This is a genomic window from Methanobrevibacter sp. UBA412 (assembly GCA_002495685.1).
GTDB lineage: Archaea > Methanobacteriota > Methanobacteria > Methanobacteriales > Methanobacteriaceae > Methanobrevibacter_A > Methanobrevibacter_A acididurans.
This window is the reverse complement of record DAGJ01000002.1, coordinates 12,442-70,112: the sequence shown is the minus strand read 5'-3', so window position 1 is coordinate 70,112 and position 57,671 is coordinate 12,442. Positions and strand designations below refer to the sequence as shown.

49 protein-coding genes and 1 CRISPR repeat array (1 of these 50 running past the window's edge) are annotated in these 57,671 nt (G+C 25.3%); of the genes, 31 read left to right on the top strand and 18 right to left on the bottom strand.

What is annotated here, in order from left to right; all coding sequences use genetic code 11:
• The 4 genes from BP997_RS00385 to BP997_RS00370 all read right to left on the bottom strand — a co-directional run.
• On the bottom strand, window positions 1–625 hold the start of the coding sequence (locus tag BP997_RS00385; RefSeq protein WP_413827292.1) for a radical SAM protein. 1,028 nt of this gene lie to the left of the window's left edge; the window shows 625 of its 1,653 coding nt (coding positions 1–625); the start codon lies at window positions 623–625; the stop codon falls past the left edge of the window.
• A gap of 100 nt (window positions 626–725) precedes the next feature.
• Window positions 726–974 carry a hypothetical protein gene (locus BP997_RS00380; RefSeq protein WP_373845697.1) on the bottom strand — a complete coding sequence of 83 codons (249 nt, stop codon included), beginning with the start codon at window positions 972–974 and terminating at the stop codon, window positions 726–728.
• Between the two features lie 171 nt (window positions 975–1,145).
• Window positions 1,146–1,535 (bottom strand): hypothetical protein, encoded by a 390-nt coding sequence (locus BP997_RS00375; RefSeq protein WP_413828621.1) that lies wholly within the window; start codon window positions 1,533–1,535, stop codon window positions 1,146–1,148.
• Window positions 1,536–1,589: 54 nt separating this feature from the next.
• Window positions 1,590–1,946, bottom strand: coding sequence for a hypothetical protein (locus tag BP997_RS00370; protein ID WP_413828619.1), 357 nt, complete (start codon window positions 1,944–1,946; stop codon window positions 1,590–1,592).
• Between the two features lie 244 nt (window positions 1,947–2,190).
• On the opposite strand from BP997_RS00370, the gene cas4 (BP997_RS00365) reads away from it, so the two are divergent.
• The 5 genes from cas4 (BP997_RS00365) to BP997_RS00345 all read left to right on the top strand — a co-directional run bounded on the left by cas4 (BP997_RS00365) (window position 2,191) and on the right by BP997_RS00345 (window position 7,057).
• A complete protein-coding gene (cas4, locus tag BP997_RS00365; RefSeq protein WP_413828617.1) occupies window positions 2,191–2,892 on the top strand; it encodes a CRISPR-associated protein Cas4 in 702 nt (233 codons plus the stop codon).
• Window positions 2,892–4,529, top strand: a complete 1,638-nt coding sequence (locus BP997_RS00360; RefSeq protein ID WP_413828616.1) for a hypothetical protein — start codon at window positions 2,892–2,894, stop codon at window positions 4,527–4,529. Before cas4 (BP997_RS00365) ends, BP997_RS00360 begins: the two co-directional genes overlap by 1 nt.
• A gap of 74 nt (window positions 4,530–4,603) precedes the next feature.
• Entirely contained in the window at window positions 4,604–4,858 is a 255-nt protein-coding gene (locus BP997_RS00355) for a hypothetical protein (protein WP_413828615.1), read from the top strand.
• Window positions 4,859–4,895: 37 nt separating this feature from the next.
• Window positions 4,896–5,534, top strand: a complete 639-nt coding sequence (locus BP997_RS00350) for an FkbM family methyltransferase (RefSeq protein ID WP_413828614.1) — start codon at window positions 4,896–4,898, stop codon at window positions 5,532–5,534.
• A gap of 236 nt (window positions 5,535–5,770) precedes the next feature.
• Window positions 5,771–7,057, top strand: coding sequence for a DEAD/DEAH box helicase (locus tag BP997_RS00345; protein WP_413828613.1), 1,287 nt, complete (start codon window positions 5,771–5,773; stop codon window positions 7,055–7,057).
• Window positions 7,058–7,163: 106 nt separating this feature from the next.
• On the opposite strand, the gene BP997_RS00340 is transcribed toward BP997_RS00345, so the two are convergent.
• Genes BP997_RS00340 through BP997_RS00315 form a run of 6 tightly spaced genes read right to left on the bottom strand, consistent with a single transcriptional unit; the run spans window position 7,164 to window position 13,161 of the window.
• Window positions 7,164–7,973, bottom strand: coding sequence for a winged helix-turn-helix transcriptional regulator (locus BP997_RS00340; protein WP_413826133.1), 810 nt, complete (start codon window positions 7,971–7,973; stop codon window positions 7,164–7,166).
• A 40-nt stretch (window positions 7,974–8,013) separates the two neighbouring features.
• Window positions 8,014–9,435 (bottom strand): single-stranded-DNA-specific exonuclease RecJ, encoded by a 1,422-nt coding sequence (recJ, locus tag BP997_RS00335; protein ID WP_413828612.1) that lies wholly within the window; start codon window positions 9,433–9,435, stop codon window positions 8,014–8,016.
• Window positions 9,436–9,460: 25 nt separating this feature from the next.
• Complete coding sequence (locus tag BP997_RS00330; RefSeq protein ID WP_413828611.1) at window positions 9,461–9,754, bottom strand: signal recognition particle subunit SRP19/SEC65 family protein; 294 nt, start codon at window positions 9,752–9,754, stop codon at window positions 9,461–9,463.
• A 58-nt stretch (window positions 9,755–9,812) separates the two neighbouring features.
• On the bottom strand, window positions 9,813–10,880 hold the full coding sequence (locus tag BP997_RS00325; protein WP_413828610.1) for a glycosyltransferase family 2 protein: 1,068 nt from the start codon (window positions 10,878–10,880) through the stop codon (window positions 9,813–9,815).
• 18 nt (window positions 10,881–10,898) lie between these two features.
• Window positions 10,899–11,678, bottom strand: a complete 780-nt coding sequence (locus BP997_RS00320) for a uroporphyrinogen-III synthase (RefSeq protein ID WP_413828609.1) — start codon at window positions 11,676–11,678, stop codon at window positions 10,899–10,901.
• 58 nt (window positions 11,679–11,736) lie between these two features.
• Window positions 11,737–13,161 carry a flippase gene (locus BP997_RS00315; RefSeq protein ID WP_413828608.1) on the bottom strand — a complete coding sequence of 475 codons (1,425 nt, stop codon included), beginning with the start codon at window positions 13,159–13,161 and terminating at the stop codon, window positions 11,737–11,739.
• Between the two features lie 119 nt (window positions 13,162–13,280).
• Here BP997_RS00315 and BP997_RS00310 point away from each other — a divergent pair, with 119 nt between their 5' ends.
• The gene (locus BP997_RS00310) at window positions 13,281–14,732 is read left to right on the top strand and encodes a B12-binding domain-containing radical SAM protein (RefSeq protein ID WP_413828607.1); all 1,452 of its coding nucleotides are present in this window, start codon (window positions 13,281–13,283) and stop codon (window positions 14,730–14,732) included.
• Between the two features lie 8 nt (window positions 14,733–14,740).
• On the opposite strand, the gene cobA is transcribed toward BP997_RS00310, so the two are convergent.
• The 4 genes from cobA to purC are packed head-to-tail and all read right to left on the bottom strand — an operon-like array spanning window position 14,741 to window position 17,205.
• The gene (gene cobA / locus BP997_RS00305) at window positions 14,741–15,472 is read right to left on the bottom strand and encodes a uroporphyrinogen-III C-methyltransferase (RefSeq protein WP_413828606.1); all 732 of its coding nucleotides are present in this window, start codon (window positions 15,470–15,472) and stop codon (window positions 14,741–14,743) included.
• 16 nt (window positions 15,473–15,488) lie between these two features.
• Window positions 15,489–16,142 (bottom strand): phosphoribosylformylglycinamidine synthase subunit PurQ, encoded by a 654-nt coding sequence (gene purQ / locus BP997_RS00300; protein ID WP_413828605.1) that lies wholly within the window; start codon window positions 16,140–16,142, stop codon window positions 15,489–15,491.
• An 18-nt stretch (window positions 16,143–16,160) separates the two neighbouring features.
• Complete coding sequence (purS, locus tag BP997_RS00295) at window positions 16,161–16,433, bottom strand: phosphoribosylformylglycinamidine synthase subunit PurS (protein ID WP_413828604.1); 273 nt, start codon at window positions 16,431–16,433, stop codon at window positions 16,161–16,163.
• Window positions 16,434–16,464: 31 nt separating this feature from the next.
• Window positions 16,465–17,205, bottom strand: coding sequence for a phosphoribosylaminoimidazolesuccinocarboxamide synthase (gene purC / locus BP997_RS00290; protein ID WP_413828603.1), 741 nt, complete (start codon window positions 17,203–17,205; stop codon window positions 16,465–16,467).
• A 288-nt stretch (window positions 17,206–17,493) separates the two neighbouring features.
• Here purC and glmS point away from each other — a divergent pair, with 288 nt between their 5' ends.
• The 11 genes from glmS (at window position 17,494) to BP997_RS00235 (ending at window position 29,698) form a co-directional block, all read left to right on the top strand.
• Window positions 17,494–19,272, top strand: coding sequence for a glutamine--fructose-6-phosphate transaminase (isomerizing) (gene glmS, locus BP997_RS00285; protein WP_413828602.1), 1,779 nt, complete (start codon window positions 17,494–17,496; stop codon window positions 19,270–19,272).
• 171 nt (window positions 19,273–19,443) lie between these two features.
• Window positions 19,444–20,460, top strand: a complete 1,017-nt coding sequence (locus BP997_RS00280) for a glycosyltransferase family 2 protein (RefSeq protein ID WP_413828601.1) — start codon at window positions 19,444–19,446, stop codon at window positions 20,458–20,460.
• A 21-nt stretch (window positions 20,461–20,481) separates the two neighbouring features.
• A complete protein-coding gene (locus BP997_RS00275) occupies window positions 20,482–21,486 on the top strand; it encodes a glycosyltransferase family 4 protein (protein ID WP_413828600.1) in 1,005 nt (334 codons plus the stop codon).
• A gap of 50 nt (window positions 21,487–21,536) precedes the next feature.
• The gene (locus BP997_RS00270; RefSeq protein WP_413828599.1) at window positions 21,537–22,538 is read left to right on the top strand and encodes a sugar phosphate nucleotidyltransferase; all 1,002 of its coding nucleotides are present in this window, start codon (window positions 21,537–21,539) and stop codon (window positions 22,536–22,538) included.
• 19 nt (window positions 22,539–22,557) lie between these two features.
• A complete protein-coding gene (locus BP997_RS00265) occupies window positions 22,558–23,592 on the top strand; it encodes a glycosyltransferase family 2 protein (RefSeq protein ID WP_413828598.1) in 1,035 nt (344 codons plus the stop codon).
• Window positions 23,593–23,756: 164 nt separating this feature from the next.
• Window positions 23,757–24,518: a DUF4422 domain-containing protein gene (locus tag BP997_RS00260; protein WP_413828597.1), complete on the top strand. Its 762-nt coding sequence runs from the start codon at window positions 23,757–23,759 to the stop codon at window positions 24,516–24,518.
• A 74-nt stretch (window positions 24,519–24,592) separates the two neighbouring features.
• The gene (locus BP997_RS00255) at window positions 24,593–25,921 is read left to right on the top strand and encodes a UDP-glucose dehydrogenase family protein (protein WP_413828596.1); all 1,329 of its coding nucleotides are present in this window, start codon (window positions 24,593–24,595) and stop codon (window positions 25,919–25,921) included.
• 26 nt (window positions 25,922–25,947) lie between these two features.
• Entirely contained in the window at window positions 25,948–27,276 is a 1,329-nt protein-coding gene (locus tag BP997_RS00250; protein ID WP_413828595.1) for a UDP-glucose dehydrogenase family protein, read from the top strand.
• 2 nt (window positions 27,277–27,278) lie between these two features.
• Window positions 27,279–28,214 carry a UDP-glucuronic acid decarboxylase family protein gene (locus BP997_RS00245; protein ID WP_413828594.1) on the top strand — a complete coding sequence of 312 codons (936 nt, stop codon included), beginning with the start codon at window positions 27,279–27,281 and terminating at the stop codon, window positions 28,212–28,214.
• Window positions 28,215–28,311: 97 nt separating this feature from the next.
• A complete protein-coding gene (gene galE / locus BP997_RS00240) occupies window positions 28,312–29,304 on the top strand; it encodes a UDP-glucose 4-epimerase GalE (RefSeq protein WP_413828593.1) in 993 nt (330 codons plus the stop codon).
• A 31-nt stretch (window positions 29,305–29,335) separates the two neighbouring features.
• Window positions 29,336–29,698 carry a hypothetical protein gene (locus BP997_RS00235; RefSeq protein WP_413828592.1) on the top strand — a complete coding sequence of 121 codons (363 nt, stop codon included), beginning with the start codon at window positions 29,336–29,338 and terminating at the stop codon, window positions 29,696–29,698.
• Between the two features lie 946 nt (window positions 29,699–30,644).
• Here the strand turns inward: BP997_RS00235 and BP997_RS00230 are convergent.
• From BP997_RS00230 to BP997_RS00215, 4 genes are all read right to left on the bottom strand, one after another.
• Window positions 30,645–30,833: a hypothetical protein gene (locus BP997_RS00230; protein WP_413828591.1), complete on the bottom strand. Its 189-nt coding sequence runs from the start codon at window positions 30,831–30,833 to the stop codon at window positions 30,645–30,647.
• 290 nt (window positions 30,834–31,123) lie between these two features.
• Window positions 31,124–32,671 (bottom strand): LA2681 family HEPN domain-containing protein, encoded by a 1,548-nt coding sequence (locus BP997_RS00225; RefSeq protein ID WP_413828590.1) that lies wholly within the window; start codon window positions 32,669–32,671, stop codon window positions 31,124–31,126.
• A gap of 149 nt (window positions 32,672–32,820) precedes the next feature.
• Window positions 32,821–33,711, bottom strand: a complete 891-nt coding sequence (locus BP997_RS00220; protein WP_413828589.1) for a hypothetical protein — start codon at window positions 33,709–33,711, stop codon at window positions 32,821–32,823.
• Window positions 33,705–34,217 carry a hypothetical protein gene (locus BP997_RS00215; RefSeq protein WP_413828588.1) on the bottom strand — a complete coding sequence of 171 codons (513 nt, stop codon included), beginning with the start codon at window positions 34,215–34,217 and terminating at the stop codon, window positions 33,705–33,707. The genes BP997_RS00220 and BP997_RS00215 overlap by 7 nt, the downstream gene beginning before the upstream one ends.
• A gap of 798 nt (window positions 34,218–35,015) precedes the next feature.
• Here BP997_RS00215 and BP997_RS00210 point away from each other — a divergent pair.
• From BP997_RS00210 to cas2, 14 genes are all read left to right on the top strand, one after another.
• Window positions 35,016–38,768, top strand: coding sequence for a hypothetical protein (locus tag BP997_RS00210; protein WP_413828587.1), 3,753 nt, complete (start codon window positions 35,016–35,018; stop codon window positions 38,766–38,768).
• A gap of 2 nt (window positions 38,769–38,770) precedes the next feature.
• Window positions 38,771–39,736, top strand: a complete 966-nt coding sequence (locus BP997_RS00205) for a toll/interleukin-1 receptor domain-containing protein (RefSeq protein ID WP_413828586.1) — start codon at window positions 38,771–38,773, stop codon at window positions 39,734–39,736.
• Between the two features lie 106 nt (window positions 39,737–39,842).
• Window positions 39,843–40,409 (top strand): hypothetical protein, encoded by a 567-nt coding sequence (locus BP997_RS00200; RefSeq protein WP_413828585.1) that lies wholly within the window; start codon window positions 39,843–39,845, stop codon window positions 40,407–40,409.
• Between the two features lies 1 nt (window position 40,410).
• A complete protein-coding gene (locus BP997_RS00195; RefSeq protein ID WP_413828584.1) occupies window positions 40,411–41,091 on the top strand; it encodes a hypothetical protein in 681 nt (226 codons plus the stop codon).
• Window positions 41,092–42,153: 1,062 nt separating this feature from the next.
• Window positions 42,154–42,423 (top strand): hypothetical protein, encoded by a 270-nt coding sequence (locus BP997_RS00190; protein WP_413827218.1) that lies wholly within the window; start codon window positions 42,154–42,156, stop codon window positions 42,421–42,423.
• A 709-nt stretch (window positions 42,424–43,132) separates the two neighbouring features.
• Window positions 43,133–45,370 (top strand): hypothetical protein, encoded by a 2,238-nt coding sequence (locus tag BP997_RS00185; RefSeq protein ID WP_413828583.1) that lies wholly within the window; start codon window positions 43,133–43,135, stop codon window positions 45,368–45,370.
• A gap of 78 nt (window positions 45,371–45,448) precedes the next feature.
• Window positions 45,449–46,147: a CRISPR-associated endoribonuclease Cas6 gene (gene cas6 / locus BP997_RS00180; RefSeq protein WP_413828582.1), complete on the top strand. Its 699-nt coding sequence runs from the start codon at window positions 45,449–45,451 to the stop codon at window positions 46,145–46,147.
• 5 nt (window positions 46,148–46,152) lie between these two features.
• Entirely contained in the window at window positions 46,153–47,979 is a 1,827-nt protein-coding gene (locus BP997_RS00175) for a TIGR02556 family CRISPR-associated protein (protein ID WP_413828581.1), read from the top strand.
• Between the two features lie 2 nt (window positions 47,980–47,981).
• Complete coding sequence (gene cas7b, locus BP997_RS00170) at window positions 47,982–48,938, top strand: type I-B CRISPR-associated protein Cas7/Csh2 (RefSeq protein WP_413828580.1); 957 nt, start codon at window positions 47,982–47,984, stop codon at window positions 48,936–48,938.
• A gap of 39 nt (window positions 48,939–48,977) precedes the next feature.
• Window positions 48,978–49,691: a type I-B CRISPR-associated protein Cas5b gene (cas5b, locus tag BP997_RS00165; protein ID WP_413828579.1), complete on the top strand. Its 714-nt coding sequence runs from the start codon at window positions 48,978–48,980 to the stop codon at window positions 49,689–49,691.
• On the top strand, window positions 49,675–52,077 hold the full coding sequence (gene cas3 / locus BP997_RS00160; RefSeq protein ID WP_413828578.1) for a CRISPR-associated helicase Cas3': 2,403 nt from the start codon (window positions 49,675–49,677) through the stop codon (window positions 52,075–52,077). Before cas5b ends, cas3 begins: the two co-directional genes overlap by 17 nt.
• Before the next feature lie 5 nt (window positions 52,078–52,082).
• Window positions 52,083–52,589 (top strand): CRISPR-associated protein Cas4, encoded by a 507-nt coding sequence (gene cas4, locus BP997_RS00155; protein WP_413827309.1) that lies wholly within the window; start codon window positions 52,083–52,085, stop codon window positions 52,587–52,589.
• Between the two features lie 18 nt (window positions 52,590–52,607).
• Window positions 52,608–53,588 (top strand): type I-B CRISPR-associated endonuclease Cas1b, encoded by a 981-nt coding sequence (gene cas1b, locus BP997_RS00150; protein WP_413828577.1) that lies wholly within the window; start codon window positions 52,608–52,610, stop codon window positions 53,586–53,588.
• On the top strand, window positions 53,579–53,851 hold the full coding sequence (gene cas2 / locus BP997_RS00145; protein ID WP_413827201.1) for a CRISPR-associated endonuclease Cas2: 273 nt from the start codon (window positions 53,579–53,581) through the stop codon (window positions 53,849–53,851). Before cas1b ends, cas2 begins: the two co-directional genes overlap by 10 nt.
• Before the next feature lie 104 nt (window positions 53,852–53,955).
• Window positions 53,956–57,609: a CRISPR direct-repeat array (repeat unit 29 nt; unit sequence CTTTAAAATAGACTTAATAGTATAGAAAT).
• Window positions 57,610–57,671 lie beyond the last annotated feature (62 nt).

Here is a 57,671-nt window from a genome sequence, read left to right as displayed (position 1 = left end):
CACCAAAAACAGGACTAAAATCAGGATTATCAGTCTCAGTAATAATAGGATTCCGGGAATAATAAGCCTGATTCATATTATCAACAATCTCTAAATCCACACTACCCTCACTAATTCCTGGAAGATAAACACCACTAATTTTACTTAAACTCTCTAATTGACTATGAGGATTAACCATAAATGCAAAACGATTAAAAACCTTATCTAAGATTTCTTCACCTTCACCAATAATGAAAATATCAATATAATCACTTAAAACACTAGGATTACTACTAGCACAAGGACCACCAGCCATAATAATTGGAAAATTATCCCCACGATCCTCACGTCTTAAAGGTATACCAGCATCATCCAACATTTTAAGAACATTAAAATAATCCTCCTCATACTGCAGGCTGAAAGCTATAACATCAAAATCATGTAAAGGACTACCAGTCTCAATACTACGTGTAAAAGGCATCACCACACGTTCACAATACATATCAATACGATCATTTAACATTCCATAAACAATTTGATACCCAAGATTACTCATAGCAGTCTTATAATCATTAGGATAAGTAAGAGCAACCCTTACATCCACTTGCATTGGATTTTTTTCAAAAAAATTCTTCTCATATAACATAAAAAATTACTACACTAAAATTTGTTTTCTAAAAAAGTAGGATTTAAAAAAAAGTTAAAAAAAAATAAAGGGAAAAAATAAGATTATAAAAATAAATGTTTTATTTTAATTGATATAAGAAGCCATGTTTCCCTTTAAGACTAATTAAACCAATAAAATTTGCATTTAATAAGTTTTCAATAAAATCCACATCTTCATCATTAACTTCAATATCCTTTATATCATGCTCAGAGTATAAAAAAATATTATTATCACCATAAAATTCATAACCAAATCTTCTAATATAATCATATTTCTGATTAATATACTCCTTAAGTTTAGATTCAGCATCACTATCTAGCTTATTCATAAATAAAACATTCTCCCTAAAAAAGTTAAATCCTATTTAATTAATATATCATTACCTAAAATATTTTTTTAAAATTATAATTATTTATATTATTAGATTCTCATTATATTAAAAATTATTCATAAAAAAAATAGTAGTTAAGGGGGAAAATGTTTCATTTTCCTTTAAATTTTAATTAATATCCGTTACAATATGAGCACTTTCAACACCATTTACAGTACCATTTTTAACAGTACAATTAAATGGTTCAGTCCAATTACCCTTATTAACTTTATATAACTTATAAACAGTTTCCCTACTAGTAAAATAATAAGTTTGCCCATCATTACTATTCAAACTAGCAATATAAACACCATTATTATTCTCCTTAATTACATGGATACCATTACCAACTTCACTAGATGGAGTAACCGTCATATCATGAGGTAAATCCGGATTATTATTAACACTACTGGTGTCAGTTGTCTCTGCTTCTTCGTGAGGTATAACTACACTTAAAAACAATGCAGATATAGCAATCACAATACAAATAACAATTATAGGCCCTACTAATTTTCTCATATTACCATTTCACTATAATAAATAAAATATTTTATAAAATATAATTTCATCATTTCACACAATTAAGATATAACCTTTATGTAACTCATTAGGATACCCTAACCTTTTAAACTGTTCAATTTCACTCTCATGTTTACGTTCCCGCTCAAGCATATGATTAACATGACAATAAGATAAATGAATCTTATCCTCACTAATACTATTAATTTTAATAAAACTAGACTCATCCACCTTATCAAAACTAAAAGGAACACTTAACACATCACCCTCACTTAAACTACCACTCTTATACTTATCCAATATATCCTCTGAGGTAATAGTAAATTGCTTAATCTCATCATCCAATTTATCCTCTAAATAAAATTGTTGAAATAAATTAAACTCCACTTCCTCATCTTCTTTAATAACCATTATCTTATCCCACAAGCTCCTACTACTTTATTAAAAGATTTATATCCTGTTTTTTTTATCTCACTAAAAAAAAATTTCACAACCCTTTAAAAAAAAGATTTTTATAAACTTACAATATTTTCAATTTATAAATTTTTTTCCAAAAAAAATATTAGGGTTCTTTATAAAAAATTATATGTAACTTTTTAATAAATATAATTATCTAAAACCATAATTGTTAAGACATTATAGGACAAAAATTTTCATGAAAAACAAATCAATAAACAATTACAATTCAAACATAAACCTTACAAAACATCCCAAAGTCAAAGGTTTAAAAGTATACGATGGAATAAACAACTTCTCAATAAGCTGGTTAAACAAACTAGGATACTGCGAATACCAATTATACCTAGAACACCTAAAAGGAGTCACAGCTCCAGACACAAAATCCATGAAAAAAGGAACACAAGAACATCAAAAATTAGAAGACAACTTCAAAGCACACGCAACACCAGCAACACTAGAAGAAACAATAGAAATAAGTCATGAAGAAAAAACCATCACCCGTGAAATGTTCATAATAAGTAAAAAATATGGAATAAGAGGATTCATAGATGAAATATGGATGACACCAGAAAACATAGTCATAATCGATGATAAACCAGGAAAACGTGCATACAAATCACAAATAGATCAAATACGAGCATACTGCCTAGCATTCAAAGACACAACAAAAGATTCAAGACCCATCATAGGAGCACTAAGACAAAGAGGAACACCAAACATATTCTACAAAGAAAACTTCGATGAAACCAACCAATACAATATAGAACAAACCATAAAAAGAATGCACAGCCTACTAAAAGGTGAAAAACCATTCATGCACACAAAAAATCCAAACAAATGCAAAAGCTGCAGATTCAACACACAATGTCAATACTCATCAAAGGGAGAAAAAGTATAATGAATACACTAATAGAAAAAGAAAACAACAACGTAGAACAAGTCTTATTATACAGTAAACCTGCAAAATATGAGGAAACACAAGAAGACAACCCTAAAAAAACAGTTTTAAAACTTGATAGTGAATTGAAAGATTTCCTAAAAAAATTATCAGAACACACACTTGGAGAAAACATACCATTTATAAACATCACACCAAACAATACCTCAATAAAAACATGGATAAGTAACCTAAAAAACACATACCCACAACCATACCCTCGTGATGTAAACGACTTACTAAACACATTCCGTGAATCCTTAAACTCCAGCAGCAAACAATCCAAATACAACGTATGCTTAATCCTATATAAAGACTTAATAATCCTATACCATACTAAACAAACAGAAAACCTCCTAGATTATGATTCCATCTTTCGTGCAGGAATAATAAAAACCATAAACAACCGAATACTATTCTCCTCATATGAAAAAAACAGAAAATGGAGTAAAGGACATGCCAAATTCTGGGGAATACACTTAGAAAACCTCAAATGGTCCAACATAAGTGACATAATACTTCAAATAAAACTTGAAAACTTCCAATACCCACTACACTTACCCCTTGAAAATAATGAAATCAAAAACATGATCCTAGAAGAAAACATAAAATCCGATGCAACCATCCAAATAGGAACACAAACAGGGATAATAAACAAAATCAACCTCTACGGTAAAAACTTAACATTCAATGAATTCTACCAATACTACATTGATGAAACACAAGAACTAAACAAACACACAGAATTTTACAACACTTTAATACCTATAACACCAACACTAGACAATTACACCCATAATAAAACCAGTAAAACCTATATTGAGGATGAAAAATATATTTACAAAAACAAAATTAGTAAAGAAAACCGTATACACACAAAAAATCATAACAAATACACTCTAACATTTACAACAAGCAAATATCCAGGAATCAAACCAAATCCTGCATTCTTAAAACAAATTTATGAATCCATATTTACTGAAAAAAATTTAAACTTAATCCATGTAGGAGAAGCTAAATCCTCAACACCCCTTGAAATTGGAAACCTAAAAATTTACAATCAAATAAAAATAGATCCAGAATTTAAGGACACAACCAAATACTTAATAAAATTAATACAAAAAATCAATCCAGAAAACCAAACAATCCTAAAAGATTACTACTTAACATACTTAAATGAAAACTTAAAAAATCATAACCTAGAAACACTATTTACAAGTTTACAAACACAAATTACTAAAACAAATTTAGAAAAAGAATTTGAAAATAAAAAATTAGAAAAAAACAAGTATGTTAAATATGAATCCCAAGATGCAATAAACACAAAACCACAAGAATTTGCAAAAACCATAAAAAAACATGTTAAAAAATCCATAAAAAAAGACAAACTACTAAAATATGCAATAATATACGGAATAGAAAAAAACGGACACATCAAACTAACACAAAACTACAACCCCCAACACTTAAAATTAGTGGAAAAAGAAACAAACAAATTATTACAAGAAGACCAATTAGAAGTAACAACTAATATAAGAGAAATCAAAACAGAAAAAGGAACAATAATAATAGTATACATACTTCCAACAATAATTTAAAGAATTTTTAAAAAACTATAAATAATTTTAAAACATATATTTAATATAATATTTTTTTGTAAGTGGTGGTTTGTATGTCAGATTTATTTAAATGGTTAAAATTGGATTTTGAGTTTGTTAAAAATCCAATTGATTTATTATTATTTCGTTTGGGATTTAAAAATGAAATATTGCTTAAATCTAAAAAATTAGGAAATTTTCAATTAATGGATAATGAAAATAAAATAACTTCAATCGGACTTTTTTTAGATCTTCAAAAATCAGAAAAATTAAATGAAAATAAAGAAAATTTAATAAAATTTAATAAAATTTTTCAATGCTTTATTTAAAAATGAAAATTCTATTAATTTAAATGGAATAAATTATTTGAATAATAAAGAAATATCTATTTTAAAAGAATCTTTTTTGGGTGAAGGTAACTCCCCATTTTCTTCTGATTTAAAAGATAAAATCATTGTAGATATAGGTGGAAATATAGGGGATACTGCTTTACAATTTGCAAAACAAGGAGCCGAAGTATACTCATTTGAACCAGTCCCCCCTATTTATGATATTGCATTAAAAAATATAGATTTAAATCCTGATTTAAAAGATAAAATACATTTTTATAACTATGCAATTTCTAATAAAAAAGGTGAAATAGATATAGCTTATGGTGGTGAAGGAACTAGTGCCGGTTCTTCAACTTATTCAAAAAAAGGGAAAGTTTATAAAGTGAATACAATTACTCTAAAAGATATTTTATCCAATTTATGTCCTAATGTTGATTTGCTTCAAATGGATTGTGAAGGATCAGAATATGACATTATTCCAAATTCTAATTTATCTATGTTTAAAGAAATTATTATTGAATATCATCAATTCATTACAGGTATTGATTATCATGTTTTGTTAGAAAATTTAGAAAAACAAGGTTTTATTATTGATGAAATTTTTCCATGTCCTGGAGAAATATTTTCAATTAATCAGGTTGGAATTATTAGAGCAATAAATAAAAATATTTAATATTTTTTCATTATTAATTCTAAATTTTTCCAACTAATTTAAATATAATATAAAACAATATAATATTATTATATAAAAAATGATGAGAATTTTATTAAAACTTATTTTTTATTATTTATAAAAATTTTATTATTAAAAAACTTATTTTTACAAGATAATAATTTAAACTATTTTTTAATTTAAAACATAATTTTTTTAAAGAACAAACTTAAATAATATAAGGAAAACAGATTTTTATGACAATAAAAGATTTTAACGATTTCGAAATGAATGACAATTTGAAAAGAGCGGTAAAAAAGATGGGATTTGAAGAACCAAGTCCAATACAATCTTTAGCAATACCAGAAGCATTAAATGGTAGAGATGTAGTGGGACAATCCCAAACAGGTACAGGTAAAACTGTAGCATTTGGAATACCAGTACTTGAAAAAATTTACATACCAGATAAATCACCACAAGCAATAATAATTTGCCCTACTAGGGAATTAAGCATACAAGTAGCAACAGAACTTGGAAAATTATCTCAATGTATGGAAAAATTACACATATTACCAGTATATGGTGGACAACCAATAGGAAGACAAATAAGAGTACTTAAAAAAGGAGTGCATATAATTATAGGTACACCTGGAAGAATAATGGATCATATAAGAAGAAAAACATTAGATCTCTCAGGAATAGAAACTGTAGTATTAGATGAAGCAGATGAAATGTTAGATATGGGGTTCCGTGAAGATATAGAAACAATCCTTCGATACACTCCTAAAAAAAGACAAACACTTCTTTTCAGTGCAACCTTCCCAAAGGCAATAAAAAAATTAACTAAAAAATACCAACGAAACCCAGAACACTTAAAAGTAGCACAACACGAATTAACCGTACCAGAAATAGATCAATTCTACTTTGAAGTAAGAGAAAAAAACAAACTCGAAACATTATCAAGATTATTAGATGTATATGACCTTGACTTATCCTTAATATTCTGTAACACTAAAAAAAGAGTAGACAGATTAGTCAGAGACTTAAAAAGTAGAGGATACAGTGTTGAAGGAATACACGGGGACATGAAACAATCCCATCGTGACAGAGTAATGGGTCAATTCCGTAATGGTAAAATCGAAATACTTGTAGCAACAGATGTAGCAGCAAGAGGAATAGATGTACCTAACGTAGAAGCAGTATTCAACTATGATGTACCAAACGATAATGAATACTACGTACACCGTATAGGAAGAACAGGAAGAGCAGGAAAAGCAGGATATGCATTTACATTTGTTGCTGGAAAAGAAATTTATAAATTAAGAGATATTCAAAGATACACTAAAACCAAGATAAAACAACAAAAAGCTCCATCCTATAAAGATATGGAAATAATGAAAACCAATCTTTTAATAGATCAAATCAAAGAAACAATAGAAGAAGAAAACTTAGATAAATATATTCACACTATTGAAGAATTAATCGAAGAAGACTATAATTCAATAGACATTGCAGCAGCATTACTTAAATTCGCAAAAGAATAAAAAATAATTTTCTTTTGCTTATAAATATTTAGAAAATAAAAATAATTTTAAAGGTTTATAATTAAAATTTTTTTTTTTTTAAACCTTTTTATAACATACTCTTTTTTTATAATTTAGCATCAACAATATTGTATTTAACATCATTATCTTCTAATGTTTTAACAATATTTTTACTCATATTACCAACAGTTAAAAGTAGAGTGTTTAAACCTTTTCTACTGCAACTTACACAAGATTGAGAAGCTGCAAATTCAATATCAACAGGAATACCTAATTGTTTAGCTACTACATGGCTGATAGTTCCAACTACAGCAATTTTATCTAAACTTTTAAGACCCCACTCAGTATAAGTCTCATTATAAATTTCATCAATTAATTTAAAATTAGCCTTCTTGGATCCGCCTTGTTTAATAGTGGGAAGTGCAATAATTAAAACTTGACCTAATTCTACATTTATAAGACCAGTTAACTGGTTTAACGCTACATCAAAACCTGATTCTGCATCACTTATTGCTTCAGCTTGAGCATCATGTTTTTCATGATTTGCATATAATAAACCATTATCCATATATAATCCTACTTTATCTCCTTTTTTTATAGGTTCTGTTGCTATTGCAGGCCATATGGACTTATAATAATTCATTATTTCTAATGTTTCATCACTATATTTACGTAGGGCTATTGCATCTTTTTTAACTTTAGATATACCTTTTTGTGTTATAGTATATGGGGAACGACCATCCTCTGAGGATACATAACCTTCTTCGATTAATGTTTTAAGATTTTCTGATACTGCTTGAATAGTTATTCCTAAGCGTTCTGCTAAATCTTTTTGTTTAAGGTTAGGTTCATTTTTACTTATTTCACTTAAAATTTGAAAATGAGTCATTTCTCCTCTTTTTTTAAAAATCTTCATAAAACATTAACCTCCGTAATGAAATAAAATATTATTTTTTTTATACATCTAATTTTCCTTCAAGTTTTTGATTAAATAAATTTAAGAATTCATCTTTCTTATCATATGGGATGTATGCTCCACAAGCTACACTGTGTCCTCCACCATTTCCACCAAGACTTTGAGACACTTCACGAATAATGTTTCCAAAGTGTATTCCATCATAAGCAAGTAACCTAGAACATCTAAGACTTACTTTCCAATCTTGATTATCCTTGCTAATTTGTGTAAATCCTATCATTGGTTTTCTCCAGTTACCATAACTTAAAATCATCCCAGCAACTGTACCTACTATCTCACTTTTAATACCCGAACCGTTAAAGTATTGTAGGTTTTCCATTTCAACTATCTTATTTTCTTTGGTGACTTTTTCAATACTTTGACGTAAGTTCATTTTATGAGTTTTTGATACAACTTCAAGTGCATCAAGTGCATCACTACGATTACCTTTCAAGATTTCACATGCAACACCATACTCCTGATTACGACCACAAGCATTCATAGCAGTAGAAAACTCACTAGCATCCCGAAGGAAAGTATGATTATCCTCATACAAGAAATCATAACTATCAGCAGAAACAAGTTTAGGAATATACTTCACATAACGCTCAGGAACCACCTTACTCATCATACGAACCAACTCACTAAACAACTCACCCTTCTCCATATTACTTAAATCACATAGAGTACGTTGTCTGCCATCATCAGTTTTATGAGGAATACCTAATTCATCTAAAACAGCAATAGCTTCATTACGATTATTAGTAATAGGTAAATTCACATCACTAAAATAAGCCATAGCTACAAATAAAGGACGAGTTTCACGACCATACAAACACAAATCACTATTACACTTCACATAACCTGAATCAACACTATCCTTAAGTATAATCCTATTTAACCCTACAAGCTTACCAGTTTTACTATTCTGCATATCACCAACAGCACTTAAAACCCCAATCCAACTCAAATCCTTATAACCAAAGGTTCTAGCTAGAAAATAAGATAAACCTCCACCTGAAACATTATCAGAACCATCAATACCATAAAACATAGGATTAACTTCTAAATAAGTATAATCCACACCATCATTATAATCTATATCCCTAAGTGGGGGGTGATGATCTAAAATAAGAATCTTAGAATCATCTTTTGCATTTTTATCAACTGGTTGACCACTACCAAGATCACTAAAAATAGTTAAATCATGATTAATACTTAAATCCTCTAATTTATCTAAGTTAACAAAATCCAAGTCATGTTTCTTACCTAACCTATCAAGCACGGTACTGATAATAGCACCAGCACACATACCATCACAATCAATATGACTATAAACCTGAATACTATCAGATTCAAGAATTAACCTTTTAGCTTTCTCATACTTCTCCTGCATCCCTGCAGGTAAACTCATATTATCCATAAAAATCTTTCAAAAATAATAAATTTTATCTTTTTTTGTTTTGTTTATGATTACGTAAAACCTTAATCTCTTCACTAATAGCAATAAGAATATTCTTCTTAGGAATAGGAGTTTCAACAAAAACCCTACCACTATTATTATACCACTCACCAGGATAAGAAGCATCTGCTTCCATCTCAGGATTAAACTTCAAATTCTTAGCCGCCTGATAAACCTCTTTAAGCTTAGGACCAGCTACACCATTATCCAGTGAAACCTTACGACCTTCACCACGACTTTTATTACGATCTATATAAATTGGCCAAATCATTGTTGACATAAAAAAATCAATCCACCTTATAATAAATATTAATTATACTTTATTTAAACTAAAATATTTAAGTTTTTAATAAAACTTTAATAAAAAAGATTAAACAACGAGAAATAAAACCATTCTTATAAATTCCACTCATACTATTAACGATTTTATACAATTCCCCTTTTTCACTTTTACTTAAATCTGATTGTTTATACAAACTTATCCAATTAAGTAAGAAAGGATTAAGAATAACATTACTTTCTTTAAATTTAAAATCTCTACAAATCTCATTACAATGATAATAACTATCAAGAGAATCATAAACAAGAGAATAATTAATATTCTTAGTAATAGACTTATCATTATCCGTGTTTCTCATGTAATAATCATGAATAATTGTTTCATTTAAAAAAACAATACTATCAGTTAAAAAGAAACTTTTAACAACAAAATTCAAATCTTCACCAGAAATAAATGAGGGAAACTCTAAATTATTTTTTCTAATAAAACTAGTCCTATAAATTTTAGTCCAAATACTAGGTAAAATCTTAAAAAGTTCAGGATGATCCTTGATGTTTTTAATAAAAATTTTATCACTATTTAAATTCTTTAATTTACCATAAATTAAACGACTAAAAAAATGTCTCCAAAAAAAACCAATAATCCCAGTTAAATTAACACCATCAACTAAATCATCCTCATACTCATTAATATGGTCAGTGTATGGGGAGTATGATTTTAAAATAAGTTTTTCTTCTGGATAAATTCTACGATATCTTGCAAAAGCAATATCAATATCCTTATTACTAACAGCATTATATAATGTTTCACATGCCTTTTCATGGAATTTATCATCAGAATCTAAAAACATTACATATTCTCCAGTAACATGTTTTAAACCAACATTACGGGGACCATAAGCAGCACCAATATTCTCTTTAAGTTCAATAACCTTAAAATTAGAATACACTCTACAGTATTCATTGATAATACTTAAACTATTATCCGTACTACAATCATCAACCATAATAACTTCAATATCACTTAAATTCATGGTTTGTTTTATAATAGAATCCAATGCAAAACTCAAATCTTTACTAGCATTAAAAACAGGCATCACAATACTAATCTTATAATTAAAACTCATTACAAAATAACCTTTTTTTTATAATTTTTGGAATAATAATTCCATCATATCCTTAACAGTATAAGTATCAGGATAAATACAATCCACATTAAAATCATCAAGAATCTTATAAGTAATAGGGCCAATACAAACAGTTAAAACACTACTACTCATCTTAGAAGCAAGTTCAACTTTCTCAACATCAGATGCAACACTAAATAAATTCTTAACAGTTAAAGGACTAGTAAAAGTAATAGCATCAACTTCATCATTTAAAATCTTACTAATTAAAACCTCAATTTTATGTGTATCCTCTGGAATAATACTTTTATAACTTTCTGCAAGCAATACATTAGCACCCATATTCTTTAATTCATTAGGTAAAATCTTACGAGCACTAAAAGTCCTAGGAATACCAACATTCAAACCATTCAAATCCATAGTACTAAAACATTCAAGTAAACCCTCAGCAGTATAATCCTCAGGAATAATATCAACAGGTAACTGATTTTCAATAGCAACCTCAGCAGTCTTATGACCAATAACTGCAATCTTACACTTACTATTTAAATTATCTAAAAAATCAGGATAAAAATTAAAAATACTATCAATACTAGTTGCAGAAGTAAAAATCAACCAATCCAAATCACTTGCATCAATCATTAACTTTTTTAAAGAAGAAGTATTTAATAAACAAAGCTCAAGAGTAGGAACAACTAAAGCAATCGCACCATTACCCTCAACAATATTAACAGCTTCACTCACACGATTCAACGGTCGAGTAATAGCAACAACTTTCTTTGAATCATTTTTATCCATAAAACTAAAACCTCACACAAATTTTTTAATTATTAATATTTTCTATTTTTCATAATATTTATTTAATAATGTCATGAACCAAAGCTTTATCCTCATCATCTAAAGTCTTAAAACCTAAAATACAAACATTATAAATAATAATTCCAACAATAATTCCAAACCACATATTTAAACCAGTAAAATCTAAAACAACAAACATCACAACACTAGCTAAAATAATCTTAAAAATATCCTTAAAAATACTTTTATCAGGACAATAAGGAGTATTCCTAACAACATAAACCATTAAAACACAAATAAGAATCTCACTTATAACAGTAGCTAAAGCAGCACCATGATAAGAAAATGATGGAATTAGTATTAGGTTTAAGCCAACATTGAAAAGTGCAGCAACACAGTAAATCTTTGTAACAGAAACTTCCTTATTAGAAGCATTCAATAAAGTACTAGCAGCACCATTAACAAACAAGAAACCAACAGTCCAAACAAGCACCTGCATAACAGGACCAGACATTATATAATCACTACCATAAATCAAAGTAACTAAAGGAGTAGCATACAAACTAATTCCTAAAGTAATAGGCATAATAATAAGTAACAAATATTTCACAGACTTCGTATAACTTAATTTAAGCAAATCATTAGATCCTTCAAACAATTTACTCATTAAAGGAAAAACTACAGCTTGATATACAGGGAAAAAAGTAGTTAAAACAGTAATTATCTTGTAAGAAGCATTATAAATACCAGTTGCATAATCACCACTTAAATAAGATAACATAACAGTATCTATAGAAAAATAAATAGTGTAAAAAAATCCAGTCAAAGCAAAAGGTATAGCTAATTTAACGGATTTTTTACTAAAATTATAATCTATTTTAAATTTAGGGACTGTAATATGTTTTAATATATTTTTGTAAGAATAACAAAGTAGTATTAAAAAACTTAAAGCATAAGAACATGCAATAAATATTAATCCTAATTTAAAAATAAATGTTATTAAAACAAGAATTAGTAACATTGAACTATAAATTATGTTTCCAATAGCAGGATATTTCATTTTTCCAAAAGCTTGAAATGCACCTTGAAGAAATACTCCCATAGACATAAAAGCAACTTCTAGAACAAAAATTAACGTAACTGTTGTACTTAAATAACTTTTACCCATTAAAATTAATATTATTAAACTTACAAACAATACAATGATTGAAAAAATAATTTTAAGAGGAATTAATTTACCTAAATACTCACTAACTAAATTAGTGTCACGTGAAATATCTCTAGTAGCATAAGTAGTAACTCCCAAATCTAAAAAAATATTAATTATTGTAGAAAATGATATTGCAAAGGATAATATTCCAAAATCACTAGCTCCAAGGTATCTAGCAATTAATATAGTCCAAACAAAAGCAAAAATACTAGTAATAACTTGAGATACCATCATCCAACTAGAATTTTTAAAAAGATTCTTCACTTCACTCATATAATAATTTCCTTAAAAAACTTTATAATACTTTAATAGATATATTAATATTATTATAATAAGTTAATGTTTTTCATAATCAAAAAATTAATTAAATAATATTAAGGAATTTATTTATCATGAGCAAAATTTTATTTTTAAATTTACCCTATAAATTTGATATAAGTAGAGCAAGCAGATGGCCAGAAAAAACAAAATCAGGAACATTATACTACCCTTACTGGCTAGCATATTGTGTAGGGGTCTGTCAAAAAGAAGGATTAAACTGTAAATTAATTGATTGTATAACACGAAAATATACTCAAGAAGACACAATACAGGAAGTCCAAAATTATAATCCTGATTATATAATGACAGAAATTACCACTGCTACATGTGAATATGATTATCAAACAATAAATAAAATCAAAAAAGAAAATCCAAATGTGAAAATTATTGTTGGAGGAACACATGCAACAATACTACCTGAACAAGTATTAAACGAATGTGAAGGAATAGATTATGTTGTAAGACAAGAATATGATTATACTGTGCCTGAAATAATACAAACTGAAGATATATCCAAAGTTTTAGGAGTATCTTATCGTGAAAATGGTGAAATTAAACACACATCAAATCGTCCACAATTAGAAAACCTTGATAAATTACCTTATGTAAGTAAAGTATATCAACAATTTTTGGATGTAAACGATTATGCATATGCATTTGCACAAAAACCAATGATACAAATAGTATCCTCAAGAGGCTGCCCAAACCATTGTAACTTCTGCTCATACCCCTCAACAATGGGAGGACGAAACTACCGAACACGAAGCATAAAAGATTTAGCAGATGAATTCGAGTACATATTAAAAGAAATGCCAGAAATCAAAGAAATATTCATAGAAGATGACACATTCACTGTAAATCAAGAAAGAGTACAAAACTTTTGTGATGAAATCATAAAAAGAAACATCAAACCTGTATGGTCATGTAACACAAGAGTAGACTTAACTTATGAAACAATGAAAAAAATGAAAGAAGCAGGATGCAGACTGCTTGTATGTGGATATGAATCAGGAAACCAAAAAGTATTAGATGAAACACATAAAGGAATAACACTAAAACAATCACAAGACTTTGCAAACAATGCAAGAAAACTAGACTTAAAAGTATTTGGATGTTTTATGATAGGCTTAACAGGAGATAACCTAAATACTATTAATGAAACATATGAATTTGCAAAAAAATTATACCCTGACATGTGTTTCTTCCAACAAGCAGTACCCTTCCCTGGAACAGGATTTTACAAATGGGCAAAAGAAAATGGGTACTTAATCACTGAAGATTACAGCAAATGGTTAAATGAAGATGGATATTTAAACTGCTTAGTAGACTATCCTTATGCAGATCATAAAGAAATAGAAAAATTGAGAGATAATTTAATGAGTAAATACTATTTCTCATTTGCATATATTGGAAAAACATTCTTAGCCAATCTTGATTGGACAGAATTTAAAAGAGTAGTGAGAGGAGGAACACAATACATAAGTTTTCGCCTAAAAAAAGCAATAAAATCAGAAAAAGAATAAAAAAAGTTTTATTCACTTAATTTTTGATTTTTAAATTCATAAATTTTTTTATAAACATTAATAACATCACCAATAACAAGTATTGCAGGTGTATGAATCTCTTTTTCTGCAATATTTCCTAAATTTCCAAAAATTACATTCTCTTCAGGTAATGTTCCACTTTCAATAACACAAGCAGGAGTTTTGGGGTCACGGTATTTCATTATTTCTTCAGTATTGGATTTAATATTACCTATGCCCATTAAAATAATTAATGTATCTGCAGTGTAATCCCAATGAACTTGTTTGTCTTTTTTTGTTGGATCTTCATGGCCTGTAACTACTGTAAAACTTGTTGCAACTGCACGATGTGTTACTGGTAAATTTAAACTAGTAGGTGCTCCAATAGCAGAAGTAACACCTGGAATAACATTAAAATCAATTTGATTCTTAATTAATTCTAATATTTCTTCTCCTCCGCGACCAAAGACAAAAGGATCTCCACCTTTTAAACGAATAACATTATCATACTTTTTAGCATTATCAACAATAATCTTGTTAATTTCCGGTTGTTTTTTATAATGTTCTCCAGCTTTTTTACCCACATAAATTAACTTAACACCATTGGGTGCATGTTCTAATATTTGTTCATTAGCTAAACGATCATAAATTATAACATCGGCTTTTTTTAAAGCTTTAATTGCTTTTAATGTTATGAGGTCGGGGTCTCCTGGACCTGCACCTATTAAAGTAACTACCATAATTATATACCTTTTTTTATATTTTTTTAAGCATTCCTTTAAAGAATTCTAAACCATCAATAGATCCTAAAATTTCTTCTGTGGCACGTTCTGGATGAGGCATCATAGCACATACTAATCCTGATTCATCACAAACACCAGTAATATTTTCAATACTACCATTAGGATTTTTATCCTTAAATTGTAAGACTATTTGATCATTGTCATGTAATTGGTCAATATTTTCACTATAAAATCTACCTTCTGCATGTGCAATTGGAATTTTAACAGTCTGTCCTTTTTTAAAGCTACTTGTAAATGGTGTGCGATTTGTTCCAACTTTTAAATCTACCCATTCACAATTAAAACGAGGAACTTCATTAGTAATAAAGATTCCAGGAACCAAGTTTAATTCACCTAATATTTGCGCACCATTACAAATACCAAGAACAGGTTTTTCTTCTTTAACAAGTGCTTTAATACCTTCAGCAACAGGAGTATTAGAAGCTATAGCACCAGCACGTAAGTAATCCCCATAAGAAAAACCTCCAGGAATCACAACAGCATCCAAATCACTAATATTTTCTTTATTCCACCAAATATATTCAGGATTTCCACCAGCTAATTCTAATGCATGATAAACATCACGGTCACAATTAGATCCAGGAAATCTTATTACACCAACACTCATAATATTAATCCTCAAAAATTAATTACTACATCCACAACTTGTTTCTTGCGGAATAACAGTAATTTTATAATTATGAATTACAGGATTACAAAGTAATCTTTCACACATATCTTCAACTTCACTTCTAACTTTTTCACGGTCTTCTTCATCCATACTAAACTTAATCATATCACTAGTTTTAGTATTATTAACAGTATAACCAAGTAAAGCAAGAGATCTTTCAATAGTACTTGCTTCAGGATTCAACATACCATCTTTCAATGTTATTTTAACTTCTACATCAAATATCATAATATAACCAACTCGAATTTTTCTTTTTAATTTATAAATTCCATTTCTTTTTATCATAATCAGTTAATAAACGACTATAAATTTCTTCATAAGCATTCATAACTTTATCATCATGACCTTGACGGAATAATTCCTTATCTAACATATCAAGGGTTTTACTATCCCATAATCTACAACTATCTGGACTAATTTCATCACCAAGAATAATATCCCCTTGTGAATCTTTTCCAAATTCAACTTTAAAATCAACAAGAATAATACCAATAGCTTCAAACATTTTACTTAATATTTGATTAATTTTTAATGCTAAACTTTTTAAGGTTTCTAATTCCTCTTTTGTTGCAAGATTTAAGGCTTCTGCAATAGTTTCATTTAACATAGGGTCATGGAAATCATCATCTTTATAATCCATTTGAACAATAGGAGGATTTAAAATAGTTCCATCTTCAAAAGGATAAGTTCTAACAAGACTACCAGTAGCTCGATTACGAACAATAACTTCAATAGGAATCATATCTAATTTTAAAGTTTTTAAAGTTCCAGGTTTAATCAATTCTAAAAATTGAGTTTTAATCTCATTTTCTTCTAAAATTTCAAAAATTTTACTAGTAATAATACTATTATAATATCCTTTTTTACCCATAGTTTCATGACGTGCTCCATCATCTGCAGTCATATCGTCACGAAATTCCATAATAACTTCATCAGGATTTCGAGTTCCATAAACACTTTTAGCTTTACCTTTATATAATAAATTTTTAGAATCTACCATAATTTAATCAACAACACATTTTTTTTATTTAAATAATTTTTTTTATCAAAAATAAACCTTTATTAATCCTTTTTAAAGGTTTCAAATAATAAGAATTATATACTAACTTTTTGATATAATATATAATAAGTATAAAACTTAAGATATAATTATATATTAAAGATTTATATAATTAATTATTTTAATCACTATTATAAAAATAATGGAAAATATTTTAGAATTAATCAAAATTTTCTTTTAAATATAAAAAACATATTAATTAAAAAAGTTAAGGGACTAATTGATAAAATGTGTGGAATTGTTGGATGTGTACTTAAAAACAAAAAAGCAGCACCTATACTTCTTGATTGTATAAGTAAATTAGAGTATCGGGGATATGATTCAGTAGGAATAGCTACAGAAAACAATGAAATTTACATTAAAAAAGATGCAGGAAAAATCATTGATGTGGATAAAAAATTAAATCTTGCAGATATGGAAGGTGATTGTGGTATTGCACATGTACGTTGGGCAACACATGGTGATCCTAATCAAATTAACTCACATCCACATACTGATGAAAATCAAACAGTAGCAGTAGTTCATAATGGAATTATAGAAAACTATTTAGATATTAAAGAAGATTTAGAAAAAGAGGGGCATGTGTTTAAATCAGATACTGATACAGAAGTAATTCCACATTTACTTGAAAAATATATGAAAAAAGGTTTAAATCTTGAATCTGCAATGAGAGAAGTAATAAATATTATTCATGGTGCTTATGCAATTGCAGCTATAAGTAAAAATGAACCAAATAAAGTTGTAGCAACAAGAAAAGACAGTCCTTTAATTGTTGGTATGGGTGAAGATGCTTATTTTGTAGCATCAGATTCACCGGCAATACTTAAATATGCAAATAATATCATTTTCCCAGAACAAGGAGAGTTAATCACACTTGCAACTGAAGGAGTGACAATTAAAGATGAACATGATCAAGTAATAGAAAAAGTTGTGGAAACTATTGATTGGACTCCTGAAATGGCTGAAAAAGAAGGTTATGATTACTTCATGATTAAAGAAATCAATGAAGAAGGAACAGCTATAAAAAACACATTAACTGAAAAAGATAATATTAAAAAAATTACTGATGATTTATCAGATATTAATCGTATTGTGTTTGTTGCATGTGGAACATCTTACCATGCAAGTTTAACGGGTAAATATTTATTAGAATCACTTGCAGGAATACCAACAGATGTACTGCTTGCATCTGAATTTAAATATTCTGAGAATACTTTAAATGATAAAACTTTAGTAATTTTCATTTCTCAATCTGGTGAAACAGCAGATACTCTTAAAGCATTGAATATTGCAAATGAAACCTCAAAAACATTAGCAATAGTAAATGTTGCTGGAAGTTCAGCAACACGCCGTGCAAAATATGTTATACATACTCAAGCAGGTCCTGAAATTGGTGTTGCAGCAACAAAAACATATGTAAGTCAATTAACAAGTATTTATTTATTTGCAGCTCTTTTAGCACATGATGATAATTTACTTGAAAGATTACAGAAAGTACCTGAATATTTAGATGATATTTTAAAAGATAGTGAAATTATTGAAAAAATGGCATCAAAATACAAGTATGCACAAGATTTTTTCTTTATAGGTAGGGGTTATGCTTATCCAACAGCTTTGGAAGGAGCATTAAAATTAAAAGAAATCACTTATATTCATGGTGAAGGATATGCGGCAGGGGAATTAAAACATGGTCCCCTTGCTTTAATAGATCAAGGAGTACCTGTAGTAGTTGTTTTACCTCCTGGTGAAAATCATAGGAAAACAATGAGTAACTTAGAAGAGGTTAAATCTCGTGGAGCGGATGTAATAGCGGTAGGATCTTTTGAGGATGAAAAATTAATATCAAAAGCAAATGATTTATTTTTAATAAATAATGAGGTAGATGATATTATAGCTCCATTAGTTTATATTATACCTTTACAATTATTATCTTATTATATAGCTATTGAACGAGGTTTAGATCCGGATAAACCAAAAAATTTAGCAAAATGTGTAACAGTAGAATAAATATTATTTTTAAATAACAATTTATTTAATTTTTTAAATGTTTTTTGAATATTGTAAATTAATGTTATTTTTTAAAGAAAAGTTTATTACACATTTGTACTTATGTAATTTTATACAAATTTTTAAACGTCTTTTTTACCCAATTTAAATAATTAATTTAAAATGATTATTATGAAACCAAAAATAACAGTTATTATACCAACTTATAATGCTGAAAGTAAATTACCAAATACTATTAATTCTATTATTCAACAGGATATTGGTTTTAAAAATTTAGAAATAATTCTTGTTGATGATTGTTCTACAGATAATACTCAAAATATTATTAAAAGTTATGTTAAGGAATATGAAAATATTAAAGGTTTTTATTTGGAAAAAAATACTGGAGCTCCAGGTAGACCTAGAAATATTGGAATTCAAAATGCATCTGCAAATTATATTATGTTTTCAGATAATGATGATACTTACTCTAAAGATTATTGTAAAAAAATGTTTGAAGTAATTACAAAATATAATGTTGATTTTGTAAGTTCTAGATATAATTTAATCACTGATAATGGAATCAAGTTAAATAATTCTTTTTTAGATAATTATGATTGTCAATGTATTAAATTAACTTCAATCAATGAGTTTCCAGAAATTATTTTTACTAATGCTAATTTAACAATTTGGACTAAAATATTTAAAAAGGATTTTATTTTATCAAACAATATATTTTTTTATGAAGGTACTTTTTATGAAGATAGTTATTTTTGTAGCAATTTATTTCTTAAATCCAATAAATTTATTATCTTAACTCATTACTCCGGATATAATTATATGTTCAATGAGTCAAATGATAATTATACATTTTCTCCTAAAAAAAAATATTTAAATGATTGTTTCATATTTTTAAATGATTTTGAAAGTATTTATCAAGCAAATAACTATAATTTTAGTTTCAATAATGCTATTGCAGAATACTTAGTTTTATGGACAAGATTTTTTTTAAGAAATAATTTTTCTAAATCTGATCAGATTAAATTATTAAAAAAAATGAATCCGTATTATAAAAAATATAGTGTAAAAACAAGATTAATTAATAACATACCCCTATATTTTAATATTATGATAAATGTTTTCATGAAATTTTTTGCTTTAAGCATTCGTTTTGAGTTATTTATTGTTCAGTTTTATAAAAAGATTTAATGAAAAAATTGTGTGTTAATTATGGATGTAACTTTAATTTCAAGATATTTTAATACAAAAAATGGTGGTGCGGGTAGTCATTCTAAATTAATTTTTGAAGGGTTGAAAAATTGTAAACAATTAAATGTTAATACTTTATCTCAGAAAGATAGTTTAATTTCTTCATATAATCAGTTATCCTATCTTTTTTTTACAGCTTATGATTTAAAACGATTATTAAATAAAGAGAAATTTAAAAATTCTGATATTTTTCATGCATTAACTCCATTAGAATCCAATTATATTGATAAACGTAAAGGAGTTGTTTCTGTTCTAGATTTTATCCCCTTAATGGAGAAAACAAGTTTTTTTTCTTTTTGTTTCGCTAATTATTTTGAAAGTTCTATTAAAGAGGCAAGTAAATGTGAAATGATTATTGCAAATAATTCTGATATAAAAATTAAGTTGATTGAAAATTATGGGGTTAATGAAAGTTCTATTAATGTTATATGTCCACCAATTAGTGGTAAATTTTATCCTAAGAATTTGAAACATAATATTTTTACTATAGGTACTATTGCTAATTTAATGAAGCGTAAAAGAGTTGATATATTAATTAAATCTTTTTTAGATGCAAATATCAAAAATTCACAGCTTTTAATTGGGGGTAAAGGTAGTGAATTAAATTATCTTAAAAAATTAGCTAATAATGATGAGCGAATTAAATTTTTAGGGTTTGTTCCTGATGAAGAAATGAATGATTTTTATAACAGTTTAGATGTTTTTGTTTTTCCGACTCTTATTGAAGGTTATGGAATGCCTATAGTTGAAGCTATGGCTTGTGGTAAACCAGTTATTACTTTAAATGATAGTATCATTCCATCTGATGTTAAGAATCGTACTATCGTTTGCAATAAAAATGATTTAAGTAATATTTTGGAGTCTCAAAATTTTGATTTCAATAAAAAAGATAATATTGAATTTTATAAACAACATTCACTTAATAAAATAAGTAATAAAATCTTGAAAGTTTATGAAAGTTTATAATTTATAAAATATAATATTAATTTATTAACAAGAATAGGAGATATTTTTTTATGGAAACTGTTGGAATGATACTTTGTGGAGGTTTTGGGAAAAGGTTAAGACCTGTTACTGAGAAGATTCCTAAACCTTTGGTAGAAATTAAGGATGATTATACTATACTTGATAAGCAGATTTTTGATTTTCGTAATGCTGGTGTGAATGAAGTTTATTTACTTTGTGGATTTTTGCATGAGAAGATTGAGGAACGTTTTGGTGATGAATATTTAGGTGTTAAGATTCGTTATGTTATTGAGGATGAACCGTTAGGTACTCTTAATGCTATTCGTTTGGGTATGGAAGCATTAGATGAGGAAAAACAATGTGTTATTCGTAATGGTGATATTGTTTCTGATTTGAATATTCGAAAAATGATTGAAGAGGGTGAAAAGTCTACTTTCCCTATTACTATGTTTATTACTCAGATGAGATCTCCTTATGGTATTGTTGAAATTAATGGGGATAAATTGGTTTCATTTAAGGAAAAACCTTTATTGGATGCTTATATTAATGGTGGAATGTATTTTACTAAGGGTTGCCTTGATTTTGGCGAGTTTAAAACTGGGGATATAGAAAAAACTTTATTCCCCGTAGTTGCTAAAGAAAATAAACTTGGGTATTATAAAGAAGATGGATTATTTTGGATGGCAATAGATACTTCTAAAGAATTAGAAACTGTTAAAAAGGAGTATGAATCTCGTACTGATAAGCCTTGGGGTTATGAGAAGGTTTTAATTTATACTGATAAGTATTTAACTAAGGAATTGTACATTAAGGAAGGTTATCAGACTAGTTTCCATTATCATAAAAAGAAGGATGAAACAATGTATATTATCTCAGGTGCAGGTTATATTAAATTTGAAGATTATAAAGAGTATTTCAATAAAAATGATACTATTCGTATAAAACCTGGTACTGTTCATACTATTGTTGCAACTGAAAACACGGTTTTACATGAAGTTTCAACTCCTCATTTAAATGATACAACACGTATAAAAGATTATTACAATAGATAAATTAATTGGAGAAATGATTTTGAATTCTAAAATTTCTGTTATAATGCCTTCTTATAATGTTGAAAATTATATAAGTCGTTCTATTAACTCAGTTATAAACCAAACCTTTGGATTTGAGAATATTGAACTTATTATAATTGATGATTGTTTTACTGATAATACTAAAGAAATTATTAAAGATTTTTCAAGTAAATATAATAATATAATTCCAATATTTTTAAAAAAAAATAATGGAGCTCCAGGAATTCCAAGGAATATTGGTATTAAAAAAGCTTCTGCAGAATATATAATGTTTATTGACAGTGATGATTATTACTATCCTAATATGTGTCAAACATTATTTGATGTTATTACAAAGAAAGATGTTGATATTGTTGCTTGTGAAGGAGAAATTCTTTTTGAAGATAATTTAATTAAAGAATATTATTCTGAAACTGTGGGAGACATTTTTGAAATAGATTATATTAAAAATTTTCCAGATTTATTGAGTTTATCTATCTCTTTAGGATTATGGAATAAAATATATCGTAAAAGTATTATTTGGGATAATAATATCTGTTTTTTAAATGATATGCGAAATGATGATATTTATTTTTCTGTAAAAACTAATTTATGTGCTGAAGGTATTATATTAATGCCTGATTATTGGGGTTATGCTTATTGTTTAAGACCCGAAGGAGAATCAATGTCAATAACATTTAATAAAAAACATTTAATACAAAATACTAAGGGACTTTTAAATATTTTTCAACTATTACATAAGGAAAATGAAGATTATTCTTCTACAGTTAATGTAATGTTATTAGGTTGGACTAAATGGTTTTTATTCACAAATTTAAAAAATGAAAGTGATTGTCAAAAAAGTTTATTAAAAAAAGTTAAGCCATATTATAAGGGATATAATATCTTTAGTAGAATTTATTCTGTTTCATTTTGGTTTAATATTATCATAAATATTTGTTTTAAAATATTTGGAATTAGTGAATATTTAACAATTTTAACTTCTAATTTAATTAGTAATATAAAAATACTTAAAGATAATTTAGATTTATAAAGAATTTTAATTTTGGTTTTTTAAATAATCTAATTTATAAAATATAATTTTTAATAAATAAGCTTTTAGTTAATACATAAATTAAAACAAAGATTTTTATTTTAAAGAATTTAATTATTGTTTAAAGATGTGAAATTGATTAATTTGTAGGAGTTTTTTGAAAAATGGAAGATATGAGTATATATGTATGCACACATAAAAAATTTGAAAAAAAATGTGATTTTTTTAAGCCTATTCTTTGTGGTGCAATTGATAAAGGTGATGATTTTGGTTATATTAAAGATGATACTGGGGATAATATTTCAGAGTTAAATCCTTTTTATTCTGAATTAACTGGTTTATATTGGATTTGGAAAAATTCTAGTTCTAAAATTATTGGGCTTTGTCATTATAGGAGAAGTTTTATTAAACATGTTTGGGGGGGTTATTTATCTAAGAAAGATATCTTTAATTTTTTAGATGATTATGATATTGTAGTTGCTAAAAAGTTAAAGTTTACTTATTCAACATATGAACAATATAGTAAACATCATGTTGAAGCGGATATAAGTTTAGTAAAAAAATCTGTTGAAAAGTTGTATCCTAGTTATATACCTAGTTTTAATAAGTTTTTTAATAGTAATGGTCTTTATCCTTATAATATGTTTATAGCTAAAAAAGGGTTAATGGATAAATATTGTGAATGGTTGTTTTCTATCTTTGATGATTTTAAATTGAATATAAATTTAGATACTTATGAAAATGATTATCAAAGAAGAGTTTTTGCTTTTCTATCTGAAAGACTTTTTAATATTTGGATAATACATAATCACTTAAAAGTTAAGGAGTGTTATGTAAAAAAAGAAGAGGCTAAATCAAGTGTTGTGTCAATTATTGATGATAATTATTTAAATTCTATATTATATGATACATTAGAAAAATTTTAATTAGTTTATTGAGTATATGAAATTATTGAGGAGTTATATTTGTTACATATAAAAAGTTTTAGGAAGGTTCTATTGTGAATATTACTGTTATTGGTACTGGTTATGTTGGACTTGTTACTGGTGCTTGTTTTTCTGAGATGGGGAATAATGTTTATTGTGTAGATGTGATTGAGGATAAGATTAATAATTTGAAGAAGGGTATTATTCCTATTTATGAACCTCAGTTAAAAGATATGGTTGTTAATAATCAGGAGAAAGGTAATCTTTTTTTCACTTTAAATTTAAGAGATGCTGTTTCTCGCTCTGAGATTTATTTTATTGCTGTTGGTACTCCTATGAGTAGTGATGGTGGTGCTAATCTTGATTTTGTTTTTGAGGTTGCTCGTGAGATTGGGGAGTTTATGGATAAGGATTGTACTGTTGTTGTTAAATCTACTGTTCCTGTAGGTACTGGTGATAAGGTTAAAAATATTATTCAAACGGAATTAGATAAGCGGGGTGTGGATTTTAGTTTTGGTATTGTTTCTAATCCTGAATTTTTAAAGGAAGGTACTGCTGTTAGTGATTGTATGCGTCCTGATCGTGTTATTATTGGTTCTGATGATACAGGAAGTTTTAAGGTTATGAAGGATTTGTATCATCATTTTGTTTTGAACACTGATAATTTTATTACTATGGATTTGAAGAGTGCTGAGATGACTAAGTATGCTGCTAATAGTATGTTGGCGACTAAGATTAGTTTTATGAATGAGATGGCTAATATTTGTGAGTGTACTGGTGCTGATGTGAATAATGTTCGTCGTGGTATTGGTAGTGATCATCGTATTGGTTATAATTTCATTTATCCTGGTTGTGGTTATGGTGGAAGTTGTTTCCCTAAGGATGTTCAGGCTTTAATTAAAACTAGTGAAGAGAATGGTTATGATGCATATATTTTAAATTCTGTAGAACGGGTTAATAAGAATCAGAAAATGGTTTTAGTAAATAAGGTTTGTAAACATTTTGGTGAGGATTTATCTGGTTTATGTTTTGGTGTTTGGGGTTTAGCTTTTAAACCTGATACTGATGATATGCGTGAAGCGACAAGTATCACGGTTATTAATGAATTAACAAAACGTGGAGCAAAAGTTAAAGCATATGATCCAAAAGCAATAAATGAAGCTAAAGAGTTTTATTTAAAAGATAACCTTAATGTGGAGTATGTTGAGCGTAAGTATGATGCTTTAATTGATGTTGATGCTATGATTCTTATTACTGAGTGGAAAGAGTTTCGTAATCCTGATTTTATTGAAATGAAGAAGTTAATGAAGAATCCAATAATTTTTGATGGTAGAAATCAGTATAATCAAGAAAATTTAAAGGATGAAGGTTTTAATTATTATCAAATAGGAATAAAAAAATAAGAAATAATAGAGAGAGTTTGAATTTTATGAATATTACAGTTATTGGTGTAGGATATGTTGGACTTGTTACTGGAACTTGTTTTTCTGAAATGGGAAATAAAGTCTACTGTGTGAATCGTAGTGAGGATAAACTTAAAAAACTAAAAAAAGGTGTAATGCCTATTTATGAACCGCAATTACAGGAAATGGTTCTTAGAAATCAGGAAAATGGAGATATTATTTTCACTACAAATTTAACTGAAGCACTAAAAAATACTAATATTTACTTTATAGCTGTTGGAACTCCTATGAGTAAGGATGGTAGTGCTGATTTAAGTAGTGTTTTTACTGTTGCAAGTCAAATTGGTGAATTAATGGATAAAGATTGTACTATTGTAACTAAATCAACAGTACCAGTAGGAACAGGTTTTAAGGTAAAAGAAATAATTCAAAAAGAATTAAATAAACGTGGTGTTAATTTTAAATTTAACATTGTTTCTAATCCTGAATTTTTAAAGGAAGGTTCAGCAGTAAATGATTGTATGCGACCAGACCGTGTTATAATAGGCACAGAAAATGATAAAGCTTTAAAAATTATGAAAGAATTATACACACCATTTATCCGGAACACTGAAAACTTTATAATGATGGATGTTTTAAGTGCTGAAATGACCAAATACGTGGCTAATAGTATGTTGGCGACTAAGATTAGTTTTATGAATGAGATGGCTAATATTTGTGAGTGTACTGGTGCTGATGTGAATAATGTTCGTCGTGGTATTGGTAGTGATCATCGTATAGGTTATAATTTCATTTATCCCGGTTGCGGTTATGGTGGAAGTTGTTTCCCAAAGGATATTCAAGCTTTAATCAAAACTAGTTCTAATTTTAATTATTACCCTAAAATTTTAAATGCAGTAGAAGAAGTAAATCATGAACAAAAACACGTACTTGTAGATAAGGTTTGTAAACATTTTGGTGATGATTTAACTGGTTTAAGCTTTGGTATTTGGGGTTTAGCTTTTAAACCTGATACTGATGATATGCGTGAAGCGACAAGTATTACTGTTATTAATGAGTTAACAAAGCGTGGAGCTAAAGTTAAAGCTTATGATTTTAAGGCAATAAGTGAAGCTAAAAACATTTACTTAAAAGATACCAAGAACGTCCTATATGTTAATCATAAATATGAAGCATTAACTGATGTTGATGCTATGATTCTTATTACAGAATGGAAAGAATTCCGTAACCCTGACTTTGATGAAATTAAAGATTTAATGAAGAATCCAATAATATTTGATGGACGTAACCAATATAATAAAGATAGTTTGAAAGATAAAGGATTTACTTATTATCAAATAGGAGTTAAAGATTAAAAATGAAAACAGTAATAGTAACAGGTGGGGCAGGATTTGTAGGAAGTAACCTTTGTAAAACCTTATTAAGTGAAGGTAATAAGGTTATTTGTGTAGATAACTTTTTCACAGGTAGAATGGAAAACCTTACAAGTTTAAAAGGGGAAAACTTCACCATTATCCATCATGATATTCAAAAACCCTTAAAAATCAATGAACCAATTGATGAGATTTATAATTTAGCATCACCTGCTAGTCCTCCACATTACCAAAAAGACCCAGTAGATACCTTAAAAACTAATGTTATTGGTATGATAAACATGTTAGACCTAGCTAAGGTTAAAGATGCTAAGATTTTACAAACTAGTACTAGTGAAGTTTATGGTGAACCATTAGAACATCCGCAAAAAGAAACCTACCGAGGTAATGTTAACCCTGATGGTATAAGAGCCTGCTATGATGAAGGAAAAAGATGCTCTGAAACATTATGCTTTGATTATAACCGTCAATATAATGTTAAAGTAAAAGTTACAAGATTATTCAATACCTATGGTCCGAATATGGATCCATTAGATGGAAGAGTTGTTTCTAATTTCATACTTCAAGCATTAAAAGGTGAAAACTTAGCAGTTTATGGTGATGGAAGTCAAACACGTAGTTTCTGTTTCGTAGATGATACTGTAAAAGGATTAATAAAAATGATGAAATCCCCAGATGATTTTACAGGTCCTGTAAATATTGGAAATCCTGGAGAATTCACAATACTAGAATTAGCAGAAAAAATTTTAAACAAAATAAATACCCAATCTGAAATTGAATATCACTCCTTACCTAGTGATGATCCTACACGTCGCAGACCAGATATAAGTCTAGCTAAAAAAGAATTAAATTGGGAACCTGAAATCTTATTAAGTGAAGGTTTAGATAAAACAATAGAATACTATAAAAATTACATTTAAAAAAAACAATATTTTATTTTTATTCGATAGGAAATAATTTATAAAACAAGGAATAAAACTATTAAGTAATAAAATTTTTATGGGATTATGAATTATTATGATTTTAATTACTGGTGGGCTTGGTTATATTGGGTCTCATGTTAACAAATTATTAAGTAGTCGGGGTTATTCTACTTTAGTGTTGGATAATCTTGTGTCTGGTAGTAGGGCTGCTTGTAAGTGGGGGGATTTTGTTGAGTGTGACTTGGAGGATAAGGATAGGTTAAGGGAAATTTTTGAAACTTATGATATTGGTGCGGTTATGCATTTTGCAGCGTTTACTGAGGTTGCTGATTCTGTTAAGCATCCGGATAAGTATATGCGGAATAATTATTGGAATACTGTTAACTTGTTAGATGTGATGAGGGAATTTGGTGTTGGTAAGTTTATTTTTTCTTCTACTGCGGCGGTTTATGGTGCACCTTTAAGTATTCCTATTAAGGAGTCTCATCCACTTAATCCTATTAATCCGTATGGTGAGTCTAAGGTACGTGTTGAGGAGGAGTTAAGTAAGCGTTCACAGGAGTATGATTTACGTTATGTTTCTCTACGTTATTTTAATGCTGCTGGTGATGATGTGGATAAGGAGATTGGTGAGGAGCATGATCCTGAAACTCACTTGATACCTTTGATTTTGGATGCTGCTATTGGTAAACGTGATTGTACTATTTTTGGTGATGATTACCCAACACCTGATGGGACTTGTATCCGTGATTATGTGCATGTTGAGGATTTAGCACAAGCACACTTACTTGCTTATGAGTACCTTGAAGATGGGGGTTGTAGTGATGTTTTTAACTTGGGTCATGGTACTGGTTTTAGTGTGAAGCAGGTTATTGAGGAGTGTATGAGTGTTACTGGTATTAAGTTTGAAGTTGAAGTTGGTGAGCGTAGGGCTGGTGATCCTTCTATTCTTGTAGCTGATAGTAGTAAGATTAGGGAAAAGTTGGGTTGGAGGCCTGTTAATAGTAGTTTGACTAATATTGTTAATACTGCTTGGCGTTGGCATTTAAAATTAAATTTTAAAAATCATCACTACTTCAAAGACTAAAAAAAATAAAATAAAAAAAGGGGAGGATTTTATGGTTGAGATTTTAACACAAAACACTAAATTATTAAAAGATTACTTAAAAACTGTGGATACTAGATTAGAGAAGCCTCATATTAAATATGGTGAAATATTAGAAGAGGTAAAGGATAAGACTAGAACTTATACTATACCAATCATTGGTGATGTAGAGGTTTTAAAGTATCGGCCCGGTGATATGATTTATTCAAGCACCACCACTATTCTTGATGAAGAAGAGAAAGTTTTAAGTTTCAGTGTTCCTGAGAAGGCTAATAAGCAGCAAACAAGTTTTATGAAAGATTTTCATATGCAAGTTTTACAGGAAAATATTAGTAATCTAAATAAAGAAGTGGATGATTTTAATAATAAATTATAAAATTTTTTTCTTATTTTTTTTAGTTTTCATTTGCTTTTTGCTTAAATTAATTAGGTTATATAAGGATAATCTATTTTTTTAGATTTAATGATTTTAAGATTATAATATAAGGTTTAAAGATTTTATTAAATATTTAAAAAAATATGTGAAGTGTTACATTTTTTTCTTAATGTTACATTTTTTTCACAAATGTTACATAAAAAAAAGTGACACCTGCTAAGCATAAAATCCTTAAATTTTAAAACAAAGCCTTTATATTATATTTTTTTAAAAGTTACATAAATTTTAATAAGAGCCCCTCTTATATGGAAAATTTTTTTTTAAATTATGAGAGTTGGCCAAAAGTCCAAAATTTCTAATCAAAACCTTCAAAAAATGCTTAGATTACAGATTCAAGAAATTTTTTCATTAAAAAATATATTTTTGGCCAAGCCTCATTATATAAAATATAATTATTTCTTAACATATAGAGGGTACCCTCTTCAGAAAAATGTAACATTTATACAAACAAATATGAAATATTAAAATCTATTTAATATTAATATACTATTCAATAAATAGTATGATAAGTTCATAGTAATATATGTAACATTTTAAACACTAAAAAAAGTGATTTTTCTAAAAAAATGTAACATCTAAAAAAAGTCCCTTAAAATTAATTAAAAATGGAATAATATGAGGAATTAGAATTTTAAAATGTTATTTAACATAATCAACTTATTAAATTGGTTAAAAAAATTGAATAATAATATTTTGAATGTCTTAATACATTTATACAGTTGTTAAAATTAAAAAAAGAATTTAATTATAAAGAATCATACATTCTACTTTTATAATTATAACCTTTACCAAAAACTTTTGGTTTATCCAATGCATTGAAAATATTTTAATGTTTCCCCTTTTATTAAATGGAGTGAGATTAACTTCGGAAGTTTTAGCTTCAAAACTATAAATAAATGTTTTGTTCATATAAGAATTCTTCATAATTTGGATCTGGAAATTCTCCATCTTCTTTAACCGAATAATATTTAGTAAAATCTTTTAATTCATCATTTAATTTAAAATTTAAAAGTTCTTCAGATAAGTCTAAAGTGTCTTTAAATTTTCTTAATAATTCTTTTATAATGTGTGTCATAAAAAAGATCATTCCCTTTTTTATTAAAATTTAAATATATTTTTTGCTTATATAATCCTATTTTATGGTTTAAAGTTTTATAAATAATTTTTTTTCAATGAAATATTTCTTTAATTTGTAATCTAAGCATTTTGTGATGGTTTCGATTATTAATTTTGGACTTTTGATAAACCCTCAAATATCAATAAAAAGTATGAAATAAAGTATTTTTTTATCTAAAACTATTAAGATAATGTAAACTTTATAAGAATTAAATAGATTTATTTCATATTTAAGTTCTTTTAAACTTTTTATGGGGTTTTTAATTCAAAAGTTGGAATTTTATCTTTAATTTCATTCTTTTTTTCTTTCTCATTTACAAATGTAATCAAATAAATTATTGCACTTCTTACAATTTTGGATAGTGATATAGTGTATTCTTCTAATTTTTTTTCAGTCATTATTTCATTTTCAGTATTCATCAATGAAATATCTAAAAATCTATGAGTAATCTTATTTCTCAGTTGATTAAAAATATTTCTTGGTTCACTACTATTTAATTCTACACTAAGTTTGAATAATGCATTTAAACTAGAATCTTTAATTTTTTCAATATTTTCATTAACATTACCTTTCCTAAAATCTCCATTTTTATACCATATCTTTTTAAAATTTACTTCATACTCTTTAAATCCTAAATTTAAGTAATCATTTAAGAAAAAAGCAATTTTATCTAAAATATCATACATACTTTTTAATGAAAACATTAAAAGTTGAAGTTTAATATTATACGGTTTGTATTCTAAAGTTTCAATTAAAATTACATTTTTATTTATAAAACTTAAATCTAATTTTTTGTATCTAGAAAGTATTAACAAATATCTAGCAGTTATATAATCCTCTTTGATTTGATTTAAATATGATGAAAGTCTTAAAAATGAATTATTTTTTGAATCTAATTTAATAAACTCATTATCTGCACTAATTATCATTTTATTTATAAATATAGGATCTCCAATTGCATTTTCACATTTTTGGCAAAAATTACATGTATTTAAATATAATTTATTTTCTAAACAAAAATTTATTAAAAACTTTTCAAAAGAGTTATTTGTTTTAATTTCAATTTTTTTAGGATTAAAAGGTTTTTTAAGTAAATCTTTATCGGAGGTCATGTTATTTATATGATTAATATATTCTTGAGTTAACTGTATATTATTTATAGATAATTTATCTTCTAAAGCTTTATTAAAACAATCATAAGACTCTTTTAAATAACTCGATTTTTCTGAAAAACGATAATAAAAAAATAATGCAATACCTTTATTTATTAAAGCTAAACCATAATTAAGATTAAATTTCAATGCTTCTTCATAATAATCTAGTGCTTCGATTTTACGACCCTCATAATCTAAACTATTACCTAAATTAATGTATTCATTAGGATTATGAGGTGAATTAAAACTTAATGCTTTTTTGTAATATTTAATAGCCTGATTTAATTCAGTATCTTTTTTATAATAACTATAATACCTATTTTTTAAGGCTTTAATTTTAAATAAAGCAGAATAACCATTTGCTAAATTATAATATAAATTTTCAATTTCACCATTTGATAATCTTTTTAAATAATTTTTTATTAAGTCTTGTATTATACTAATTCCTTCAATAATTTTATCTTCATCTTTTTTTAATTGACCAATGTCTATTAAAAGCCCACTAATTGCATTTTTTGTACCATACTCACTATTCAAATTTTTTATTTCTTCAGTAATTTGCATAGCTCCCTCTAAATCATTATTATCAATTTTTTCATAAGCTTCATCAAACATTTTTCTTAGGAGGGGTTCAATTTCCATAAATACACCTCTTTATTTTATTAAAAAAAATTCTTTTGGGATTTGTTAAATAAAAAAAATTAATGATTATTATATATTCAGTAATTTGTATAAAAATTTAGTTTTCTTGGCATAACCATAATTTTAATTAAATTTTTTTAAATTTTCTTTTAGTTTAATTTAATACATTTACTTCCAATATATTCATTAAAAGTCACACCAAATTCATTTGCAAAGCTCATGGTAAAATATAATATTAATGGATTAAAAACAACTAATGGTTCTGATTTTATATTATTTTCTATTATGCAGGGAATTAATTCCCAAGATTTTATTTCATAATCTTTAGGAATATAAATATCAAAAATTATTTTTTTATTACTTTTTGATTCAATTTCGGAAATATACTCTTCTTCTTGAATTATTTTTTTATCATCATTCATTTCTAATTCATAATTAATAGTATCATTTTCAGTAATTTGATGTTTTGAAAAACCAATTATGGATATATTAACATTTTTAATATTTGTTTTACCTAAATTTTTAATAATTAAACTAATTTTGACATGTTCTCCTTTTTTGGAGTTTTTAGGAAAATCAATTAAGTAATTCAAATGTCTTGATTTATAAGCATCATAATTCAAATGTCTAACACTTGAATTATCATTTAATAATACATAAAAATCTCCAAATCTGTCATGTTCTTTTAAATTTTCATAATTTTTATTAAAACAATCACAGCAGAATAATTCCATAGAATTAACTTCAATAATAGGTTTTTGTTCATAAAATTCTTTTATGACATGTTTGCACTTAATTTTTTTATCTTTTAAAAATACATCTTTATGAAAACAAAACCATTCACATGATGTTGATCCTCCGCCATAAGGAGTCATCATCACTACTTCAAAATTATTATTCACATATTTTAACGGAATTATATCATGCTCAATATGATTAACAACACAATCATCATCTAAATACTTCTCACAATTATTACAATACCATAATAATTGGCCTTCTACAAATCTTTTATTACAACATTCACATTTATTTACCATACACTCACCATTAAAATTATTAATATTAAAACTATTAAAAACACAATTCCAAAAATCAAAAAACAAAAACTTTTATTAATATACTCGGCTTTTTTATTATTTCTTAAATTATTTAAGAAAGTACTAGATAAGTAACTATCAAATAAATGTTCTTTTAAATCAATATCATTTTTAGAAAAATAACATTTAAATTCATTAGGCTTTAAAGAATTATAAGGATAATAAATGTTTTGAATTCTTAGTATTTTAATACAAAAAAATGCACTAAAAAATATGAAAAATAAAATCAGGCAAATTAAAGCAATAATTATAATATGATAAATAAAATTAAATAAAAAATGAGATTTAAAAACAACATCAACAACAATAGTTAAGATAATAGTGGCCATCAAAGAAATAATTCCTAGAATATAAGAAGCTTTAGACTCTAAACTTTGTTTTCGGTCGTCTTCTCTTTCAAATTGTAATTTAATTTCATTTAAACCCAATTCTTTATTATCTTTCATATTTAACCTCATCAAAAACGAATTTTTTATTATTTAATATTTAATGTAATAATTAAATAAAATATATTTTTGAAATTAATTTTTCTATTGTTTGAATTTTAGGTTACTTCACACTTAAGTTTGTAGGTTTTTACTCATTTTTCATTGACAAATTGTTTATTAACTTTTTGCTTTAATAAAACGCATATTTTAAGTTTATCCTTATATTTTTGCATAAGGTTAATTAATAAATTTATATAATTGAGAATATATAATAATGATTAAAGTTTTTGTTCATTGAATTTAAAAAAATGAAAATTTGGCTAATTAAATCTGTATAAAAATTTTATCATAGTAATTTATTAAAAAAATAAAACAAAAAAAATTTGAAGAATTTGTAAAATTTTATAAAATTATAATATAGCTCTCTAATGTATAATAAATTGGGGAGTTTAAAAAAAGTTTAGTAGTGGATTAAATAAATATAACTAATAAAAACTATCCCAAAAGGATATTTAAACAATCCATAAAATTACACTCCTTTTGAGATTAATCCGTTTATATAGTTAAACTATTGCTTGAAAATATATTAAATATAAATAAATTATTCTAAGAAAAAGTCAAGAATATAGAGTTATACTTTTAGATAGTAATAATTACTATCTTAAATTTTTTGTATTTTAAAAACAATAACTAAACAGAGGGATTTATTGAATCGAAAATATTGCTGATGTAAAATTTGTTTATGTATATTACACTTTTTAAAAACAAGAAAAAATGCATGTTTAAAGAAAAAAATAAAAAATTGGAGCGTTTTCCATGTTAATTGATAAAATTGAGAATAATTTAAAAGAAATGGATCAAGCATCATTTCAAGAATTAGTTAATGAATTATTAAACCTAGAAGGGTATAATTTTTACAGTTCACCTGGAACTGTGGTGGGAAATTCTAAAACTACTATTGGTTGTCCCGATACCATTTTTATATCTGACGAAGACAAATTGGTGTTATGTGAAATTACTACCCAACAAACTAATCTTTTTAATAAATTGCAAAATGATATCCAACATTGTTTAGGCTGCAATAATGTGAATAAAGATAATGTTTCTAAAATTATCTTAGTATTTAATAGTAAATTGAAGAAAGGTGAAGAAAAGGGTATTTATGACAATTTCAAATTGAATAATCTCTGTATTGATTTAGATTTGTATAATATTCAAAGAATCGCAAATTTAGCAATTCGTTATCCTGTATTAAATGGTAATTTCCATAATTTAAATATTCCATCTAATATTACAACTTTAAATAATTTTTTAAAAAATAGTGAAAAAGGTGTTCAACCTTCTTTATGCAATAAATTTTTTGGTAGAGAAGAAGATTTAAAACAAAGCAAAAAATTTCTTGAAAAAAAGAGTATATTAGTATTATCTGGTAAATCTGGAGTAGGAAAATCAAAATTATCTATACAAATTGCTTTGAAACTTAAGAATGAGGATTATCAAATAATTGTAGTAAAATTTTTATCCAAGGACTTAATCAATTCATTAAATAGTTATATTAATAAAGATTCCAAATATTGCATTATATTTGATGATTTAAATGGAGATTTTACAAATTTTGAAAACATAATTCAAGGATTATTAAATGATAAAAGTCATGAAATAAAAATCATTATCACAACTAGAGATTATTTTTTAACAAGTTTAAGATTAGAATTACAAAATTATTTGTTTAAAGAAAATGTTTATAATTTAGACGAATTATCCTCTGATGTTATTTATTTAATATTGGAAGAAATAATTTTTAAAAAAGATTTTGCACTTACTCCTCAAGGAATTGAATGGATAGTTAACTTTTCAAAAGGGAATCCTCGTTTGGCAATAATGGCAATAGACTCATTAAGTAAAAAAGATTCAAATTTAGATATTTCACATATTTATAAAAATTATTTTGATAATATTAATAAAGATATTTCTGTTTTAGAAAATTTTAATTATTTGAGAGCATTAGGAATATTATCTTTTTTTGAATCAATAAATAAAAATGATAATACAATTAAAATTTTATTAAAAGAAAATTTTGAAATAAATTTTGATGAATTATGGGAAATATATTTAAATTTATCTAGATTAGAATTAGTTGAAATTTTTGATTATGAAATAGTTAAAATTTCAGATCAAGCTTTTATGAATTTTTTATTATATGAAACTTTTTTTGAAAAGAAGATTATTTCTTTTAAACAGTGGGTAACTGTTTTTATTAAAGGTTATAATAATAGGATTTATGATATATTAGTTGAATTGTCTCGTTCTTTTGGTTTTAATTATTTAAATGAAAAAATTCAAGATTTATATGATATTGCAAGTAAAAAATCTGAAGTTTATAATCAAGAAAATTTAACTTTTTTTGAAATTTTTTATTACTTTTTTGAAAATTTAACATTAATATTTTTAAGAAAATGGAAAGACTCTTTAAAAATGGATAAAACACCCTTTGAAGATATTAAACTTTCTTCAAATGAGAGTAATATTCATCAAACTAAAGAATTAATATTATTATCCCAACTATTTAGATTAGAACAGTCTTCTAATAAATCAATTGATTTAAGTTTAGATATTGTTTTAAAAAATCACACTTTTTTGGTAGAAATATCTGATTTATTATATGAAAAATTTATATTTAAACGTTTCGATTATACTGAAGATTATTACTTTCAAAATAATTTTATAAACTTTATAATTAGAACTGATGATTATAATATTGAAAAAAGATTTATTTTAGATAAAATATTTTTAGCAAAAGCACCTTTATTTTTTAATTGGGAACATTTTCAATCAGAATATGCAGGTAAATTGAAAATGAATTTGTATACTATTCAATTAAATAAAACAGATTCATTAATGGATATTCGACAAAAAATTCTTCAACATCTTTTTAAATTATATGAAAATTATCGAAATGAATTTTTCGAATGTTTTGAAATTTATATCAATTCTATTTATAATTGTAAAGAAAATAATTTATCGGCATATGAAGAAGAAAAATCCTTGTGCATTGATTTTTTTAAAGAAAAATTAGATTCTAAAAACTTTTATGATTGTTTGATAGTAAAAAAATATGTAGAAACTTTTTCAAAGAAAAATATTCAAATATCAAATGTAGATAACTTTTTAAAGTCAGAAGTTATGGAGATTATAAAAATTTACTCTGCGGATTATAATATTGATTTATCCAATGAAGATATTAAAAATGAAAAATTAAATCTTATTAAAAATAGTATTGAAGGTAAACTTTTAAAAGATATAAAAAATATTTTTTTACAAATTGATAAATTGAATAAGTTAGAGGGGAATATTAGTCCTTCAACAGTTTGTTTACTTTTTCAATGTTTATTTGAAAAAAATCCAAATTATTTATTAAGTTTAACCAAATTTTGTATTGAAAAAAATTTAAATATAAATATTCAAGAAAGAGGAATAAAAAAATTAATAAATTGTATTATTAAAAATAAATTAGAAGATATTGAAAAATTTTATGAATTTTTAAATTGTACAAATTATGATTTAAAAACAGAATTTTTATTCAATTTTTTTGTAATTTTAAATAAAGAAAATTTAAATTTTTCAATGTTGATTAATTTAATTAATTTTTTTAAAAATGTTAATAAATCTTATCAAATTAAATCTTTAAATGAATTTTATAAATTCAATAAAATTTTTAAAAAAAACATAACTAAATTTAATAAGTCATTGAGCCATTCCAATATTATTACTTATATAACTGACATTATTTTAAATAGTCTCCAAGAGAAATCTTTTGAGGAATATCCTATTTTTGATTTATTTTTTATCAAAAATTATGGAGAATATTTTAATGAAGATATTGATTTATTAGAAAACATATTTTGTATTTTAATTAAACAATATTCTAGTTTTGATATTTCTAATGATTTAAAAGAGATTATTAAAAAAGATAAAAAATTTTTAATTACTTTTTTAGAAAAAATTGTTTTGGGAGAAAGATTTTATTATAAATCCTCAAGAATTAATTTATCATTTATTTGGGAATTAACGGATATGGAAATGTGTATTGATAAATCAGTTGATTTGTTAATTAGTAAACAATCTTATTTATCTCCTATTGAACATCCATTATGTATTTTATTTGACTGTTCTAATGAATTTCAGAAAGAAAAAATGTTAAATTATTTACATAAAACTCTTAAACAACATTACAATGATGAAAATTATGTTATTGCTATAATGAATGTGGTACTTTATTGTTTTAATAATGAATTCTTAAATTTTTTAAAGGAATTTTTAAGTTTAAATCAAAATATAAAAATCATGAAAAAAATTTCATTATTTAAGATAGAAACAATAGGTAATGATAAAATTTCACCATTGATTGATAAAAAAATATTTTTAAACAAAATAAAAGATATAATAAATTCTTTTAAATCTGAAACTTATGATTACCATATTAAATATGTGGATGAACAGATTAATTCAATTAATTATCAAATCGATTTAGAAAATAAAAGAAAATTTGAAGAATCTTTTATGGTGTAATTATGGATAATCAAAAGTTCATTAAACAAATTTCTTTAATATTTCAGGATAATTGCAATGATATTGATTGGGAAAATTTTTTAAAGAAATACAAATTTATAAATGCATTTGGTAGTTATACTTACACTGTAAATGAAAAAAAAGTTTTTGTATTGAATGATTCTTTAGAAAAAATTTTACGTAATGTTTTTGAGGGTAACGAAACTCAGTTTTTGCAAATGTTAAATGATATGGTAAATTCTCATTTGATTCAAAATTATATTAGAAGTAGTATAAAAAAATTATTAGATGAATATGAATTAAATTTAATTAAAATCTTTATAAGTTATTCTAATAAAAATAAAGAAGAAGGAGAAAAAATTGCTAATTTTTTTAAAATATTGGGATTGGATTGTTTTATTTCTGGGCTTAATTTAGAAGTATCTGATAATTTTTTTGAAAGAATATACTCTGAAATTGAAAAAAGTAATATTTTTTTATTATTACTTAATCAAAATTATAGTAATTCTGAATGGTGTGATCAAGAAGCAGGTATGGCTTTTATGAAATATAAACATAATAACTCACTAATTTTTCCAATATTTATGGAGAACAAAATACCTTATGGATTTTTAAGCAATATTCAAGGGATAAAATATTCTGAAACTGATTTTTTAATAAGTATTGGTAAAAAAATTGATAAAGAGTTTAATACAAACGTTTTTTCAAAAGAATATAATCTAATTCTTAAAACTATTGACGAAAATTTAGAAATATTAAAAAATGAATATAATATTGACAAAATTTATAATATATTTACAGTTTTTGTAAAATATTCTTTGTTTTTAAAAGAGTTTCATTTATTGAAAATTGGTAATTTTTTTGATTCTTATAATGCTGAAGATCAATCATTCTTAAAAATTAATTTTGAAAAGTTATTACAAGAATACCCCAAGGTATTAAAACATTTTTATGATAAAAGTAAATAAAAGTAATTTTTTTGACAGAAAAATTTTATTAAATCCAAAAATTATATATGTTTTTAGTTAATAATATAATATTAAAAAAAGAGTTCTATTTTTTTATGGAAGTGTAATGATGAGTAGTGTGGGCACTCAAGAAATTCGAGAAAGTAATTTATTAAATAATCTTATAAATGATTCCAATAAGTTTAGTAATTTTTTCCAAAAACCTTCAACAGAAGATAATTTAGATACTGCTTCATCTTTTACTATTCTTGATAAGAAATATCAAGCTTTAGATTATAAGGAATTTTTAGTTCAAAGAATGTTAATGAATTCTGAATCTTTATTAAATGATATTGAAAAAAATCATGTGCTTGAAGATGAAGTTAGTAACTATTTAGAAATTCATAATATTTTAAATTATATTCTAAAAGATGTTAATAATGTTAATTTTAAAGCTTTAAATTTAGTTGATAATATTTTAGAAGATTTGAAAGATGTTTTAATTGCTCAAAAAGAATATTTTAAAGATAATAACCTAGAAAACTTTAAAAATATTTACGCTAATTTTGAATCTAAATTTTTAGATTTTCAAGAAAACTATTACACTAATTATGTTGGTATTGATCCAGATTATAAAAAAACATGTGTAAAAGTAGCTAATGTTTTAAAAGATACATACTTTGGAGATATGTAAAGTGGAATCTTACTTTTTTGACACTAATGTTATAATTTCTTACTATTTTTTATGGGAACCTCAACACGAAAATGTAAAACGTTTTATTGAATCAAACAATCCAAAATATTACTCACAAACCGTTAAAGGTGAAAGTGAAAAAAAATCATCAGAAATTCAGAAAAATTTTTCAGATTTTATCAATTTATTATTAAATGAATTAAGAAAGTCTAAGAAAACTTCTAAAAATTATGAATTAATGAATAAATCCAGTTTTAAATCTTTATTAACTAATTTTAAAAAATTTGATTTTAATGAAAATCAGATAATAGATTTGATTTGGGAGAAATCTAATGAATATTATGAAAATAAAATTAATATTGATAAAATTATAAATAATGTTCAGGAAGTTAAAAATTATTTCCTCCAAATTTTCTATAAATCTAAAACATATTGTAATGAAAAATTAATAATTCATACAATGGAAAAAAGGGATGAGGAATTAGAGAAGAATATTCGTAATTTACTTCATGAACTAGATTTAACAATATTTTTAGAAGCTCATGATTTAGCATTAAATAAACCTATTAAAAATTTATGTTTTGTTTCAGCAAATAAAGGTTTTATTGATAATTCTGAAGTTTTAATAGATAATTCAAAGGTTTATAAAATTATTAATTCTGGAAAGTTTATTTTTAATTAAATCTCACATTTAATATTCTCTTATCAAAAAAATCATAGGAGAAAAAAATGATTGTATAAGTATTAATAAATACCAAATGAAAAGTAAAAACACGGATCAAATAAATTATACAGAACGGTTTACTACTGTACCAAATCATGATTTTTGCATAAATCCATCATCAAAAAAAACTTAATCTAATTAGAAAAATTAAAAAAAAGTCTTATTTATTACAAATCTAGATTTTGATACAGGAAACCAAATACTGAAAAGAAGTGGAAGTTTTAGATAAAACTTTTAAAACTATGGGGGGAAACAATTACACTAATGATGAGTTTTTAAAGTTTTCTATAATTTTTAGGCTTATGTTATCCAAATTCATTTTTAAAAACTATGTTTTTTCTAATCTAATAATTTTAAGATTATATTATAAGGTTTAAAGATTTCTTAAATATTTTAAAAATATTTTAAAAACTGTTACATTTTTAATACTGTTACCTGAAAGTTACCTTAAAAAAAGTAACGCTTATCTAACCTTAAAATTCTTAGATTTTAAAACGGAACCTTTATATTAATATTTTTTTAAAAGTTACTTAAATTTTAAATAAGAGCCCCCCTTATAGTGAGAATTTTTTGTAATTCATATAAAAAAAATATAAATTATATTATATTATTATATAAGGGGGCACCCTCTCCAGAAAAAGGTAACAATGTAACATTTATACAAATTAATATAAAATATTAAAATTTATTTAATATTAATATATTATTCAATAAATAGTATGATAAATTCATAGTTATATATGTAACATTTTGAACATTAAAAAAAAGTGTTTTTCTATAAAAATGTAACATTTAGAAGAAAGTCATTAAAATTAAGTAAAAAGTAAAACATTATCTATAATATTTAGAATAATTAAATTAGTTTAAAAAAAGTTAATGATTATTTTTATTTATATTCAAAAACTTTTATGAAAATAGAATTATAATTATATGAATAAATAAAATTATTTTATCAATTTATTAAATTTAATTTAATTAAAGTTCATTAAAAAAAATGTGTATTGGGGAGGTATGAAAAAATTGAATATTAAAAAAATATACTTAGCAGATTTATTTACCTCTAATTTAGGTATAAGATTAAATGCTGAAAATTTATTTAAACAATTAGAAAATAAAGAGTATGAAAAAATTGTAATGGATTTTAAAAATGTTAAGTTTATGAGTAGATCATTTGCTCAAGAATATGGTTCACGAAAAAAATTATTAAATATACCTGTAACTGAAGAAAACATTTCTGATAATGTTCAAGAAATGTTTAATCTTGTGAAAACGGATGCAGTTAAAGTTTAAACATTAATAATTCTATTTATTTCTAAATTTTTTTATCCTACTATTTTTTTTAGTATTTGAGGGTTGGGCTAAAAGTCCTTAAATTTATAATCAAAACATTCTTTAAAAAATTATGATTTACTTTAATTATAATTAAATAATAATGCTATTTTTTTTAAAATTCTAATTACTTATTTGTAATATTTATATCAATTCCTTTTTTTAAACTAATTTTTTAGGTTTTGTAAATTTTATTAATTTTTTTAGTTAAAATTATGCTTGAAGATTTTAGATTTTTAGTTTTATTTAAAATGATGTTTAAAGAGTTTTTATTTTTTTATTTTTTTATACTATTGAGTCTATTTTAAAGTAAAATTTTGTATGATATTACTAAAATTTCTATACTATTAAGTGTATTTTAAAAACTATAATATGCTATAATGGTATTTATACTTATTGATTTTGTTAAATATATTGGAAAAATCGTTTTTTAATTTTTATTGTATATTTTATAGTAAAATTTTTTATTTTTTTATTTTTTTTTATTTAGTAATATTGTATATTTATATACTATGTTAAATAATTTAATAGTGATAATTGTTTTTTTGAAAAAATCCAATTTTGAATTTATATTTATTAATAATATTTTCAATAAATTTTTATTTAGTAATATAATACATAATAAACTTTATATAGTAAAAAGAATAATTAATATTTAGAGGTGATTTTTATGAATAAAATTGATGTTAAATTTAAAAATTGTAATGGAATAAATAAGTTAAAACACACTTTTAATTTTAATAATAATAATTCAACACTTATTTATGCATCTAATGGCACTATGAAAACTTCATTCGCTAAGACTTTTTTATTTTTGAGTGAGGGTAAAGAACCTATTAATGAATTCACTAAAAAAGATCCAGAACATAATGTAAAAATTTATAATGAAAATAATGAGTTTGATTTATTAAAATCAGAAGATTTTAAAAATAATATTTTAGTAATTCAATCATTTGATGATGAATATAATTTTGATAATATTTCTTCATTAATGGTTAATGATAAAAGTAAAAAAGAATATGAAACTCTTATTAGTGAAATTTTGTTAAAACGAAAGGAATTATTTAAAAAAATTAAAAAGATTTCTAAAATATCAGTACCTAAAAATCAAAATCAAGAAGATTTTATAGAAAAAAAAATTTTACAAGATTTCTCTTGTGAAAATAAGTCTTTTTTAGAATTAATGATTGATGTTGAAAAAAATTTAAGTAAGAATAACAATGTTGATGTTTTAAAATTGAAATATAATAATTTATTTAGTGAAAAAGTTATAAAAATTTTAGATAATGAAGAGTTGGTACAAAACATTAATGGGTATGTTAATGCTTTAAATGCTTTATTAAAAAGCTCAAAAATTTATGATAAAGATAATTTTGATAATGTAAATGCTGAAAATTTATATAAAAATATTAAAACTAATAATCTATTTAAAGCAGGGCATTCCATTAAATTTGGAGGTGTTAATGAAGAAGTAAAAAGTATTGATGAATTAAAAAGTTTATTAGATAAACAAATTGAAGATATAATGTCTGATGAAAATATAAAAACTAAATTTGATTTAATCAATAAGCAATTAACTGGAAATAATGATATAAAAAATCTTAGAAGTTATTTACTTGATAATCCTCTCTTTGCAGTAAGACTAAAAAAGGAAAATAGATTTAATTTAAGAAAAGAGTTTTGGCTTTCTATTTTAAATAATGAAAGAGATTTGTATAATGATTTAATTGTATTGTATAAAAATAATAAAAACAAAATTAATAAAATTAAAACTTCTGTGGAAAAAGAAAGAACTGATTGGGAAGAAGTTGTAGATCTTTTTAATCAAAGATTTAAAATTCCATTTCTTTTGGAAATTGAAAATAAAAAAGATATAATTTTAAATGACGAATTACCTAATATAGTTTTTAATCTAAAACCTGATAAAGAATATTTGAATAATGAAGAGGTTAGCTCTGTAAATTTTGAAACATTAAAAACTTTTTATAGTGCGGGTCAAAAAAGAGCATTATATCTTCTGAATATTCTATACAAAATTGAATTATTGAAAAAAACCGGAAGAGATGTTCTTTTAATTTTTGATGATATCGCGGACTCATTTGATTATGAAAATAAATATGCAATTATAGAATATTTGTATGATTTATCACATAGTTCTAATTTCAAATCAATTATTCTAACTCATAATTATGATTTTTTCAGAACAGTTAAATCAAGATTAAGTTTATCTAAAAGTTCATTTTTTGCAGTTAAAAATGAATTTGATATTAAATTAATTAAACCTAATTTAGAAAATAAAGACAATATACTATTTAAATTAAAATCTGATATAGAAACAGAACACAATGCAAAAAAAGCATTTTTATCTATTATTCCATTTTTACGTAATTTATCTGAATTAGCTGGAAATAAGGATGATAAAAATTTATTAACTTCAATTTTACATTTTAAAGAAGATGGGGAAAAATTAAAAGTTAAAGATCTTGAACCAATTTATGAAAAATGGGACATGCCAGTTATTAATTCTGAAGACACAATTTATAATTTAATTTATAATGAAGCAATACAAATTAAAACGGATAATGATATGAATGGTATTCTTTTAGAAAATAAAATTGTTCTTTCAATGGCTATAAGATTACATGCTGAAAAGTTTATGTTGGATAGTTTGAATAATACAAATGAAATTAAAAGAAATCAAACAAGAACATTATATGAAATTTTTAAGGAAGAATTCAGCACGGAAAATGATGAAAAAAATAGGGAAATATTAAAACAAGTTTGTATTATGACTCCTGAGAATATTCATTTAAATTCCTTTATGTATGAACCCATTTTAGATATGGATATTGAGTATTTAATTAAATTATTTGATAATGTTAAAAATTTATCAAAAATTTTATTTTAATTAAAATAGTAAACTTTAATTATTTAAAATTTATAATATTTAATTAACTTTTTTAAAGTGGGTGATATTATTAGTCGTTTGATTATTAAATTTAAATCTTGTGCTGATTTGGAGTATTCTTGTATTGGTAAGTATGATGTTCAGGGTTTTTTGTATTCTTTGTTGAAGGGTACTGATTTGTCAGTTTATCATAATGTTCGGGGTTTTAAGTTTTTTAATTTTAGTAATATTTTTCCTGTTGCGGATTTTAAGGTGGGTGATGTTCGAAGTTTGATTGTTTCTTCTCCTAATGATTTGTTTATTCAGGTTTTGAATGATTCTTTAGATGGTTTAGATGGGTTTCGTTTGAATAAGTTTTATTTTACTCTTGTAAGTGTTAGATTTTTAAGGACTAGGGTGGGGTCTTGTTTGATTACTAGTACTCCTATTGTATTGTTTGAAGATAATACGGTTAATAGGTATTATAGTTTTAAGTCTGGTCCTGATTTTGATTTTTTCTTCAATCGTTTGTTGGATAATGCTTTAAAGAAGTTTAATGCTTTTACTGATGATGATTTTGTTTTGGATGGTGAATTGTTTAATAGTTTTAGTTTTAAGAAGGAGGTTGCAGTTAAAGTTAGTAAGAAGGGTAATTCCTTTTTGATTATTGGTAGTTTATGGAATAGTTTAGAGTTTGATTTAAATCAGGGTAATAAGGGTTTTTATCAGTTCCTTTTTGATGTTGGTTTAGGTGAGAAGAATAGTCTTGGTTTTGGGATGCTTAATAATAAAAGGTGAGTGTTTTGTTAAATGCATTATATGAAATTGGTAAGTTATGGATTGAGAAAGAAGATTTGGATAAGATTAATGTTTTATTGGATGCGAGTAAACTTGCAAAGAGAACTAAGTCAGTTTTAGTTGTTGAGTTAAAAGAAGATAAGGGTAATTTGGAGTATGCTGGTGTAGTTGAACGTGATTATGATAGTGATGATAATCCTAAGTATCTGTATCGTGGTGGTTCTTCTCGTGGTACTGATATTACTCCTTCTTGTTTGATTACGGATTTGGGTAAGACTTTGCCTAATAAGTTTTTTAAATGGTTTATTAATCATGAAAGTGAGGATGATTTTTTTAAACAAATTAATACTTGTTTAATTGAAAATCAGGATATAATTACTAAGGATATTGGGGAAAAGTTTGAATTATTATCTGAAAAAGTTAATGTTCTTTTGACTATTGGTTTTATAAGTCTTGGTGGTGATTTGAAGTTTATTGGTGATTATGAAGCTTTTAGGAATGTTTTGATTTCTAGTGCTACTATTAAATATTATAAAAAAGGCAGTAATAAGGTTAAAGGTGATGGTGTTTGTTTTTTATGTGATGAACAGAAGGAAGTTTATGGTTTAGTGTCAAATAGTATAGGTTTTTCATTTTCTACTCCTGATAAGCCAGGTAATGTTCCTGGTTTATTAGTTAAGGATCAATGGAAGCAGTTACCTATTTGTGGTGATTGTGCTTTATATTTAGAAGCAGGTAAGAAGTTTGTTGAGAAGTATTTGTCTTTTTCCGAGTTTGGGTTAACTTATTATGTGATACCTAACTTTTTGGTGAATCCTCGTCAAGGTTTTGATGAAATATATAAGTATTTGAGTCGTGAGGATGAGTATTTAACTTATCGTGCTGATCTTGTTTCTCGTGAAGATAAATTAGCTGGTATTGTTGATAAATTAGGGAATATATTAGAATTTAAGTTTTTATTTTATCAATCTAGTAATAATGCTTTTGATATTTTAGCTTATGTTGAAAGTGTATTGCCTTCTTGGATGCGTGAAATTTATGATAATCAATTAAGTATTAGTAGGTTAGAATTTTTTAATGAAGAGAATATGAAGAAAGTATTAGGAAAGGATAAAGAGGGAGATTTCGTAACAATCAGTAATCTTAGTAATAAGTTTGCAACGGTTACTAATTATAATTGGTATTTGAGTTTTTTACGTGATTTTTTCAGTAGTTATTCTCGAACATATTATTTAGGTATTGTAACTGATGTTATGAGTGAGAAGAAATTGGATTATGGTTTTTTATTAACTCATTTTATGAATAAGATTCGTGAGAATTGGAGACAAGGTTATGGTATTAGTGTGCCTGTTTTGAAGTCTTTTGCTTTAATATTATTTTTTAATAATTTAGATTTATTAAAAGGAGAAAAAATTATGAAGATAAATTTAGAAGATAGTGAAGAATTGAAGTCTGATTCATCAATTATTGATGATTTCTTGGATGCTCCTGATAAGAAAGCAGTTTTCTTATTAGGTGATTTAACTCGTAAATTAACATATAAACAATATAAAGAATTGGGATCTTCTCCATTTATTAATAAATTATGGGGATTATCATTAGATAAGAATAAGATAATTAAATTGTATCCTATGGTTTTTAGTAAGTTACGGGAATATGATAGTGCTTATCCTGTTTTAGAGGAGAATATTAGTGCTAATTTAATGCATGCGGAGAATAATTGGAAGTTAAGTCGTGATGAAATAAGTTATTATTTTGTTTTAGGTTATACACTTGCTTATGCAGTGAATGATAAAAAAGAAAAAGATAAAGAAAATGGTGAAGGTGAATAAGTATGAATAGATCTGAGATTTTATTTTTATATGATATAAATGATGCAAATCCTAATGGTGATCCATTAGATAGTAATAAGCCAAGATTAGATGAAGAAACAGAAACTAACCTTGTAACTGATGTTCGTTTAAAAAGAACTATACGTGATTATTTAAGAGATTATAAGGATGAGAAAATTTTCATTACTGATACTTTTGATAATGAGGGTAAATTAAATGATGCTAAGCAAAGAGCAGATAAATTTTTAACTAAAGAAAAATATGAATCTTTAACTGAGGCAAGAGAAGATATTAAAGCAAATGTAATACAAGATTGTGTTGATGTTAGATTATTTGGTGCAACTATTCCAATAGAACCAAAGGTTAAGACTAAGAAGGAGAAGAGTAGTGTTACTTTAACTGGTCCTGTTCAGTTCCGTATGGGTCGTTCTCTTAATCAGGTTGAAATTAATCATATTAAAGGTACTGGTGGTTTTGCATCTGGTGCAGGTAAAGATCAGAAAACATTTCGTGAAGAGTATATTTTACCTTATAGTTTGATTGGTTTTTATGGTGTGGTTAATGAGATTGCTGCAAAGGATACTGGTATGAGTGATAATGATGTTGGATTATTACTTGAAGGTATTTGGGATGGTACTAAGAATTTAATTACACGTTCTAAATTTGGTCAAGTACCACGTTTATTACTTCAAATAGAATATAAGGAAAATTATTTTATTGGGGATTTAAACAATAAAGTAAGTATAAATTATGATTTAGATGATAGTAAATTGATTCGTAATATTAACCAAGTTGAAATTAACTTAAATAAGTTATTAAGTAATTTAGAAGAAGAAAAAGATAAGATTAGTAAGGTTTATTATAAGTTTGATAGTGATGTTAAATTCTTTAATTATGAATCATCTGATAAGTTATTAGATGCTATTAAAGGTTTAGGTATTAGTGTTGAAGAATTATAAAAGAATTTTTCTTTTTTATTGGGGAGGTTTTATGGGAAAATGATAAGTAAAGTTTTAGCCTTTGATGTATGGGCGGATTATGGTTATTTTCGTAGAGGATATACTACTACTTCCACTATCTCTTATCCTTTCCCTAGTAGGACTACTGTTGCAGGTTTAATATCTGCTATGCTTGGTTTGCCTAGGGATTCATATTATGATATTTTTGATGAGGAAAATAGTAAAATTGGGGTAAATATTTTAAATCCTATAAAAAAGGTTCATTTTAATTTAAATTATATTAACACTAAGGAAGGTTTCTTTTTACATGATATTCGTGGTCCGGGTAAGCGTTCCCAAGTTGAAGCTGAATTTTTAAAGAATCCAAAGTATCGGATTTATGTAGGATTAGAAGATCAGGAATTAATGGGTAAGTTATATGATTTACTGTGGAATCATAAATCAATTTACACTCCATATCTTGGTATTAGTGAGTGTATTGCTAATTTTAGTATGGTTGGTGATGATTTTATTGAATTGAAGCAAGTTAATGGTGATAATGTTTGTGTTGATTCTGTAATACCTAAAGAGGGTCATAATTTGGTTATTGAATCTGATCGGAAGTATGGTTTGATTAAAACTCCTTGTTTTATGGATTCAAATAGGGTTGTTACAAGTTTTAAAGAGTTTTATTTTGAAGAGAATACTAAAAGTATTCAGTTAGAGTCTGCTGATTATTATAAGATTGGTGGGGATAATGTTATCTTATTCTAAACTAAAATCTCATCCTAGTAAAAGTTTAGAAGAGCATTTGTTGAATGTGGCTTGTAATTGTGAAAGTTTTTGTAAAAATTTAAGTATAAATGATAAGAATCTTTATACTCAAATTTCTTTTTTTATTGGTTTATGTCATGATTTTGCTAAATCCACTACTTTTTTTCAAGAATATTTAAATGATGGTAAGAAAAGTCAGCTTAAAAATCATGGATTTTTATCTGCAGTTTTTGGTTATTATGTTGTTAAGAATTATTTAAGTAAAAATAATATTAGTTTTGATTTAGATTTAAGTAGTTTAACTTATTTAGTTATTCTAAGACATCATGGGGATTTTAAAAATATTTCAGGAACCTCTGGAGAACTTAACAAAGTTAGCTTAAATCATGACCTTGGAGAAAAACAAGTAGAAAATATTAAAAATAATATTAAAAATAATAATGGATATGATTTAAGAAAATTTTATGAAACTTATGATATAAATCTAAACGATTTTATAAATAGTTATAATGATATTTTAGATGAAATTGAAGAATCACTAGATGATATTATTTTTGATGAAAATATTGAAAATTATTTTACTTTAATATTATTATATTCTATGTTAATTGATTCAGATAAAATTGATGCTTCACAAACAGAATTATTTAATAGGCCAAATATTCCTTCGGATATTGTGGATTTATACAAAATGAAAAAGTTTGGTTTAAAATCAGAGGGTATAAATTGTATTCGTGAGAAAGCGTATCATGAAATTAATCAAAAAGTTCCAATTTTAGATTTAAATAAACATATTTATAGTATTGATTTACCAACTGGTTCAGGTAAGACTTTAGCTGCTTTTAATTTTGCATTAAAACTTAAAAAAAGAATTCAAGAAGAAAAAAATTTCAATCCCCGTATAATTTATTCCTTACCATTTTTAAGTATAATAGATCAAAATGAGAAAGTTATTCGTGATGTTCTTCATACTGATGGTATTAAAGATACTAATGCTCTACTTAAACATAATTATTTATCTGATATGAAATACACAACAGAATCAAATCATAATAAAGAATTAAATTTAAACAATGTTCGTATTTTAATTGAAGGTTGGAATAGTGAAATCATTGTAACTACTTTTATACAATTTTTTTATAGTTTAATTAGTAATAAGAATAGATCTCTTCGTAAGTTTCATAATATGGTGAATTCAATTATAATTTTAGATGAGATTCAAGCAGTTCCCTATAAATATTGGAATATTCTTAATATTTGTCTTAAAAAATTAGCCAATGAATTTAATTGTTGGATTATTTTAATGACTGCAACACAACCTTTAATTTTCAGTGAGGAAAACGGTGAAATTTTACCTTTAATTTCTAAGGATGAATATTTCACAGTTTTTAATCGTGTAAATTATAATTTTAATTTAGAAGATATGAATTTAAATGATTTTAAAGACTTTATTATTGATGAAATAGTGAATAATCCTGAAAAGGATATTATGATTGTTTTAAACACAATACAATCTTCAAAAGATGTTTATACTTATATTAAAGAAAGATTTGAAGATCAGTATGAAAATATTATTGTTGATACAGTTAATGGTATTGTTAATATTTCAGATACTATTAATTTGGTTTATTTATCTACTAACATAATACCAAAGCATAGATTATCAAGGATAAATGAATTGAAAAAAGAGGGAAAAAGGAAAATTATTATCACTACTCAATTAATTGAAGCAGGTGTTGATATTAGTGTTGATATTATTTATCGGGATTTAGCCCCTATAGATTCTATAATTCAAACTGCTGGACGATGTAATCGTAATAATGAAAAAATTAAAGGGGAAGTGAATGTTATATCCTTAATAAATGATAAAGGTCGAAAATTTAGTCGAATGGTTTATGATTCCATATTATTAAGTAGTACTATTGATTTACTTAAGAAACAAGAATCTTGTTCTGAGAAAGAATTCAACTTAATCACTTCACAAGAATATAATAAAATCTTATTAAAGAATGGAAGTCAAGATAAAAATTTATTAAAAATTATTAAGGAGTTAAATTTAGGTAAAATCTCATCAGATTTTAAATTAATAGAAGAAACAGTTGAAAAGATTGATGTGTTTGTAAACTTCGACGAAGAAAGCCAATTATTGTGGGAAAAATTTAATGACATGGAAAAATGTGAAAATAATTTTAAGAAAAAAGAATTGTTTTTAAAAATCAAAGCTGAATTTTATAATTATATAATTTCTATAAGTTCTAAAAAATTTGGTTCTACTAATATTTGTAATGATTGGTTAGGATTCATTGCCCCTGAAGATATTGCTCGTAAATATGATATTGAAACTGGTTTTATTTTTGAAGATGATGAAGAAGCTTTTATTATTTGATAATTATGACTATGAATAATATTCCAATAACTGGGGTTATGGTCCAGTATTATGTTACCTGTAAAAGAGAATTATGGTTTTTTGCAAATCAAATTAACATGAATTATAATAATGAAGATATAAGTATTGGTAAGTATATTCATGAAAAATCTTATTCTAGGGAGAATAAGGAAATCCAATTTGATAATATGGTATTTGATTATGTAAAAACTAATGAAGGTATTAATATTTTTGAAATTAAAAAATCAAGTAAATTAACAATTGGAGCTAAGTACCAATTATATTTTTATATGTATAATACTAAGAAAAGTATGAATCAAGAAGTTAAAGGATATTTAGTATATCCTAAAGAAAAGAAAAAAGATGAAATAATATTAACAAATGAAATAGAAGAAGAAATATTTAAAATAATAGAAGATATACCACATATCATTAATTTAAAAACACCTCCCAAAGCAGAAAAAAGACCCTATTGCAAGAATTGTTCATTTTATGAATTATGCATGATATAAAAAAAACTTCAAAATAAGGTGAGTAAAATTAAAAAACCATTATATTTAACAAGCAACGGAATAATCCAAAGAAAAGACAACACAATTTTCTTCATAAACAAAGAAATCAAACAAGCAATACCAATCCACTCCATAAATGAAATAAACTGTGAAGCCAAAGTAACAATAAAATCAGGAGCAGCATCATACCTAATGAAAGAAGGAATAATAATAAACTTCTTCAACAAATACGGCTACTACGAAGGATCACTATACCCCAGAATTCAATTCAACTCAGGACTAGTAGTAGTAAACCAATCAGCACATTACATAGACAAACAAAAAAGACAATACCTAGCAAAAGAAATAGTAGAAGGTATCAGATTCAACATTCTAACCACATTAAAATATTACTCCAAAAAAGGGAAAGATTTAAACCTTTACATCAATAACATTGAAAAAGAAAACATAAAAGGAGATATAAATCAAATAATGAGCAGCGAAGGCCGAATATGGCAAAACTACTACCAAAGCTTCAACACCATAGTAAAAAACTTCGAAATGGGAAAAAGAGAAATAAGACCACCAACAACAGAACTAAACGCATTAATATCATTCGGAAACTCCCTACTATACACAACAACACTATCCGAAATATACCACACCTACCTACACCCCTCCATAAGTTACCTCCACGAACCCTCCGAACGAAGATTCTCATTAGCATTAGACCTAGCAGACATATTCAAACCCATAATAGTGAGCAGAATCATATTCAAACTAATAAACACAAATCAAATCACAAAAAAAGATTTCACAACAAACATAGGAGTCCTATTAAACCAAAAAGGCAAACAAAAATTCATACAAGAATACCAAAAAAAGATGGACACAACAATAAAACACCCCAATCTCAATAAAAAAGTATCCTACCGCTACTTAATTAGACTCGAAGGATACAAACTAATCAAACACGTCTTGAATGATAAAAAATATGAAAGCTTTAAAATGTGGTGGTAAAAATATACTTAATAATAGTATATGATGTAAATGTAGACAGAGTAAACAAAGTACATAAATTCCTAAGAACACATTTGCATTGGCAACAAAACTCAGTATTTGAAGGAGAAGTAACCCAATCACAATACACAAAAATAATGGATAAATTAAAAGAATTAATAAATGAAGAAACAGATTCCATATTCATATATGAAATACCAGAAAAATATTTAAAAAAACATATACTAGGAATCGAAAAAAATCCAATAAATTTTATTTTTTAGTCCACCTTTATAAAGGACATACATCATTACCACCCGACTTTTCACACCACAAATTTTAAGTAAAATAAACCATAAAATAACAAAATAAGGCAAAAATCCGCCGACTTTAAAATAGACTTAATAGTATAGAAATGACCACGGCGCCGGAAACGTTGTACTATGCAAAGAATCTTTAAAATAGACTTAATAGTATAGAAATATAGTACTTTAGTACCCACCAGTATATAAAGGTTTTGCTTTAAAATAGACTTAATAGTATAGAAATTAAATTTTTTTAGGTAATACTTTTTTGAAGATTATTACTTTAAAATAGACTTAATAGTATAGAAATGTAATTCCGGTTTTAAATCTGTTCTTTTTGTATAACAACTTTAAAATAGACTTAATAGTATAGAAATTCAAAAAAATATATATTTTCGTTTTCTTCTTCAAAATCTTTAAAATAGACTTAATAGTATAGAAATTTGGAAATTCAAGAACTAAAGTTTTCCATAAAAAAGGCTTTAAAATAGACTTAATAGTATAGAAATGGGAACAGGGAACCATATTTAGCTCCTATAGGTTTTCTTTAAAATAGACTTAATAGTATAGAAATAGTGTTATATTATCTTGGTGATGTTGCAGTTACTACCTTTAAAATAGACTTAATAGTATAGAAATGACATAATAGTAATACATTACACACAAACACACAAACCTTTAAAATAGACTTAATAGTATAGAAATAATCAAATAATAAAATAGGTTTTAAAAACCTAAATTTAGCTTTAAAATAGACTTAATAGTATAGAAATGTTTTAGTTTTGCAGCTTACAACCTTTTCTATATTTGGCTTTAAAATAGACTTAATAGTATAGAAATGGGAAGCTTTAGAAGGTTTTAACCTTCTACAATTCCCTTTAAAATAGACTTAATAGTATAGAAATACCTTCTACAATTCCTATTTGAATTAGAAGCAGGAAACTTTAAAATAGACTTAATAGTATAGAAATGAAAAATCTATATCTATATAACACAAATTCGCGAGTTCTTTAAAATAGACTTAATAGTATAGAAATAGGGAAAATAAACACGATGGCAAGTAGCGAAGATGTATCTTTAAAATAGACTTAATAGTATAGAAATATTCATGTTCACTTGTTACGATGTTGCTGAATTCTTCTTTAAAATAGACTTAATAGTATAGAAATATTCTATTAATATTGTTAAGTTCCCATTGCTATCTGTCTTTAAAATAGACTTAATAGTATAGAAATATTTAAGATTGTATATTTTACAATATCCACAAGTCCACTTTAAAATAGACTTAATAGTATAGAAATTAGCCATTCAGCCCTACAAATAGCAGGGTATCTGACTTTAAAATAGACTTAATAGTATAGAAATCAAGTAAAACAGTCACTACAAGAACAGATACTATTAACTTTAAAATAGACTTAATAGTATAGAAATAGAGATTTAGGGACTTTTGAAGCTTCAAATATCTTTCTTTAAAATAGACTTAATAGTATAGAAATATGTCTAAATCTTTATCATTCTTGCTTTCTTCAAATTCTTTAAAATAGACTTAATAGTATAGAAATAAAGAAGTGCTAACAACAAATGCTTATAATAAGCATGCTTTAAAATAGACTTAATAGTATAGAAATTATACTCTGCAGTGCAATCTTTAAGTATGGAAAGAAACTTTAAAATAGACTTAATAGTATAGAAATATATTATTGTTTCTACTACATTTTTTTCTTTATAACTTTAAAATAGACTTAATAGTATAGAAATATAGCTATAGGTGTCAATAATATTGTTTATTTGGACTTTAAAATAGACTTAATAGTATAGAAATTTGATTGTATTTGTTTTGAAAAATTTTGTTGCTGGCTTTAAAATAGACTTAATAGTATAGAAATTCAACAGCTTCCTTGAATGTTGCAGCGGTACAAATACTTTAAAATAGACTTAATAGTATAGAAATAGTTATTGTTCAAAAATTATTCCCCACTACTACCCCCCTTTAAAATAGACTTAATAGTATAGAAATTCAGCATATTCAGGATCATAACTACTAATATTATCAACTTTAAAATAGACTTAATAGTATAGAAATTTGGAATAATGGAAATGATGGGTGTTACAGCAGGAACACTTTAAAATAGACTTAATAGTATAGAAATTTGATGACTGCAGTACAGATGGTTCTTTAGAATTTTGCTTTAAAATAGACTTAATAGTATAGAAATAAGTTAAAGTTATATAATTATTTTCAACTTTCTGTCTTTAAAATAGACTTAATAGTATAGAAATTATAGTAGTGGGTACTAAAGTACTATTAAGCAAGTACCTTTAAAATAGACTTAATAGTATAGAAATTCATCAGTAGAATGTTTTATGACACGATATGGGAGACTTTAAAATAGACTTAATAGTATAGAAATGGAAGTAAATATAATCTGTACTTGGATTAGTGATTTCCTTTAAAATAGACTTAATAGTATAGAAATATAGAGAAAACAACAAAAGCGAAAAAATAGAAACTACTTTAAAATAGACTTAATAGTATAGAAATATTCCTGAAAATGAAACAAAAACATTCAAAGCACAATCTTTAAAATAGACTTAATAGTATAGAAATCAGGTATCATACAATTACTAAAGTCAATACCAGTTTCCTTTAAAATAGACTTAATAGTATAGAAATGTTGAATCTGAAAATTTACCTTGGGATTGGTTAAACCTTTAAAATAGACTTAATAGTATAGAAATGCTAAAAAATTTATAAACTTAGCTAAAAAATTTAGAACTTTAAAATAGACTTAATAGTATAGAAATACTTCGATTATTACCCCAGTTGGTCAGCTTTTTTATCCTTTAAAATAGACTTAATAGTATAGAAATTACTTAAAGGGAATTCATCAATAATATTATTATCCTCAGCTTTAAAATAGACTTAATAGTATAGAAATGATTCCTGGATAAATAATACAGCATTCACAACTTGTTGGCTTTAAAATAGACTTAATAGTATAGAAATCCATAAAGGCGAAATTGAAGACACAGCATCAGGTTTTCCTTTAAAATAGACTTAATAGTATAGAAATTACTAGACTTGTTATTTTATTTCTAGTAGCAATAAAACTTTAAAATAGACTTAATAGTATAGAAATGTGTTATGATGCAGACTTGGAACAGTTAGACTGGTTACCTTTAAAATAGACTTAATAGTATAGAAATGTGTAATATTGTTCCTATTTGGTGTTCGATATGAAATCTTTAAAATAGACTTAATAGTATAGAAATTTTCAACATATTCTTTAATTAACTCTTCAACCTCTTTTCTTTAAAATAGACTTAATAGTATAGAAATGTAATTGGGTTTTCTTCATATACCTCTTTGAAGTAATCTTTAAAATAGACTTAATAGTATAGAAATATTAAAATACTTATTTCTCCATTATTTATTTGTTTTACTTTAAAATAGACTTAATAGTATAGAAATATAGCTTTAGGAGATTAAAAAATGAATATTGAAAAAAACTTTAAAATAGACTTAATAGTATAGAAATACCATGTCGTAAACACCCCCAAAAGGTGCAACGGATAACTTTAAAATAGACTTAATAGTATAGAAATAACTTTTTGAAACAAACAAATCATAATGATGAATATCTTTAAAATAGACTTAATAGTATAGAAATACATTAAGTGAGTATATATATTGTCTTGAAGTTGATACTTTAAAATAGACTTAATAGTATAGAAATTCCTACTATATTTTCTATTGTATATAATGCAACTGCTTCTCTTTAAAATAGACTTAATAGTA

Excerpts from the sequence above, each read along its gene's own strand:
- BP997_RS00380 (WP_373845697.1), bottom strand. The coding sequence starts at position 974 with ATGAATAAGCTAGATAGTGATGCTGAATCTAAACTTAAGGAGTATATT.
- BP997_RS00375 (WP_413828621.1), bottom strand. The coding sequence starts at position 1,535 with ATGAGAAAATTAGTAGGGCCTATAATTGTTATTTGTATTGTGATTGCT.
- BP997_RS00370 (WP_413828619.1), bottom strand. The coding sequence starts at position 1,946 with ATGGTTATTAAAGAAGATGAGGAAGTGGAGTTTAATTTATTTCAACAA.
- cas4 (WP_413828617.1), top strand. The coding sequence starts at position 2,191 with ATGAAAAACAAATCAATAAACAATTACAATTCAAACATAAACCTTACA.
- BP997_RS00360 (WP_413828616.1), top strand. The coding sequence starts at position 2,892 with ATGAATACACTAATAGAAAAAGAAAACAACAACGTAGAACAAGTCTTA.
- BP997_RS00355 (WP_413828615.1), top strand. The coding sequence starts at position 4,604 with ATGTCAGATTTATTTAAATGGTTAAAATTGGATTTTGAGTTTGTTAAA.
- BP997_RS00345 (WP_413828613.1), top strand. The coding sequence starts at position 5,771 with ATGACAATAAAAGATTTTAACGATTTCGAAATGAATGACAATTTGAAA.
- BP997_RS00340 (WP_413826133.1), bottom strand. The coding sequence starts at position 7,973 with ATGAAGATTTTTAAAAAAAGAGGAGAAATGACTCATTTTCAAATTTTA.
- recJ (WP_413828612.1), bottom strand. The coding sequence starts at position 9,435 with ATGGATAATATGAGTTTACCTGCAGGGATGCAGGAGAAGTATGAGAAA.
- BP997_RS00330 (WP_413828611.1), bottom strand. The coding sequence starts at position 9,754 with ATGTCAACAATGATTTGGCCAATTTATATAGATCGTAATAAAAGTCGT.
- BP997_RS00325 (WP_413828610.1), bottom strand. The coding sequence starts at position 10,880 with ATGAGTTTTAATTATAAGATTAGTATTGTGATGCCTGTTTTTAATGCT.
- BP997_RS00320 (WP_413828609.1), bottom strand. The coding sequence starts at position 11,678 with ATGGATAAAAATGATTCAAAGAAAGTTGTTGCTATTACTCGACCGTTG.
- BP997_RS00315 (WP_413828608.1), bottom strand. The coding sequence starts at position 13,161 with ATGAGTGAAGTGAAGAATCTTTTTAAAAATTCTAGTTGGATGATGGTA.
- BP997_RS00310 (WP_413828607.1), top strand. The coding sequence starts at position 13,281 with ATGAGCAAAATTTTATTTTTAAATTTACCCTATAAATTTGATATAAGT.
- cobA (WP_413828606.1), bottom strand. The coding sequence starts at position 15,472 with ATGGTAGTTACTTTAATAGGTGCAGGTCCAGGAGACCCCGACCTCATA.
- purQ (WP_413828605.1), bottom strand. The coding sequence starts at position 16,142 with ATGAGTGTTGGTGTAATAAGATTTCCTGGATCTAATTGTGACCGTGAT.
- purS (WP_413828604.1), bottom strand. The coding sequence starts at position 16,433 with ATGATATTTGATGTAGAAGTTAAAATAACATTGAAAGATGGTATGTTG.
- purC (WP_413828603.1), bottom strand. The coding sequence starts at position 17,205 with ATGGTAGATTCTAAAAATTTATTATATAAAGGTAAAGCTAAAAGTGTT.
- glmS (WP_413828602.1), top strand. The coding sequence starts at position 17,494 with ATGTGTGGAATTGTTGGATGTGTACTTAAAAACAAAAAAGCAGCACCT.
- BP997_RS00280 (WP_413828601.1), top strand. The coding sequence starts at position 19,444 with ATGAAACCAAAAATAACAGTTATTATACCAACTTATAATGCTGAAAGT.
- BP997_RS00275 (WP_413828600.1), top strand. The coding sequence starts at position 20,482 with ATGGATGTAACTTTAATTTCAAGATATTTTAATACAAAAAATGGTGGT.
- BP997_RS00270 (WP_413828599.1), top strand. The coding sequence starts at position 21,537 with ATGGAAACTGTTGGAATGATACTTTGTGGAGGTTTTGGGAAAAGGTTA.
- BP997_RS00260 (WP_413828597.1), top strand. The coding sequence starts at position 23,757 with ATGGAAGATATGAGTATATATGTATGCACACATAAAAAATTTGAAAAA.
- BP997_RS00250 (WP_413828595.1), top strand. The coding sequence starts at position 25,948 with ATGAATATTACAGTTATTGGTGTAGGATATGTTGGACTTGTTACTGGA.
- BP997_RS00245 (WP_413828594.1), top strand. The coding sequence starts at position 27,279 with ATGAAAACAGTAATAGTAACAGGTGGGGCAGGATTTGTAGGAAGTAAC.
- galE (WP_413828593.1), top strand. The coding sequence starts at position 28,312 with ATGATTTTAATTACTGGTGGGCTTGGTTATATTGGGTCTCATGTTAAC.
- BP997_RS00235 (WP_413828592.1), top strand. The coding sequence starts at position 29,336 with ATGGTTGAGATTTTAACACAAAACACTAAATTATTAAAAGATTACTTA.
- BP997_RS00230 (WP_413828591.1), bottom strand. The coding sequence starts at position 30,833 with ATGACACACATTATAAAAGAATTATTAAGAAAATTTAAAGACACTTTA.
- BP997_RS00225 (WP_413828590.1), bottom strand. The coding sequence starts at position 32,671 with ATGGAAATTGAACCCCTCCTAAGAAAAATGTTTGATGAAGCTTATGAA.
- BP997_RS00220 (WP_413828589.1), bottom strand. The coding sequence starts at position 33,711 with ATGGTAAATAAATGTGAATGTTGTAATAAAAGATTTGTAGAAGGCCAA.
- BP997_RS00215 (WP_413828588.1), bottom strand. The coding sequence starts at position 34,217 with ATGAAAGATAATAAAGAATTGGGTTTAAATGAAATTAAATTACAATTT.
- BP997_RS00210 (WP_413828587.1), top strand. The coding sequence starts at position 35,016 with ATGTTAATTGATAAAATTGAGAATAATTTAAAAGAAATGGATCAAGCA.
- BP997_RS00205 (WP_413828586.1), top strand. The coding sequence starts at position 38,771 with ATGGATAATCAAAAGTTCATTAAACAAATTTCTTTAATATTTCAGGAT.
- BP997_RS00200 (WP_413828585.1), top strand. The coding sequence starts at position 39,843 with ATGATGAGTAGTGTGGGCACTCAAGAAATTCGAGAAAGTAATTTATTA.
- BP997_RS00185 (WP_413828583.1), top strand. The coding sequence starts at position 43,133 with ATGAATAAAATTGATGTTAAATTTAAAAATTGTAATGGAATAAATAAG.
- cas7b (WP_413828580.1), top strand. The coding sequence starts at position 47,982 with ATGAATAGATCTGAGATTTTATTTTTATATGATATAAATGATGCAAAT.
- cas5b (WP_413828579.1), top strand. The coding sequence starts at position 48,978 with ATGATAAGTAAAGTTTTAGCCTTTGATGTATGGGCGGATTATGGTTAT.
- cas3 (WP_413828578.1), top strand. The coding sequence starts at position 49,675 with ATGTTATCTTATTCTAAACTAAAATCTCATCCTAGTAAAAGTTTAGAA.
- cas4 (WP_413827309.1), top strand. The coding sequence starts at position 52,083 with ATGACTATGAATAATATTCCAATAACTGGGGTTATGGTCCAGTATTAT.